General features: G+C 62.2%; 52 protein-coding genes and 3 pseudogenes (2 of these 55 running past the window's edge). 18 read left to right on the forward strand and 37 right to left on the reverse strand.

Features of this window, described 5'->3' with window-relative positions:
* From DEIDE_RS16520 to DEIDE_RS18810, 3 genes and pseudogenes are all read left to right on the forward strand, one after another.
* Positions 1–923, forward strand: the 3' portion of a protein-coding gene (locus DEIDE_RS16520; protein ID WP_012694878.1) for an ABC transporter substrate-binding protein. 562 nt of this gene lie to the left of the window's left edge; 923 of the gene's 1,485 nt are visible here — the last part of the coding sequence; its start codon lies beyond the left edge, outside the window; its stop codon occupies positions 921–923.
* A gap of 237 nt (positions 924–1,160) precedes the next feature.
* Positions 1,161–1,577: a hypothetical protein gene (locus DEIDE_RS19305; RefSeq protein ID WP_162485733.1), complete on the forward strand. Its 417-nt coding sequence runs from the start codon at positions 1,161–1,163 to the stop codon at positions 1,575–1,577.
* Positions 1,578–1,709: 132 nt separating this feature from the next.
* A pseudogene (locus DEIDE_RS18810) lies at positions 1,710–2,092 on the forward strand (aldehyde dehydrogenase family protein); the annotation flags it as partial.
* A 454-nt stretch (positions 2,093–2,546) separates the two neighbouring features.
* Here DEIDE_RS18810 and DEIDE_RS16535 read toward each other — a convergent pair.
* The 4 genes from DEIDE_RS16535 to DEIDE_RS16550 all read right to left on the reverse strand — a co-directional run bounded on the left by DEIDE_RS16535 (position 2,547) and on the right by DEIDE_RS16550 (position 7,452).
* Positions 2,547–4,049: a peptidoglycan D,D-transpeptidase FtsI family protein gene (locus tag DEIDE_RS16535; RefSeq protein ID WP_162485734.1), complete on the reverse strand. Its 1,503-nt coding sequence runs from the start codon at positions 4,047–4,049 to the stop codon at positions 2,547–2,549.
* Between the two features lie 242 nt (positions 4,050–4,291).
* On the reverse strand, positions 4,292–5,431 hold the full coding sequence (locus DEIDE_RS16540) for an amidohydrolase family protein (RefSeq protein WP_012694882.1): 1,140 nt from the start codon (positions 5,429–5,431) through the stop codon (positions 4,292–4,294).
* A gap of 1 nt (position 5,432) precedes the next feature.
* A complete protein-coding gene (locus tag DEIDE_RS16545) occupies positions 5,433–6,752 on the reverse strand; it encodes a glutamine synthetase family protein (protein ID WP_012694883.1) in 1,320 nt (439 codons plus the stop codon).
* A 232-nt stretch (positions 6,753–6,984) separates the two neighbouring features.
* Complete coding sequence (locus tag DEIDE_RS16550) at positions 6,985–7,452, reverse strand: Lrp/AsnC family transcriptional regulator (protein ID WP_012694884.1); 468 nt, start codon at positions 7,450–7,452, stop codon at positions 6,985–6,987.
* Positions 7,453–7,872: 420 nt separating this feature from the next.
* Here DEIDE_RS16550 and DEIDE_RS16555 point away from each other — a divergent pair, with 420 nt between their 5' ends.
* The 5 genes from DEIDE_RS16555 to DEIDE_RS18260 all read left to right on the forward strand — a co-directional run bounded on the left by DEIDE_RS16555 (position 7,873) and on the right by DEIDE_RS18260 (position 14,139).
* Positions 7,873–9,381 (forward strand): ABC transporter substrate-binding protein, encoded by a 1,509-nt coding sequence (locus DEIDE_RS16555; RefSeq protein WP_012694885.1) that lies wholly within the window; start codon positions 7,873–7,875, stop codon positions 9,379–9,381.
* A 6-nt stretch (positions 9,382–9,387) separates the two neighbouring features.
* Positions 9,388–10,311, forward strand: a complete 924-nt coding sequence (locus tag DEIDE_RS16560; RefSeq protein ID WP_012694886.1) for an ABC transporter permease — start codon at positions 9,388–9,390, stop codon at positions 10,309–10,311.
* A 1-nt stretch (position 10,312) separates the two neighbouring features.
* Entirely contained in the window at positions 10,313–11,182 is an 870-nt protein-coding gene (locus tag DEIDE_RS16565; protein WP_012694887.1) for an ABC transporter permease, read from the forward strand.
* Positions 11,179–13,110 (forward strand): M14 family zinc carboxypeptidase, encoded by a 1,932-nt coding sequence (locus tag DEIDE_RS16570; protein ID WP_049760569.1) that lies wholly within the window; start codon positions 11,179–11,181, stop codon positions 13,108–13,110. The genes DEIDE_RS16565 and DEIDE_RS16570 overlap by 4 nt, the downstream gene beginning before the upstream one ends.
* Positions 13,111–13,227: 117 nt before the next feature.
* Complete coding sequence (locus tag DEIDE_RS18260) at positions 13,228–14,139, forward strand: proline iminopeptidase-family hydrolase (protein WP_012694890.1); 912 nt, start codon at positions 13,228–13,230, stop codon at positions 14,137–14,139.
* A gap of 404 nt (positions 14,140–14,543) precedes the next feature.
* Here the strand turns inward: DEIDE_RS18260 and DEIDE_RS19710 are convergent.
* Positions 14,544–14,822 (reverse strand): annotated as a pseudogene (locus DEIDE_RS19710) (IS630 family transposase); the annotation flags it as partial.
* A gap of 338 nt (positions 14,823–15,160) precedes the next feature.
* Here DEIDE_RS19710 and DEIDE_RS16585 point away from each other — a divergent pair.
* From DEIDE_RS16585 to DEIDE_RS16595, 4 genes are all read left to right on the forward strand, one after another.
* Positions 15,161–16,927 carry a hypothetical protein gene (locus tag DEIDE_RS16585; RefSeq protein ID WP_012694892.1) on the forward strand — a complete coding sequence of 589 codons (1,767 nt, stop codon included), beginning with the start codon at positions 15,161–15,163 and terminating at the stop codon, positions 16,925–16,927.
* A 159-nt stretch (positions 16,928–17,086) separates the two neighbouring features.
* A complete protein-coding gene (locus tag DEIDE_RS18815) occupies positions 17,087–17,563 on the forward strand; it encodes a hypothetical protein (RefSeq protein WP_012694893.1) in 477 nt (158 codons plus the stop codon).
* Positions 17,502–18,002 carry an HU family DNA-binding protein gene (locus DEIDE_RS19835; RefSeq protein ID WP_012694894.1) on the forward strand — a complete coding sequence of 167 codons (501 nt, stop codon included), beginning with the start codon at positions 17,502–17,504 and terminating at the stop codon, positions 18,000–18,002. The genes DEIDE_RS18815 and DEIDE_RS19835 overlap by 62 nt, the downstream gene beginning before the upstream one ends.
* A gap of 10 nt (positions 18,003–18,012) precedes the next feature.
* Positions 18,013–18,276, forward strand: a complete 264-nt coding sequence (locus DEIDE_RS16595; RefSeq protein ID WP_012694895.1) for a cold-shock protein — start codon at positions 18,013–18,015, stop codon at positions 18,274–18,276.
* 357 nt (positions 18,277–18,633) lie between these two features.
* Here DEIDE_RS16595 and DEIDE_RS16600 read toward each other — a convergent pair whose 3' ends face one another.
* The 3 genes from DEIDE_RS16600 to DEIDE_RS16605 form a co-directional block, all read right to left on the reverse strand.
* Positions 18,634–20,349, reverse strand: a complete 1,716-nt coding sequence (locus DEIDE_RS16600) for a S8 family serine peptidase (RefSeq protein ID WP_012694896.1) — start codon at positions 20,347–20,349, stop codon at positions 18,634–18,636.
* 594 nt (positions 20,350–20,943) lie between these two features.
* Positions 20,944–21,102: a hypothetical protein gene (locus tag DEIDE_RS19310; RefSeq protein WP_162485735.1), complete on the reverse strand. Its 159-nt coding sequence runs from the start codon at positions 21,100–21,102 to the stop codon at positions 20,944–20,946.
* 475 nt (positions 21,103–21,577) lie between these two features.
* A complete protein-coding gene (locus DEIDE_RS16605) occupies positions 21,578–22,522 on the reverse strand; it encodes a homocysteine S-methyltransferase family protein (protein WP_012694899.1) in 945 nt (314 codons plus the stop codon).
* Positions 22,523–23,146: 624 nt separating this feature from the next.
* On the opposite strand from DEIDE_RS16605, the gene DEIDE_RS16615 reads away from it, so the two are divergent.
* The 3 genes from DEIDE_RS16615 to DEIDE_RS16625 all read left to right on the forward strand — a co-directional run bounded on the left by DEIDE_RS16615 (position 23,147) and on the right by DEIDE_RS16625 (position 26,251).
* Positions 23,147–24,427, forward strand: a complete 1,281-nt coding sequence (locus tag DEIDE_RS16615; RefSeq protein ID WP_012694900.1) for an MFS transporter — start codon at positions 23,147–23,149, stop codon at positions 24,425–24,427.
* A gap of 215 nt (positions 24,428–24,642) precedes the next feature.
* On the forward strand, positions 24,643–25,050 hold the full coding sequence (locus DEIDE_RS16620) for a (R)-mandelonitrile lyase (protein WP_012694901.1): 408 nt from the start codon (positions 24,643–24,645) through the stop codon (positions 25,048–25,050).
* Positions 25,051–25,909: 859 nt separating this feature from the next.
* Positions 25,910–26,251, forward strand: a complete 342-nt coding sequence (locus DEIDE_RS16625) for a hypothetical protein (RefSeq protein ID WP_162485736.1) — start codon at positions 25,910–25,912, stop codon at positions 26,249–26,251.
* 1,089 nt (positions 26,252–27,340) lie between these two features.
* Here DEIDE_RS16625 and DEIDE_RS16630 read toward each other — a convergent pair.
* The gene (locus tag DEIDE_RS16630; RefSeq protein ID WP_041228031.1) at positions 27,341–27,559 is read right to left on the reverse strand and encodes a nucleotide exchange factor GrpE; all 219 of its coding nucleotides are present in this window, start codon (positions 27,557–27,559) and stop codon (positions 27,341–27,343) included.
* A gap of 296 nt (positions 27,560–27,855) precedes the next feature.
* The gene (locus DEIDE_RS16635; RefSeq protein ID WP_041228033.1) at positions 27,856–28,125 is read right to left on the reverse strand and encodes a hypothetical protein; all 270 of its coding nucleotides are present in this window, start codon (positions 28,123–28,125) and stop codon (positions 27,856–27,858) included.
* Between the two features lie 486 nt (positions 28,126–28,611).
* On the opposite strand from DEIDE_RS16635, the pseudogene DEIDE_RS16640 reads away from it, so the two are divergent.
* Positions 28,612–28,821, forward strand: a pseudogene (locus DEIDE_RS16640) (IS982 family transposase); the annotation flags it as partial.
* 38 nt (positions 28,822–28,859) lie between these two features.
* Here DEIDE_RS16640 and DEIDE_RS18265 read toward each other — a convergent pair.
* The 6 genes from DEIDE_RS18265 to DEIDE_RS16670 form a co-directional block, all read right to left on the reverse strand.
* Positions 28,860–29,183 carry a barstar family protein gene (locus DEIDE_RS18265; protein WP_162485737.1) on the reverse strand — a complete coding sequence of 108 codons (324 nt, stop codon included), beginning with the start codon at positions 29,181–29,183 and terminating at the stop codon, positions 28,860–28,862.
* A 169-nt stretch (positions 29,184–29,352) separates the two neighbouring features.
* The gene (locus DEIDE_RS16650; RefSeq protein ID WP_162485738.1) at positions 29,353–29,700 is read right to left on the reverse strand and encodes a hypothetical protein; all 348 of its coding nucleotides are present in this window, start codon (positions 29,698–29,700) and stop codon (positions 29,353–29,355) included.
* Positions 29,701–30,241: 541 nt separating this feature from the next.
* Positions 30,242–30,601, reverse strand: a complete 360-nt coding sequence (locus DEIDE_RS18845; RefSeq protein ID WP_012694906.1) for a DUF4345 family protein — start codon at positions 30,599–30,601, stop codon at positions 30,242–30,244.
* Between the two features lie 176 nt (positions 30,602–30,777).
* On the reverse strand, positions 30,778–31,896 hold the full coding sequence (locus tag DEIDE_RS16660) for a Fic family protein (RefSeq protein ID WP_041228039.1): 1,119 nt from the start codon (positions 31,894–31,896) through the stop codon (positions 30,778–30,780).
* A 25-nt stretch (positions 31,897–31,921) separates the two neighbouring features.
* Positions 31,922–32,326 (reverse strand): hypothetical protein, encoded by a 405-nt coding sequence (locus tag DEIDE_RS19315; protein ID WP_162485739.1) that lies wholly within the window; start codon positions 32,324–32,326, stop codon positions 31,922–31,924.
* A gap of 533 nt (positions 32,327–32,859) precedes the next feature.
* Positions 32,860–34,878, reverse strand: coding sequence for a VWA domain-containing protein (locus DEIDE_RS16670; RefSeq protein ID WP_041228043.1), 2,019 nt, complete (start codon positions 34,876–34,878; stop codon positions 32,860–32,862).
* A gap of 284 nt (positions 34,879–35,162) precedes the next feature.
* Between DEIDE_RS16670 and DEIDE_RS19425 the strand changes: the two genes are divergently transcribed.
* Positions 35,163–35,612, forward strand: a complete 450-nt coding sequence (locus DEIDE_RS19425) for a PxKF domain-containing protein (protein ID WP_193589581.1) — start codon at positions 35,163–35,165, stop codon at positions 35,610–35,612.
* 216 nt (positions 35,613–35,828) lie between these two features.
* On the opposite strand, the gene DEIDE_RS16680 is transcribed toward DEIDE_RS19425, so the two are convergent.
* From DEIDE_RS16680 to DEIDE_RS16710, 7 genes are all read right to left on the reverse strand, one after another.
* On the reverse strand, positions 35,829–36,755 hold the full coding sequence (locus DEIDE_RS16680) for a formylglycine-generating enzyme family protein (protein ID WP_012694909.1): 927 nt from the start codon (positions 36,753–36,755) through the stop codon (positions 35,829–35,831).
* A gap of 52 nt (positions 36,756–36,807) precedes the next feature.
* The gene (locus DEIDE_RS16685; protein ID WP_162485769.1) at positions 36,808–37,515 is read right to left on the reverse strand and encodes a DUF2270 domain-containing protein; all 708 of its coding nucleotides are present in this window, start codon (positions 37,513–37,515) and stop codon (positions 36,808–36,810) included.
* 70 nt (positions 37,516–37,585) lie between these two features.
* Complete coding sequence (locus DEIDE_RS16690) at positions 37,586–38,980, reverse strand: sulfatase family protein (protein ID WP_012694911.1); 1,395 nt, start codon at positions 38,978–38,980, stop codon at positions 37,586–37,588.
* A 24-nt stretch (positions 38,981–39,004) separates the two neighbouring features.
* Positions 39,005–39,859: a carbohydrate ABC transporter permease gene (locus tag DEIDE_RS16695; protein ID WP_012694912.1), complete on the reverse strand. Its 855-nt coding sequence runs from the start codon at positions 39,857–39,859 to the stop codon at positions 39,005–39,007.
* Entirely contained in the window at positions 39,856–40,794 is a 939-nt protein-coding gene (locus DEIDE_RS16700; RefSeq protein ID WP_012694913.1) for a carbohydrate ABC transporter permease, read from the reverse strand. Before DEIDE_RS16700 ends, DEIDE_RS16695 begins: the two co-directional genes overlap by 4 nt.
* A gap of 57 nt (positions 40,795–40,851) precedes the next feature.
* On the reverse strand, positions 40,852–42,165 hold the full coding sequence (locus tag DEIDE_RS16705) for an extracellular solute-binding protein (protein WP_012694914.1): 1,314 nt from the start codon (positions 42,163–42,165) through the stop codon (positions 40,852–40,854).
* Between the two features lie 33 nt (positions 42,166–42,198).
* Positions 42,199–43,425, reverse strand: a complete 1,227-nt coding sequence (locus DEIDE_RS16710; protein WP_041228046.1) for an ROK family transcriptional regulator — start codon at positions 43,423–43,425, stop codon at positions 42,199–42,201.
* Positions 43,426–44,222: 797 nt separating this feature from the next.
* Between DEIDE_RS16710 and DEIDE_RS16720 the strand changes: the two genes are divergently transcribed.
* Positions 44,223–44,510 carry a hypothetical protein gene (locus tag DEIDE_RS16720; protein ID WP_041228049.1) on the forward strand — a complete coding sequence of 96 codons (288 nt, stop codon included), beginning with the start codon at positions 44,223–44,225 and terminating at the stop codon, positions 44,508–44,510.
* A gap of 247 nt (positions 44,511–44,757) precedes the next feature.
* Here DEIDE_RS16720 and DEIDE_RS19320 read toward each other — a convergent pair whose 3' ends face one another.
* The 14 genes from DEIDE_RS19320 to DEIDE_RS16785 all read right to left on the reverse strand — a co-directional run.
* Complete coding sequence (locus tag DEIDE_RS19320; protein WP_162485740.1) at positions 44,758–44,955, reverse strand: hypothetical protein; 198 nt, start codon at positions 44,953–44,955, stop codon at positions 44,758–44,760.
* A 63-nt stretch (positions 44,956–45,018) separates the two neighbouring features.
* Positions 45,019–45,303: a DUF4242 domain-containing protein gene (locus DEIDE_RS16725; protein ID WP_012694916.1), complete on the reverse strand. Its 285-nt coding sequence runs from the start codon at positions 45,301–45,303 to the stop codon at positions 45,019–45,021.
* 359 nt (positions 45,304–45,662) lie between these two features.
* On the reverse strand, positions 45,663–46,367 hold the full coding sequence (locus DEIDE_RS16730; protein WP_012694917.1) for a B3/B4 domain-containing protein: 705 nt from the start codon (positions 46,365–46,367) through the stop codon (positions 45,663–45,665).
* A gap of 31 nt (positions 46,368–46,398) precedes the next feature.
* Entirely contained in the window at positions 46,399–46,968 is a 570-nt protein-coding gene (locus DEIDE_RS16735; protein ID WP_012694918.1) for a pyridoxamine 5'-phosphate oxidase family protein, read from the reverse strand.
* Between the two features lie 16 nt (positions 46,969–46,984).
* A complete protein-coding gene (locus DEIDE_RS16740) occupies positions 46,985–47,491 on the reverse strand; it encodes a GNAT family N-acetyltransferase (protein WP_012694919.1) in 507 nt (168 codons plus the stop codon).
* 80 nt (positions 47,492–47,571) lie between these two features.
* Positions 47,572–49,068, reverse strand: coding sequence for a MocR-like pyridoxine biosynthesis transcription factor PdxR (gene pdxR, locus DEIDE_RS16745; protein ID WP_242403031.1), 1,497 nt, complete (start codon positions 49,066–49,068; stop codon positions 47,572–47,574).
* A gap of 288 nt (positions 49,069–49,356) precedes the next feature.
* The gene (locus DEIDE_RS16750) at positions 49,357–50,367 is read right to left on the reverse strand and encodes an SIS domain-containing protein (RefSeq protein ID WP_041228050.1); all 1,011 of its coding nucleotides are present in this window, start codon (positions 50,365–50,367) and stop codon (positions 49,357–49,359) included.
* 32 nt (positions 50,368–50,399) lie between these two features.
* A complete protein-coding gene (gene nagA / locus DEIDE_RS16755) occupies positions 50,400–51,551 on the reverse strand; it encodes an N-acetylglucosamine-6-phosphate deacetylase (protein WP_012694922.1) in 1,152 nt (383 codons plus the stop codon).
* Positions 51,552–51,818: 267 nt separating this feature from the next.
* Positions 51,819–52,742, reverse strand: coding sequence for an ROK family protein (locus tag DEIDE_RS16760; RefSeq protein WP_338032151.1), 924 nt, complete (start codon positions 52,740–52,742; stop codon positions 51,819–51,821).
* A complete protein-coding gene (locus DEIDE_RS19720; RefSeq protein WP_012694924.1) occupies positions 52,651–53,325 on the reverse strand; it encodes an N-acetylmannosamine-6-phosphate 2-epimerase in 675 nt (224 codons plus the stop codon). The genes DEIDE_RS16760 and DEIDE_RS19720 overlap by 92 nt, the downstream gene beginning before the upstream one ends.
* Complete coding sequence (locus DEIDE_RS19725; protein WP_012694925.1) at positions 53,322–54,254, reverse strand: dihydrodipicolinate synthase family protein; 933 nt, start codon at positions 54,252–54,254, stop codon at positions 53,322–53,324. The genes DEIDE_RS19720 and DEIDE_RS19725 overlap by 4 nt, the downstream gene beginning before the upstream one ends.
* A gap of 50 nt (positions 54,255–54,304) precedes the next feature.
* Positions 54,305–55,180 carry an oligopeptide ABC transporter permease gene (gene opp4C, locus DEIDE_RS16775; protein ID WP_012694926.1) on the reverse strand — a complete coding sequence of 292 codons (876 nt, stop codon included), beginning with the start codon at positions 55,178–55,180 and terminating at the stop codon, positions 54,305–54,307.
* Positions 55,181–55,194: 14 nt separating this feature from the next.
* Positions 55,195–56,148: an ABC transporter permease gene (locus DEIDE_RS16780; RefSeq protein ID WP_012694927.1), complete on the reverse strand. Its 954-nt coding sequence runs from the start codon at positions 56,146–56,148 to the stop codon at positions 55,195–55,197.
* Positions 56,149–56,235: 87 nt separating this feature from the next.
* Positions 56,236–57,023, reverse strand: partial view of an ABC transporter substrate-binding protein gene (locus tag DEIDE_RS16785; RefSeq protein WP_012694928.1) — the 3' portion only. It continues 745 nt past the right edge of the window; only the last 788 of its 1,533 coding nucleotides appear in the window; the start codon falls outside the window, past its right edge — the gene reads right to left on this strand; the stop codon is at positions 56,236–56,238.

Raw genomic sequence — 57,023 nt, forward strand, 5'->3', positions numbered from 1 at the left:
GAACTCAGCAGGACAACATTACTTTGAACTCATACAGTGAGTATTGGAATGGCGCACCGAAGATAGACAAGCTTGTTTACCGACCGTTTCCTGACGGTGACGTACGGTACGCGAACCTGCTGTCCGGAGGGGCGCAAGTCATAGTGGTAGATGCCAAAGACGTTGAGAAGCTTGAAAGCAATAACAAATTCAATGTAATCAGCATTCCCACGCTGGGATTTCAAGGAATTTGGCTAAACACTACCCGCGCTCCCTTTAACAATAAGCTGGTACGCCAGGCTGTCGCTGCCACCATTGACCGCAATGCTGTTGCGCAGGTGGTTTTTCGAAACACCGCCAAGCCAGCCGCTGGTCCTTTTCCCCCAAACACTCCTGCGTACAGCTCAAGCATCAAGGTGCCTACCCCGAACATTGCTGACGCTCGAAAGAAACTCAAGCAAGCCGGAGTAAGTAACCTCACCTTCACAATGATCGCCGCCACCGGCACGACTACCGCGCTGCTTACCCAGGTGTATCAAGCAATGATGGCCGAAGCTGGCATCAATATGAAGATCGAGCTGGTCGATAACGGTGCGCTGAGCAGCCGAGCGACGAGTTTCAACTTTGATGCAGCGCTCCTGAACTGGAGCGGTCGAATTGACCCTGATGGTAATATTTATGATTGGGTCAGAACGGGCGGGACTTACAACTACGGCCGTTACAGTAACAAGGAAGTGGATGCATTGCTTGCCAAGGCTCGTGCACAAAGCTCTATGAGTGCTCGTAAAGCCACTTATAACGTGGCACTTGGTAAAGTACTTAGCGATACGCCTTATATTTGGGTCTACCACCAAAGCAACATGTACGGTACCACCAAGGCTGTGAGTGGTCTGAAATCTATTCCTGATGGTATCCTCCGCTTTAAAGACGTAGTACTTAAATAATGTCGTCTTTCACGTAAGCGCTTGCTGTACTTTGGAACAATTCAGCGGTGCCCTTTAGGTCAGCATCTGCGGTGCTGGCCTTCTTGCTGAAATATTTTTGGTCTCTTGAGGTGGACCCATCACTTCCCCATGTAGCTTTCCCCATTCTTGTTCGCCGGATTGCTGGCGATAACCATTACGCTGTCTACGAAACCCCCTGGGGCGTGGACTCATGGATATGCTTCGATACTGTGAAGCGTGCTGGAGCCTGTCCACGATTCGATCCTGGAGCAACTGAAGACTGAAGTCTCCCAGTACCCACGAATGGACGGGTACTACCAACTTGAGCCCGTGGTCATCGGAGCTCTCCGTCAAGGGTGGAAGGGCCAGAGCGACATTTTCAATGCCCTCTACGAAAGCTTGGGCCCTCATAGCGCTCTTGCGGCGTACCAGATTGCCCATCCGCGGATACAGCCCTTCAGCGGAGAGCCACCGGGAGACGAGGACTGCGAGTACACGGCTGAGGAAGCGCTTGACGCCCTGACCTATGAATTGAAGGGCGGGTTTGAGATTGGTCACCTCGCTGAGTACGTGCCTTCTGCGAAAGCGGCCGTATTGGCCACGCATTTTTTCGCGGTGTTTCATGAACCGCGGGCATTTTGGGGTCTGGGGTGAGGCAATCCGATTTACGCCTTCGAGCAGGGCGTTGTTCTGCGTGACAATGAACGCGCCGAGAGCTTCTTGATGATCCAAAATAACTGAGCATAGACCCACTTCAGAGCCGCGGCCGAAGACACCATCGCCACTGGCCGTCCGGCCGGGCTGGAGCGGAGGTATTACGTCAGGCCCACCGTCTTCGCGAACGTGACCAATGACATGACCATTGCCCGTGAGGAAATCTTCGGGCCGGTCCTCGTGATTCTCGGCTATGACTCGGTCGAGCAGGCCGTCGAGATTGGCAACGACACCGAGTACGGCCTCTCGGCCTATGTCAGCGGCGCCGATCTCACGCAGGTCGCAAGGTCGGGGCCAAGCTGCGTGCCGGACAGGTGGTGCTCAACGGCGCGTTTGATCTGATGGCGCTGTTCGGCGGCTACAAGATGAGCGGCAACGGGCGCGAGTGGGGGGACTTTGCCTTCAGCGAGTTTCTGGAGATTAAGGCTCTGCTCGGCTACGCGCCTCAGGCGTAGGGTTTGTCTGGTTGAAGGCTCAAATTGACAATAGGGCTGCAGGCACGTGGACACCGTTCGCCGGTGCCCACGCTTCTCGTACCGGGTGGATTTGGCGCGAAAATCCGTTCGTCGGTTGACGCCGCATCCAACCACGTGCAGGCGCCCTGCGGGCAACAAACGTACGGCGTGAACCACGATGGGGCACCTACCTGAACTTCAGGTGAGGGGAGCAGGCTTCCGATCATCAGGAGCGTGTCTGGGAAGTGACCTATTTGCGGTTGGATTCAAGCTCCTGACGCGGAGTGTGAGAGCAGGGAACCGCTGCACGCCGGGCTGATCGAACAAAAGCTTTGCAACGGGTTTTTCTCTGTTCTTTCGCTTGACGAGAACCGGTGACACACTAATTTCATCCGCGGTGTTCGCGGTGACAGACTCGCTGTATTCGAACATTTTCCCGGCGACACACCGGTTGTCAGGGTGCGCTGCCCTGGGCTCTGGTGGTCTTGAGGAGTTCCTCGCGCGAGGGCATCGGCGCGCGGTCCACTGTGCCGTCACGGTACTTGCCCTCGTTGCGGTCCATCTGAATGACGCGCTGCTCAGCCTCAAGCCCGGGGTCAGGCCGGTGACCGCGCGAGGACGCGTAGCTGGCGACGATCTCACGGTAAACGGGGGCCGCGAGGTCGGCCCCATGGTACTCGCCCCTGGCGCCGTGAGCCATGATGGCGATGGTGATCTCAGGGTTGGTGCTGGGGTAGAAGCCCGCGTAGGTTGATTCGTAGATCTCGCTGCTGTACCCCCCGGCGGTGGCGAACTGGGCCGTGCCGGTCTTGCCCCCCAGGTCGTAGCCCTCGAGCAGCGCGCGGTGCGGAATGCCCAGCTCGATGGTCATGCGCAGCATCTCGCGCACGGTGCGGGCGGTCTCGCTGCGCACCACGCGCCGGCCCGTGCCCACCGGATCTGCGGCGTTGAGCCGCGGCGGGAGGTACACGCCGTGGTTGCCCAGCACGTTGTACGCCACGGCCATTTGCAGCAGCGTGGTGGACATCCCCTGGCCGAAGCCGTTGGTGGTGCGCACCAGCGTGTCCCAGCGCTCGATGGGACGCAGAATCCCGTTACTGGCCGTGACGACCGGGAGTTCGGGAGCGGTGCCGATGCCGAATTGCGAGAGGCGAGCCCGGAACTTCTCGTTGGTGTACGGCTCGACAATGTGGCTGATGCCGACGTTCGAGGAGTAACGCAGCACGTTCTGGATCGTCAGGCGCGGCCCGTGCGCCACCGAGTCGCGAATGGTGCTGCCCCACCTCTTGCCTACGTACCGGGCCATGGGGGTGTCAAGGACCTGATCCGGCTTGATGATGCCGTCATCCAGGGCGGCGGCCACGGTTAGAGACTTGATGACCGATCCTGGTTCGAACCGGTCGATAAACGCCCGGTTGCGCCGGTTGCGCATGGGGGTCTCTTTCCACTTGCCAGGATTTGAGGGCGGCCAGCTGGCCACGGCCAGGAGGCGTCCGGTTCTGGTTTCCATCACGATGGCCGCGGCGTACTCGGCACGCTCTTCCAAGGCTTTCTTCTGCAGTTCTGCTTCGGTCACGGCCTGCAGGTGGGTGTCGATGGTCAGCGTGAGGTCCTGGCCGGCCGCCAGATGGTCCTGGTAATCGTGTTCCAGGCCTTCGAGGCCCTCGCTGGCGCCCATGACCCCGAGCAGTTGCCCAGCCATATCCCCGTTGGGGTACACCCGCGTCTCCTTCTGGGCGAAGGTGCCCGCGTCCTTGACTAAGGTGGCGGCCAGCACCCGGCCATCGGCGCTCAGGATGCGTCCGCGTCCGCTGGGGGTGGGAAGCTTGCGCCCCTCGCGGGTCTCGAACGGTGAGAGCGGGGCCATCACGCTCGCGTACGAGATCGCCAGGAAGCAGAAAGCAAACATGCCTATCAGCAGCATCCAGATCGAGCGTGATTTAATCTTGGTTTCCATCGTCTGCCGTGAAGGATAGCTCCCGCACTCTGTCATCACCGTGACAGGGGAAGCGGTCACGTTCACGCTCCAGAACGACGGGAGCGCTGAGCGACGAGCAACGCGCTGAGAGCGTCCCCCGGTATCCTGAGGTCGCCAGGTTCTTTGGGCGTTTACCTACCTGATGATTTTGCGCCCTTTTACATGGAGCACCATGGAGACAGCACCGAAACTCTCCCCGCTGCCGACCTGACCTTGCAGCGTCAGGACGCTCGAACCACGATAGACGGGTACAGGTCTCGGGCGTTGTCGTGCAGGATACGGCGGGCGGCCCAATCGGCTTCTTGCGGGCTCAGGTCTCCGTCCCTCACCGTCAGGTCAAGCGCGTCTCCTAGAACGGTGCGGCCCCAGCGGGCCGCGAGCCAGTACAGTTCTGGCGTCCGCTGCGCGTCGGTGCTGAACAGCACCTTGGTGACAGGGGCAAGATGCAGAGCCTCCAGCGTGGCGGTGCGCATGGCCGTCACGCTGGTGTAGGGAATTGTGAGGCCGAGGTCGAGGTAGGCGCCGCCATACACGCTGGCGAGGTACCCGGCTTCACGCACGTAGGGGTAGCAGTGCAGCATCACGACCTTCAGGCCGCGCAGTTCCGGGGCTTCCAGCACGCCGCGCAGATGCAGTGGACTGGCCAGGCGCATATCGAGGTCGGGGTCACCGTACCCGGTGTGGAACTGCACCGGCAGGCCGGTGTCAACGGCGACGCGCAGGCCGGTCCACACCACGCTGTCGATCAGCGGTTTGCTGTTCACACGGGGCACGGCTCCTGGAGAGGTTTCCCGCTTCAACACCGTGAACGCGGCTTCCACACTGTGTGCGGTGGGCCGGCTGATATCGAGCCCGGTGCGATATGCGGCAATGCTCTTGAGGCCCGCCAGGGTAGGCGCGAGGTGCCGCAGGTGCGTCTCGAGCGCGGTGAGAAGGCCCGCGGCACTGTCGTGCTCAGCAGCGAGCAATGCGACCTCGCTCTCGAGGCGCAGGACACGCCTGACGGCACAGGGGAGCCGGTCGGCACTCTGGCGGACGCTCCACAACCGGTCCGGCCAGACGCCGTCGTCAATCAGCACCGTGTCGATCCTGGCGTCTTGAAACATGTGCCGCGCCAGGTCGCCATAATCCTGGTTCTGCCGCGCCTCGAGCACCGCGTCCATGGTCGGCGCGCAGCCGTAGTAGGCCGCCAGGTCGCGCATGGACCTTCGGAAAAACAGGGTGTCGCGCGCGAAGTGCTGGAGGATAAGCGGATCGGTCGCTTCCGTGAAGTACGGCTCGATCGGACCGGCGCGCCACAGCGGTTCGTGCAGCAGCGCGTGAGCGTGATGGTCATAAATGGGGATATCAGTGAGGTTCATATCAGTACCTTTCCGCGAGCAGCTGAAGCTCTTCGGGGAGATTCAGGTCTTTCAGGGCAGTCCATTCAGCGCGCCGGACCGCCAGGTACGCGCGAGACCGCGCCTCCCCCAGGGCGTCAAGCAGCACGGTGTTGCGCTCCAGGGCGGTGACTGCTTCATGAAGCGACTGGGGCAGCAGCTCGATACCACTCGCCCGGCGGGCCTCCTCGCTCATCAGCGCCGGGTCCCCAACCGCCTCCGCCGGAAGAGGCCGTTGTTGTTCGATGCCGTCCAGACCGGCAGCGATCAGTGCGCCGAGCGCGAGGTACGGGTTGGCGCTGGCATCCGACGTCTTGAGTTCAAAACGGCTGCAGGCGTGTCCTGCGCGGCTGACGCGGAGCGCCGCTTCACGGTTTTCGTAGCCCCACGCCGTGTACGCGCCAGCCCAGAAGTGCGGACGCAAGCGATGGTACGAGTTGTGACTGGGGACGCTCAGGGCGCACAGGGCCGGGAGGTGAAACAGCACGCCCGCCAGGAAATGCTGGCCTTCACGGCTGATGCCGGTCGGGTGGTGCGGGTCGGCCATGGCGTTGGCTCCGTCGCGCCAGAGGCTCAGATTGAGGTGACATCCGCTTCCGGCCACCCCTTCAAACGGTTTAGGCAGAAAACTGGCCACGAGGCCGTGCGCTTCCGCCACGCCGCGCGCCGTTTCACGGAAGGTAATCTGCTGGTCTGCAGCCTGCAGCGCGTCCGAGTACCGGACCGAGAGTTCCTGCTGCCCTGGTCCTGCCTCCGGGTAGTAGAACTCGGGCTGCAGTCCCTGGGCTTCGAGCGCGGCACTCAGGTCCAGCATGAAGCGCGCATGGCGGTTGAACCCGGACGTGTGCGCGAAGACGGTGGTGTCCGCGGGCGTATAGCTGCCATTGTCGCGGCGGAGCAGGAAAAATTCGTTCTCGAACGCGGCGTTCACGGTCAGGCCGAACTGCGCCGCAGCACGGATCTGTTCACGCAGAAAAGCGCGTGGGCAGCAATCCCACGGGCCCGCTCCCAGGCGCAGGTCGCCGAGGACCTGGGCCTGGGCCGGTGCGTAAGGAAGCACCGTCAGCGTGTCCCAGTCGGGCACCAGACGCACTTCCCCGACCGGCCCGAGGCCCGCGCCAGGCACCACCACGTCCGCCATCACCGGCAGGGCCAGCTGAGCAGCAGCAATACCGACGCCGTCGGGAAGGCCAGCGTCGAGGAGAGAGAGGTGCGCAGCCTTGGCCCGGATCAGGTTGGCGTGGTCGGTCCACAGGATGCGCACGTACTGCACGCCCGCTTCCCGCAACTGCTGAATGTTCATGACTCCTCCGTGTCTGTGACGGCCTGACCGGCAGCACGGGGCCAAAGGGCACCAGCCCGGCTGGCCGCCTCGCCAAGGTGCTCGTCGTCAGCAGTCGAGCCGCGTGCGGTAAGGGAACTGGGCCGGCCGAAGGGTGGCCAGGGTCCGTCGCTTGTGGGAGGCTGGCCCGGCTGGAAGCGGCTGTGGAGTGGAAACGGCCGGAACTGCGAAGAAGCCCCTGGGGTGTGGGACGTCATTGCGGTTTCGGGACGGCGTAGTCGTTCCCCTCGCGGATTTCCTCCAGCACGATGCAGGTCTCTACACGTTCGATAATGGACTGCGCCTCGCTGAAGCGTTGCAGAAATTCCCGCAGGGCCACATGGTCGCGCACGGCGACTTTGACAATGGCGTCATTCGTTCCGGTTAAGGTGTAGCACTCCAGAACTTCCGGCAGCGCGCTCACAGCGCCGTGCAGCTCGTCCAGATTCGGTGAGGCGAGGTTGTTCTTGAAATTTACCTTCAGAAAGCACATCAGGTCCAGACCCAGTTTGGCGCGGTCCAGGACGATGGCAGTTCGTTTGATGACGCCGTCCTCTCGCAGGCGCCGCAGCCGTTTGTGGACACCCGTGGCGGACAGACCGACCTGCCGCCCGAGTTCGGCATGGCTGGTGTCGGCATTGTGCTGAAGGAGGCGAAGCAGGTGCGTGTCCGTATCGTCCATGTGGTCTCCTCGTAGAAGTGCCGGATTTTAAGGCACGCGCACTGAACAGGTCATTTGAGTGACGATTAGTGACCGGAGCTAGGGTGAGGGTTGTTTTTTAACACATCACAGGAGTCGCCTCAACCTCCTCAACCACCGCCGGGCGACGTGAAGGAGCCCCTGGCCCGTCCCTGCGCGCTCCGCGGACGAGAAACCAAAATACACCGCAGCGATCAGAACTGGAACGAATCGTTCCGGGTCTTGAGGTTTCGGTGATTCTGCGTTAACATTCGCCGCAATTCGACCTATTTTTTTGCCAGCCGGACTGCTCTCCGGCGTCGTCCTTGACGCGGCGGTGTTCAGGACGTCAGCAGGACCAGCCCCAGTAGGCCACGCCAGGATCCGAACCCGCCCGCCCCCGCACGGCCTCAGGAGGACATCATGATGCGATTCACCGCGTTGTTCGTCACGGCACTACTTGGCACCGCCAGCGTTTCACAGGCCCAAACCGGCACCCTGACCGTCGCGACGGCCCAGGACCCCCAGAACTGGGACCCGATCGATACCTTTCTCATCGCGTGGGGCACCGTGGCGCACAACATCTACGATGGACTGATTATCCGGACCCCCGATCTGAAGCTTCAGCCAGGCCTGGCCACCAAGTGGACCTACCTGAACGGCGGCAAAACCCTGCGGTTCACCCTTCGCAAAGGCGTCAAATTTCATAATGGCGAACCGTTCAACGCCAATGCCGTCAAATTCTCCTTCGACCGCCTGCTCGGCGCTGAAGGCAAGAAAGGCCCGCAGCAAGCCAACTACACGTCCATCAAGCAGGTCAAAGTCGTCGATCCCTATACGGTGGATTTTATCCTCGCGCAGTCCGATCCGGTGCTGCTCACCAAACTGGCGGGGTACGGCGCCATGATCGTGCCGCCCAGATACATCAAGGAGAAGGGCGCCGCCTATTTCGACACGCACCCGGTAGGCACCGGTCCGTTTCAGTTCGTGTCGTACAAAAACGGCGAGTCCATCCGCCTTCAGGCCTTTCCCGGCTACTGGGGCGGCAAGCCGAAAGTGGCCAACCTGACTTTCCGGTTTATTGAGGAACCCGCCACCCGCGTGGCAGAACTCCAGTCTGGCCGGGTTGACATCGCCACTGCGATCCCGGTGGCGCAGGCCGCTACCGTCAAAGGCAACAGCAAGCTTTCCTTGCAGGCGGTGCCCAGCCCTACCGTGCAGGCCCTGCGTTTTAACGTCAGCCACAGCCTGACCAAGGACGTCCGGGTGCGCCGGGCGCTGAACCACGCCGTGGACCGCGACGCCATTATCAAGAGCATCCTCCAGGGCTACGCCAGCCCAATCGCGTCTCTCCAGTCGTCCAAGTCGTATGGGTACGACCCGAATCTCAAGCCGTACCCGTACGACCCTGCCAAGGCCAAGGCGCTGCTGGCTGAAGCCGGCGTGAAGCCCGGCACGCCCATCGGCATTGACTTTATCGGGACGGACGCAGTGTTCCGCGAGGTGGCGCAGGCCGTTGCCGGGTTCTTTCAGGCGGCCGGGTTGAAACCGGAACTGAAGACGTACGAGACGAACACTTTCTACAGCGACATCATTCCCAAAAACAAGACCAGCAACGCGTACCAGATGGGCTGGGGCGGATGGACGTTTGATTTCGACAACACCGCATACCTGCTGTACCACAGCAAGCAGTTCTGGAACCCGGACTACAGCAACAAAACCCTTGACGCGATGCTGGACAAGCAGCACACCATGAGTGACCAGAAGCAGCGCCTCGTGATCCTGCGTGACATCGCCCGCTTCACCCACGAACAGGCAATTGACATCCCGCTGTACAACCAGCAGGACCTGTGGGGTGTCAGCAAACGTGTGCAGGGCTTCCAGGCGCCGAGTGACAGCCTGCTGCACCTGCGCACTGTCAGTGTGAAGTGACGCCCTGTGGCACGCTATCTGCTCTCGCAACTGTTCCAGGCCGCGCTGGTGGTGGTGTTCGTGACCCTGGTGGTGGCTGTCATGCTCCGGTTCTCTGGAGACCCGGCCGTGGCGCAGTTCCAGGGGGCGTCGGCACCCACGGAAGAGCAGCTGAGGGAAATTCGGCAGGCAATGGGACTGGACCGCCCGTTTCTGGTGCAGTACTGGGACTTTCTGTCGGGTGTTGTGACCGGGGATCTGGGCACCAGTTTCCGCGGGGAAACAGCCGTCCGGTCTCTGATCGCTCAGGCCATGCCTCCGACCATGCTGCTCGCCTTGTGCTCGCTGGGGCTCTCTGTGCTGCTGTCCCTGCCGCTGGCGATTCATGCGGCCGTGCACAAGGGCAGCTGGGCAGACCAGGCCGTGCGCTTCTTCTCTCTGCTCGGCCTCTCCTTCCCGAACTTCTGGCTGGGCATCATGCTCGCCCTGATCTTCGGCGTGACCCTGCGCTGGCTTCCGGTGTCCGGATATGAAAGCGCCGCCTCGCTGATCCTGCCCAGCGTGACCCTTGGCCTGATCCTGACTTCGACCACCGTGCGCCTGCTGCGCGCTTCACTGCTGGACGTGCTCAGTAGTCAGTACGTTACCGTGGCGCGCAGCAAAGGCCTGTCCGAACGGCGCGTGCTGTACAAACACGCCCTGAGGAACACCGCGATTCCTATGATCACGTTCGTCGGCCTCCAGTTTGGCGGACTGATCGGTGGGGTCGTGATCGTCGAGCAGGTCTTCGCCTGGCCGGGGCTGGGCTCACTCGCCTTGCATGCCATCTCCAACCGCGACTATCCGGTGCTGCAGGGCACCGTCACGGTTCTGGCGGTTCTGGTCGTGCTGGTCAATCTGCTGGTCGACCTTTCTTATGGTCTGTTTGACCCTCGCGTGCGGCTGGAGTGATATGACTGACCTTGCTCCCCCTTCCACCCGCGCGCGCGCCCGGCATGCCCTGAGGCGCTGGACGCCGGACCTGGTCATCGGACTGCTGCTGACCGGAGGCGTTCTGGGCGTGGTCCTCCTCGCCAACCTCCTGTTTCCTGCCGGCACCGACACAATGGACCTGACGGCGCGCCTCACTCCTCCGGCACTGTCCAGCGACCACCCGCTGGGCACTGATCCCATTGGCCGCGATGTGCTGGCAAGGGTCGTGTACGGCGGACGCATTTCCTTACTGGTCGGTGTCGTGTCGGTGACGCTCTCAGCCCTCATCGGCATCCTGCTTGGCCTGTTCGCCGGATTCTACGGCGGCAAACTGGACGCCTTTCTGATGCGCCTGGCAGACATTCAGCTGGCCTTTCCCTTCATCCTGCTGGCCATGACTGTGATCGCCATCCTGGGCCCCGGCCTGTGGAAGCTCATTGCGGTTATGGTCGCGTCCCAGTGGGCCCAGTACACCCGTCTGGTGCGCGGTCAGGTGCTGGCGCTGCGCGACCGGGAATACGTCCAGGCCGCCAATGCGCTCGGGGCCAGCAACAGCCGCATGATCTTCCGGCATATCGTTCCAAACGCCTTAGGCCCCGTGATTGTCCTGGCGACCCTGAATATTGCCAACAACATCCTGCTGGAATCCGGACTGACATTCCTGGGCCTGGGCGTGGATCCGCAGGTGCCGTCCTGGGGGGGCATGCTCGCCGACGGCCGCACCTACCTTCAGAGCGCGTGGTGGGTGTCGGTGTTTCCCGGCGTGGCAATCACGCTGACCGTGCTGGGATTCAACCTTCTCGGCGACTGGCTCCGCGACCATCTCGATCCTCATGGGAGACACGCATGACCTCAGCCCCACCCGGCCCGCTCACCCCGCCCCAGCAGGACCAGCATTACGAACCCTCCGCGACACGCGGGCAGAGACGCGTCTGGGAACAGCACTTTCCCTGGGAAGGGCAGCGGCTGATGGAGCTCCTCTCGGCGCTGCGCCTCGCCCATCAGCCGCATCACGTTCTGGCGTACGTGTCGGAATCACCGCAGACCCGGGCAGCGCTGCGGACCTCCATCGTCCGCGCCGCCGGACCAGGTTGCGCGGCGCGGGTCAGAAGTGCATACAAGACCGCTTACTTCTGGATCACGGAGGAAGTGCAGCCGCTCTGGCGCCGGGCCCAGGCCGACCGCGTCACCCTGACCTATCCGGTGCTGTCAGAGGCGCCCCAAGGCCGCTTCCTTCAAGAAGCGTATCCACTTGCTGCCGTGTTTGAACGGGAAGGCGTCGAAGCCGAATTTGTTCCGGGACCTGTTGGGCGTCCCTACTACCAGGCCACGTTGTGGAGGGGCGAGCGCGAACTCTGGCACGGCACGTGCTTCACGCCGCTGTTTCAACGGCAGGCCCCAGACGGCCGAATGGTGCTGGGCCCCACCGGTTGGTTGACCGTCCAGGCCGAAGGGGCAGACGTGCTTGATCAGCGTCTGGAGACGGACGGGGAGGCTTTTTGGGACTGGTACGTCGCGACGGTCCTGCCCGCTGTGCTCGAACTGGCCGACCGGCGGGATGACGGGCTGGTGTTCCGGAACCTGGCGGTCACACTGCAGCTGTCTGAACCAGACCTTGCCCTGGATGTCCTGGACGAGCGAATCAGCATGACTGAAGCCCTGACCGAGGAGGTGTACTTCGGCACGGTGGACGCCCTGAAGCGGCACACGTCCACGCCGCCCGGCGCGCGTACGCTCACTCCGGGCCGCATCGTTCCTGTGGCTCACGCTGTTCCTGGGCAGGATGGTTGGGCTCGTGTCACGCTCACGGAATGGGCCAGCTCCCCGGCGGAACTTCACCGGCCGGGTGCATCTCACAGCGTGACGGCGGACCCCGAGTCGGTCCTGCAGGACCGACCTGCGCCGCCCGGCCAGATCTGGGCCAACGCCCGCGCCGCTGCCGACCGTCATCAGCTGGAATGGCATGTGCCAGCCCACAGTGTGGACGGCCGGCCGGTTCCCGCGGTCCTCCGGTCGACCCCCGGCGCTGCAGGGAGCGTCCTGATCACTGCAGGTCAGCACGCCAACGAAACCACCGGGCCGGTCGCGGCCTTAAACCTCCTCTCTCATCTTGCCGGCATGCCTGTGAATTTTGCCCTGCTTCCGCTGGAGAACCCCGACGGGGCATTTCTGCACCGCGCCCTGACCCAGCTGGCCCCCAATCACATGCATCACGCCGCGCGGTACACGTCTCTGGGAGATGACCTGGAGGCGCGTCTGCGTCAGGGGGACCGCCGCTGGGAAGCGGGCGCCCGCGCGTGGGCTCAGGAGCAAGTCGGCGCGAACCTGCACCTCAACCTGCACGGGTACCCCGCGCACGAGTGGGTCCGTCCGTACAGCGGCTACGCCCCGCACGGCTTTGAATCATGGGCGCTGCCGGCCGGCTTCATCACCATTGTCTGGTACTGGCCCGGTCATGACAAACCGGCGCGGCTGCTGGCTGAAGCCATCGCGCAGCGTCTCCAGCAGGAACCAGAGGTCGTACAACATGCTCAGGCAGCCCTCCGGGCGAGTACGGCGCATGTCCTGACGCCGCATTACGAACTGATCGGCGGCCTCCCCTTTATCCTCACCGAGCAGCCATCGGCGTTGTGCCCGCTTACAGTCATCACCGAAGCACCTGACGAAACCATCTACGGCGCCCGCTTCCGTTCGTGCGTTCAGGCGCACCTCAGCGTCTGCCTGGCGGCGATTGGCCACACGCTGCGCGGAGACGGGCAGCCAGAGTCCTGTACATAACCTGCACGTCAGATCACTGGCTGTTGCCCGCACGCACAGTCCGGGGCCAGAACATGCAGGTGACGACGTCCAGAGGAGGTTCTGCTCCGGCGCGGTCTCCCTGAGGAGGAGTCAACCATGCAACCGCATGCTCACAAGATGCAAACTCAGGAGCCATGGGAGGGATTTTGTTCAGTCGAACATGGACAGCTCTGGTACAGGGTCCATCCTGGCCCCGCGAACCGGCCTCCGGTTATCGTGCTGCACGGTGGTCCCGGATGCCCCAGCACTTACCTGCACTCGCTGAGCGCCCTGGCAGACTTCACCACGGTGGTGTTCTACGATCAGCTTGGATGTGGGCGGTCCACCTCGGACGTGCCCATGTCAGCGCTGACCCTGGATTCTTTTACTGCGGACCTCCAGGTCCTGCTCGATACGCTGCGAATCAAATCGTTTGTCCTGTTGGGACATTCATTTGGTGGTCTGCTCGCGCTTCACCATCAGCGTTGCTTTCCGCATACGGCCAGTGCACTGCTGCTGGCCAGCCCACTGGTGGCCACCAGCGATTGGATGGCCGACATGGCTGTCCTGACGGGCGCTCTGCCCGAGCCGTACGCAGACGACTTGAACAAACCGCAGGAGGACCCGGCATATGTGGCGGCTGAAGCGCAGTTTTACCGCACCTACTTCTGTCATCTGCAGCCCTGGCCACCAGAATTGCAGGTCGCTGTAGAGCAGCTGGCGGCATCTCCTGCTTACCACCTGATGTGGGGGCCAACCGAGTTTACGCAGACCGGCAACCTGGAAGGAGCCGACTGTTCGGGTGTGCTGCGCACCCTGCGATGCCCTGTGCTGTTCACGTGTGGCAGCGCGGATGAAGCGCGGCCAGAAACGTTGAGGCGGTATGCGGACATGTGTGAACGGGGGCAGCTGAAGGTGTTTGAGGGTGGTACCCACTGCGTTCATCTCGAGCAACCGGACGAGTTCCTGCAGGTAATTAGAGAGTTTTTCGGGCATGATAGCGCCATACAGTGGATCACTTCGGTTTAGTGGTTTGATTCAGCAAAACTTAGACAGTTTTTTAGATACCCAGCACGATAATCATCTTCGTGGTGGGTATCTGCTCTGTACTAGCATTTGCGACATCAGAATAGCTGAGCTTGTATACTTCTTACAGCGTTGTAAGGTCTGCAAAAGTCAAGCCGTATCATTGATTTGTACTGGCAGGTGCAGCAGGGCTGTCACATCATGCTTCGCACTCTGGTCAGTAAATTAACTCTTTCCCGTACTTGGTAATTTTCGCAGACATGACGTCGTCTTGCTCGCATCCTGGGCATACAGTCATTACTGATCTCACCACCCTCCAAGGTTTGCTGTGCTGTCAGAAGTAGCTGACACTGAACCGTTTTATATTTGCGATTATTCACCATCCGGTGCTTCCTCGACTCCGATACTTACGTCCTCTGTTCTGTCCGCTGCAGCTGCTTCTTGCAGAATCTGCGCACACTCTCCAGAATCTGATCCGCCGTTTTCGTCCAGATAAAGGGCTTCGGATCATCGTTGTTCTGTTGAATGTATCGCTCAATCGCGGTCTCCAAGTCCTGCGTGCTGGTGAAGCTGCCCCGCCTGAGCTGTCGGGTAGTGAGCAGCGAGAACCAACACTCCATCAGGTTCAACCATGACCCACTGGTCGGCGTGAAATGCAGCTGGAAGCGCGGGTATCCCAGGAGCCAGTCCTGACGCGACCCTGCGCTACACCGTTGCCGACCCCAGTTCCCGCGTGCGTCTCGACTGCCAGCACTAAAGGCTGAGCCGGCCATTTCTCACGCCGGCAGAACGCTGCTGTCAGTGTTCTGCGCCGTCACCATTGCATCTTCTGGAGGATGCGCACGAGATTGGCTGTCCCCACCCTTGAAGTTGCCACGCTGTTGCCACGCCTGGCCTCTTAGGCTTTTGGCACCAGATTCATCAGCGTCAAGAGGAGGACGGCCCCAGAAACTGATGCTCCCGCTCAAACTGCCTGGACGACATCGCTCAATACCCGCTCTTGGCGGACTGGAGGGACCCCACCATGACCCCCACCTCATCCTCGCGGCCCGGTCGCCGAGCCCTCCTTATCCTCGGTGCAGCCCTGGCATCCAGTGCGATGGCCTGGAAGCCCAGCACTCACATCTACTTCGCTGAGCAGGCCCTCACAGACGCAGTCAGCGACGGCCGGGTCACCATCTGCCGCACCAACTATGAGGCAGGAACCATCGCAGGCGACTGCCGTGACTACGCCGTGGACCCTGAGATCCTGGCGGCCTTGCGGGCGGCCCCCGCGCAGTACCGCGCCGGGGTCCTGGGTCCGGATGCCTACCCGGACCTGCTGACCGGTCAGCAGGTCATTCACCCGGACGAGAGCCTGCCGAAGCGCCCGGACGCGCCAGGGGGAGCGAACAGCTGGCTCCAGTACCTGTGGGACAGCGCGGCAGCCGAGGGAGGCGGGAACCGGTTGGCCATCAAGGCGTTCGTGGTGGGTTACCTCACGCATGCGGCAGGCGACATGTACGGTCATACCTTCGTGAATGCCTACACGGGCGGCGAGTTCGCCCTGGGACCGAATGCGGTGCGGCACATCGTACTGGAAGGGTACGTGGCCAAACGGACCCCCCCTCCTGTGGATGCAGCGGGCCGGCCCGTGAATGAGAACAGCGTGTCGATTGATGGGGTGTCGGACTTCATTTACCGGCGGATGGTGGATGCCCGGCCCGGGTCGGTACTGCGTGATCAGTTGCTCACCGGGTCGGGAGCGGCCACGTCGGTGCCGCGGGTGTACTCGGATCTGCGTGCGGGCCTGCAGCGTGACGTGGATGAATATTACCGGCGCAAGGCCGACTTCGACCGCCGGTCCGCGGACAAGCTGGCTGCGGCCGCGCGGTGCAAGCCCTTGGATTTTGGGTGTAGTGCCACGCTGCTGGTCACGCAGGCCGGGGTGATTCAGGCGGAGAAAGCAGCGTACATGGCCGTGAATGCCGCGCCGATTACGTACAAGGAGTACTGGATCAAGGACATTGACGATGGACTGAGGGCCTGGCCGGGCGTGAGTCATGAGCTCGCGCGGGCTCTGGTGTACAACACCGGCGGTGTGGACACAGCGCGGGCGCAGAAGGTGGCGGAACAATACGTCTATGACCACCTGCTGTCCATGTCTGGTGCTCCGGACGCGGTGGGTGGAAGCCTGGGGCTGATCAACAGCGTGCTGTCCGCGTTGTTCCCTGCCTTCATCCGCGAGGCCGTCGAGCAGATGAAACGCGACCTCCTCAACTCGCTGCTCCGGCAGGCTTTCGGGCTGACGGTCGAGGAGCTCAAAGCATATGTGACCAGCCCGGAAGTGCACTTTGACCGGGTGATGGCCACGCCTGGCGGTCAGAAAACCACCTTGCGCCAGATGAACCGTGGCGAGTTGCGCATTGCGGACGACGGGTTTGCCAATCCGTCTGCACGTTTCGATTACCAAGTGTTCCCGGCGGGTTACAACACCGTGACCATCAGCAAGCTGGTGCTGTTACCGCCTGCGGAGATCAACCGTCTGCTTCGGGACCTGGGAGCCACGCAGGTACTGAGTACGCCTAACGTCATGCTGGGCTTCATCCGTTCCCTTGACGGGCACAACGAATGGCTCAATAACGCTCCTTACCAGCTTGCGCCTGCCATAAACTGTGGCGCGTACATCCGCCTGTTCATGCGCCAGACTGGCGAGGCGGTTCGCTGCGGTTCCATCATTCAAGGTGAGCCGGTGCAGAAGGTGGTGCCCCGCCCCGTGCCTCTCGTCCCCATCACTCCACCAGGGCGCTGATGGAAGTGGGTCTCGGCAAGCGCACCAGCGTCTCAGCACCGTGAGCAATCCCGTGAGCCAAGCCATTGCCGGCCGTCCGTTGAAGGGCAATAAGACCAGCACGCCATCACAGGAGTGGCCGACGTCGTGGCACCCGCAACCTGGATTGCTGGAGACTTCATGGCATGGTTCGTGGCGTACCGTGACGCTCTGAACTTTGCTTCCAGAAATGCCTTCGAATTCGATAAGTCCAGCAGTGCGCCAAAAATCTATAAAGCGGTGTACAGCATTTTGCGTGAACGGTTCAGACTGGGAGCACTACTGGCCTGCACTGCTGAGCGTCAGGTCGCTGCGGCGTACAGAATACAGTGGACTAAACTTAAGCAGAATCAGGAGGCGCAGAAGAAGGGTCATTCCAAGCGCCTGTACAAAGGTTTGGATACGGTTCCAAAGTTTGTGTCCAGTACTCTTGAATATCAGTACGGGCGCGACTACTCGTGGAAGAAAGATGGTCGAGTCAGCCTCGGGACACTTGATGGACGCACGGTGTTGAAGTTTGAGGGCTACCAGAAGCACCTAGACTTCGTCACCCAGGGTGCTGAAACCGGCAGTGTGCACCCGCGTGCAGTCCCAGCAGGCCGTAGACGTGTTCCTTGAGAGCGTCCTGGAAGCCGTCCGCACCGGCAAGAGTGTCGGTCTGGCTGGTCTGGGGACCCTGAGCATCCGTGAAACCGCCGCCCGCACTGGCGTGCGACCCGGCACCAGCGAGCGGATCCAGATTCCCGCCGGCAAGAAGGTGGCCTTCAAAGTTGCCACCACGCTGCAAGGCACCCTCTCAGCTACGTTCTGCTTTATTGAGTCGGAAGTGCTGCGTAATCTGCACAGTCAGCGCATACCGGGCTATCATGCTCAACATCAAAGGCGGCCTTCGGGTCGCCTTCTTCTTGCTGTCATGAACACCCCAATCATCCATGAAGCTATAGGGATATTCCGGAACAGCAAGGATCACTACCATTTAGAAGGAACTCTCCAGGTCCGCACTGAACTTGGTGTGCCTGCGGAGACCACCTGGAACGATCTCGTTCCGGGGAGATGAGGAGTGAAGTATGCCTGCAGGAAAAGTGAAATGGTTTAACGCAGAGAAAGGCTTCGGTTTCATTGAAACGCCCGGAGGTCCTGATGTCTTCGCGCACTTCAGCGCGATCTCGGGGAGCGGCTTCAAGAAGCTGAACGAGGGTGACGAAGTGGAGTTCGAGCTTGAGGAGGGCCAGCGGGGCAAGGGTCCGCAAGCCAAGAACATCGTCGTGACGAAGGCCGCGCCAGCCGCTGCGTACGGCGACCGTCCGCAACGCCGCGACGACCGCTGGTAAGCCCGAGCGTGAACAAGAGAGCCGGCATCGGCTCTCTTGTTGTCTGCTCTTGAACCGGAGGAACACCGGAATTGAATAGGGTCTGACGTTGCCGCAAAGTGGCTCGCTGTACGGCTCGGTGCTGCTCCTGGCCTGCTTCCACCCGGTGGGGCTATGATGGTGCGCCCAACCCCGCGCCCTAGCACAGCAGGCAGCCTGCGCTGGTCCTTCAGACGGACCAGTACAACCTGTTTCTTCTGAGGATCTGACTTCCGGATTATGTACGGTGGACCGTCAGGTGAGTAGTGAAGAGCTGAGGGGCAGCGGTCATGTGACCGCTGCCCCTCAGGACCGAGAAGTGGAGAGGAACGACCGGCGTTATCGCCTGCCGGCAGCCGCGATTGCAGCTCCGGGGTTGACCAGGCCGTTACCGAAGAAATTGTCGCGGCCGTTCGGGCCGAGGTCGGTGGCGGTGGCGCTCAGCAGATCGCGCAGTTCAGCGTTACTCAGGCCGGGTTTCGCGGCCCACACAACGGCTGCAGCGCCGGCAACGTGTGGGGTGGCCATGCTGGTGCCGTTGAAGTACTCGTAGTCCGACGCGTAGATGGAGACGCTTCCGGTCACGCTTCCTGCCTGAACTTTGGTGAGGGTCGCCAGGCCGTCGGCCTGCGTGATGCCCACCACCGGGATGCTCCGTGGCGATCCCAGGGTCACGCTGTTCAACGGGCCGGTCGTGTTGTTGTACACGATGACCGCGGCAGCGTGATTGGCCACGGCGTTGGCGACCTTATCGGCAAAGGGGCACGCCCCGCGGGAGATCAGGGCGATCGCTCCATTCAGCGCGGCATTGACGGCGTTCGGTTCGCAGAACCGGTTGCCCTCGCCACCAGCGGCCACGATAGGCAGGTTTGACACGGTCTTCGCCGCAGCAAATTCGAAGGGGTTGACGCTCTGGTACGTGGCGACGCCCGCGGCACTTGCGCTGGCCGCGAGGCCAGTGCCGACTGGAACGCTCGACAGGACGGCCACATCAGGCGCCACAAGTTCCTGTTTGCTGTTGTGGTTGCTGAAGTCCGCCAGGTTCCCCAGGTGGTTTACCGCGCCCACTTTGATCACGCTGGGGTAGTCCGAAGGGTAGTGCGGAAGCTTCACGCCGTCATTGCCTGCTGCAGCCACGACCAGTGCGCCGGCATCATAGGCGGCCTGGAAGGCACGCTTCTCGGTTTTGCTGCCCTCATCCGCTCCGAGAGACAGGTTGACCACCATGCGTTGTTCCTTTCCGCCCTGGGTGACCAGCTGGCTGACGCACCAGTTGACGCCTTCAACCACGCCTTCGGAAGTGCCGCTGCCGTCATCCCCGAGAACCCGGGCGACGTAGAGGTTCACACCGGGAGCCACGCCGCCGACGCCGTTGGAGTCCATTCCGGAGGGACCCACGTTCGAGCCCGCGCCGAACTGCGCGAAAATCGTTCCTGCCACGTGCGTTCCGTGCTGGTTGACGTCATTCAGGGCCGTAGCTGAATCCTTGCCGTCACCCATGAAGTTCTTGAAGCCCTTCAGCTTTCCGGCGAATTCAGGGTGATTGCCGTCGATGCCGGTGTCACCGACGCAGACTGCGGTGCCTGCTCCTGTGTGCTGCTGCGTCCGGAGGCTGGGGACCGCGAGGGCGATATCCCCGTACGTGAATTCGCCGCTCGGCTGCCAGTTGACATTGAGGCCTCCCAGCTGCCCTCCCGGTTTGCCGAGTGTGTTGCTGTCGGAGGTGATGTAGTTGTCCGCGCGGCGCGTGACAGTCAGCTCAACGTACTCCACGCTTGGATCTGCTGCCAGCTTGTTGGCCTGCGCCGCTGTCAGCGTCGCAGACGCCGCTTCGATGCGGGTGAAGGAGCGCCTCAGTTGCCCACCCACCTTGCGGATCGCTTCGGTATTGGTTCCCTGACCAGCCTTGAACCCAACCAGGTAGGTTCGCGCCGTGGTGGCTGCCTGGCTGCTGACAGTGGGGGTGACACTGCTGGTGGGGACGTTCGACTGTTGTGCGCAGGCGGCTAGGGCCAGGGCGAGACCCACAAACTTGACACTACGGGATACGTGCATAAGGCTCCTATAACCAGGCCCGTCTGAGTAGAGCCCCTGGTCAGAATGAGGTGTGATGGTGATTGCGGCATCCTCTCCCAGTGACTGCTCATCATTTGTTAAAAACCATACGTTTCCGTGAGGGTGTCGTGAAGGTGACTCGATTCTGAGTGCACTCCCCTGATCTGAACCCTCCTGAGGTGAGCAAGCGGGTGGACACGTTCCTCTGTGGGCCGGGAAGGAACACCCCGCTGGCAGACGGACTGCGGCAGCAACTCAGAATCTGGCTGGGGCCGGTGACCGGTCCCCTGAGGGCACTGCTCCTTGATTCTCCCCGGTGGGGGGTATGGTGGTGCGCCCACCCAGCGCTCCAGCACAGTGAACGCATGACCCGAGAGACCTGCCTACCCGCCCAGGACACCGCATGCTGATCAGCGGCCTCCTCCAGGAACGCACGGCCCTCGGCGGTGTCAGCCGTGACTTCCAGAGCCGCACACTCGCCTGGATCAGCACCCTCCCGGAACCTGCCCATCCGGCCGTTCGCGGTACCGTGCGCCCGTGGCCCGCTCGGCCCTGGGTCATTGGGGTTGTCGGCCGGCCGGGACGCTTCTGGGGTTACAGGTCAGGTGCTCCCCGCTCCTGCGGCAGACTCAGGCGGGTCTTGTCGACCGCCTCTGTCACCGTGCGTGTGGCTGGCTCCTCCTTATTCAGTTTGCGGATCTCCCGGGCGGTTTCCTTGGAAGATTCAGGCGTCCATAGACCATGTTTGGTCATGGTTGCTTTCTCCTCAGGTTTCCCAGCTCGGCTTGATTTCGTTTTCTTCGGAGTGCGCGCTTTGGTCATCTTCCCCTCCTCCGCCATTTCACCGGTTGCTTCCCTGAACTAAGCAGGGCAACGCCCGCTTTTTCCCGGGAAACTCTTCACTGTTGTGGGCTTTGGGCAGAGAGGTGAAGGGCGTGGGTCTGGCAGGCGCAGTCCTGGAGCAAGGCTTCTTAAGACGGGGCGATCTCCAGGGCGTGTGAACGCAGGTGTTTTTACGGGTTTCGCGAGCCTTGCTCGCCGCAGGGCCCTTTGTCTTCAGGTTCTGCGTACCGTGACCATGCGGCGGTGGGCGCCATGCTCACATAGCAACCCTGGGTCTGCTGCTTTTCCAGGGTTTCAGGCCGCATGGGGTAACCGACCAGCCTGAGCGCCAGCATTCCTGAGATAAGATCTCAGCTTTACGTTGACGGCTACAGTCTGCCCCTGATCACGAAGACATCGGGAGACGTGCGCACGCTTCGGCGATAGCGGTGACATGGCGGAGATCCGTGCCGCAACAACCACCAAGAACCGTGATCTGCGGATGTTCGTGAAGAAGCTTGCGGTAGAGTTGCCCGAGTTCAAGCGGATCGCCAGCATCAAGCTCAGTCATGGCATCCAACTCCTTGTGGCTGCAGCGCGAAGCATTCGCTCGCACACCACGAATACGCCTTGTCCAAGCAGCGGGCTCATCCAGGACTGCCGCAAAGTGGTCGGGATGGGCGCAGTTCACCATGAAGTAGGCCGCATAGTCATTGGTCGCCTCATCCACAGCCGTGACAGCATCCATGAGGGAGTCACCCGTCGGCAACCGCCCATCCGTCTCCACCGTAAACGAGACCGACACTGGCAGGCCGACCTCCGCAGCCGCCAAGGTTATACCAGTCGCCTCGTTGATGTTGGTCATGGTGAGTGCAGACAGCATGTCAACGCCAGCCGAGGCAAGCACACGGACCTGGTGACCGTGGTAATTGGCCGCCTCTGCCACGTTCATGATCTGGCCGGGATCGTAGCCATCACCGCGGGGGCCGACGCAGCCGCTGACCACAATCTCAAGTGGGTCGGTGGCAGACTTGGATCGCAAGCGGTGCAGGAGTTCGACCGCAGCGACATTAAGCTGGTCGAGTCCACATTGGTGGAGCCCAAGCGGTGCAGCCCAGTCAGGGCTTGCACGCCAGGTGGCGCTCTCGAGGATGAACCCCGCGCTGTGCCTGTGCGCGAGTTCCAGATAGGGGCGGTAATACGTCTCGAGTGCTTCGCGTCCCTCTAAGGTTGCGAGCAGGACAACTGAGGAGAACAAGGGAAGATCAATGCCGCGGTTAAAGAGAAGATCGGTCTCCAGGCCGCCGTCGGTGAGAACACGGCGCGTGAGCTGCGGGAGTGGTCCTTTCATCTTGTCCTCCTTCAGTAAGGCAGGTACAGGGCAGTGCGGTGCACGAAGGTAACAATTCAGGGTAGTTCGTTGCCCGTACATATCCAGTGCTGCTCGTCAGGACGGCTGGATGCGCAACTGAAACTCCTTCAACTGCATCTCTCGTTGCAGCGTTTTACCTTCTGGCCTCCTGTACCAGCGTTCTTTTGTTTTTGCAGATGCCCTTCGCAGGCAATCTCAGCGCTGGCCTGATGGCGGGTGCGCCGGGCCGCCAGCTCTTCAGCGCTGCGGAACCGCTCCATCATGAAGGTGTCTGGGGCACTGGTGAGCGTGATGTTGCCAGATGAATCGGTGGAAGAGTGGAGTACAGCTTCTGTGCCGCGTGAGGTGCTGCCTGGCGACCGGGTGGCGGTGCTGGTGGAGGGCGGAACACTGGTGGGCACGTGGTTACTTCCGCGCCTGGCGGGTCTGCGAGCCTGCCGCCCAGTCATGTGCGGCCTGGTGACCGCTCTCAATCGACCGTCGAGCTTTGTCGTGGCGTCATCAGGCCGACGCCCTTCCTGATCTCACGTCCATGACCACGGGACGCTCACCGGGCGGTCCGTGCGTATGCTGGGTCCCGCGTCACCCTACTCGAGGTCCCCTATGTTCTCCCTGCTCCGCGACCGCCGCATCCTGATCCTGTGGATCGGTGAAAGCATCAACGCTTTCGGCAACGGCCTCACCTTCATCGCCCTCGCCTGGTTCCTTTACCGCCTCTACCCGAACTCACCTGCCCTGTCGGGCACCGTCATCGGTGCCTGGACCGCGGCGATGCTGCTCGGGACCGTCAGCCTCGCCGGTTACACCGACGTGTGGGACCGCCGCCGCATTCTGCAGGTGGCCAACGGCCTGAGCGCCATCTGGATCAGCCTGATTCCGCTGCTGCACGGCCTGGACCTGCTCTCGTTCCCAGCCCTGGTCGTCATCGCGGCGCTGACCGGCTTCACTGGCAGCGTGATCTTCCCGGCGCAGCAGGCCTCGCTGCCCACCTTCGTGTCCGCAGACCGGTTGCAGGGCATCCAGGCCCTGTTCAACCTGACCTGGACCACCAGCGGCCTGCTCGCGCCCATCAGCGCCGGCTTCCTGGTGGCGAGCATCGGCGCACCCGGGGTGATGTGGGTGAACGCGGCGAGCTTCGTCGTGGCCCTGATCGCCTACTCGATTGTCCGCTTTCCCACAGTGACCCGCGCTCAGGACAGCGGGCAGGGTCTGGCTGCCTGGTGGGCCAGGACCCGGTACGGCTTCGCGTTCGTCCTCGCGCGGCCCCCGCTCTGGGCGACGCTGCTGGGACTGGCCAGCGTGAACTTCGCCATGGAGCCCTACGTCGCCATTTTCCTGCCCCGCATCGCTGACCGCCTGATGGTGGGGGTGGAGCTGCCCGCGGCGCTTTCCTGGGTGCGCGCCGACAGCCGGGGTGCGCTGGGGGTGGGCCTGCTGGGCTCGGTCCTCGCCCTTGCAGAGCTTGGCATGGTGATCTGGATGGGGCGCCGCACCAGCCGCCACCCCCTGAACTGGATCGCGCTGGGCTGCGTCGGTCCCGCGCTGTGTATCGTCGGTGTGGCGTACGCCCCCTCGCTGGGGATGGCGCTGGTTCTCGCGCTGCTGATGGGCCTGTGCTTCGGACCGCTGAACGTGATGGTGGGGACGATGTTTGCCCGCCTCACGCCGGAGGAGGTGCGCGGGCGGGTGTACAGCGCCCGCATCCTGGTGGGCCAGGGGCTCCGTCCGGTGGGGGTGAGCCTGGCGGCAGTGCTGATGGGCGCGGTGGGCCTCGCGCCGGCGGTGGCGGTGCTGGGTGTGTTCGCCGCCCTCCTCACCCTCGTGGGCTACCTGCGGGCGCGTGGTGCAGGGGACGATGCACAGGGAGCCGCCGCCGCCGACTGATCTGCAGGACGCTGAGTGGAGAGGCAAGACGTGGCCTGCAGTCACGTCCGTTCTGCACTGGAGGCACCGGGTACAGTGACCATCGGTTCATTGATTACTGCGGTGTTGCGCGGATTTTGGCGTTCTCCTGAACGTGGAGGGAACACTCGTATTTCATGCCGCACTCTCGGCGCCTGGCTTATCTCCTCTCTACTCTGTCGTGAAGGAGCACAACCATGAAGATCCAACGCGTAGGAACCCAACCCTCGACCACAGGCCCAGCCGACTGGTTTACCGGGGCGGTCCGCATCGATGGGCTGTTTCCGGCCCATGAGCCCGCCCGCGCGGCGGGCAACGCCGTCACCTTTGAGCCTGGCGCCCGCACGGCCTGGCATACCCATCCTCTCGGTCAGACGCTGATTGTCACGGCTGGCGTGGGACGCGTGCAGCGTGAGGGCGGCCCCGTCGAGGAGATCCGCCCGGGGGATGTCGTCTGGTGTGAGCCTGGCGAGAAGCACTGGCACGGGGCTGCACCCACCACCGCCATGACGCACATTGCTCTCCAGGAGGCGCTGGACGGTAAATCCGTCGAGTGGCTGGAGCACGTCACCGATGAGCAGTACCAGGCTGGTGAAGCAGGATGACTGGTGCAAGCACTGCATCGACATCGACCCTCCTATGCGCCAGATCATTCGGCGTTTTCTGACTCGTTCCACTCGCGTGCTCCACCTGTGACGCGTCAAGGGGAAGGACATGTCACCGCACCCCAGGAGAAATGTGTCCTGGTCATACGTCTCCTGGGTGGTGCGCCTTTCACGGTGAGGGTGCGCTTGTGAAGTACGCGAGCAGGGGAGACATCTGGAGACCCTTGGCGAACGCATGAATTCGGAAGAGGCATGGCTCACCTGGTCGGGCGCTGACGCTGATGTGCTGCCAGAGGAGAGGCCATCTTTGTGAGTAAATGCGAGAATGTACATGCGGTGCCTGCGTCCCACCCTACTCCTTTCCCCCTTCTCGCTCCACCCTCCGCTTTCTTTCCCCGTCCTGACGCTTCCCGACTCCAGCGCGTGTGCTCACGCACGAGCCAGAGCTCATGAATCCCCACCTGAAATCAGTCAGTCGTGAGCGAGATTCCTGAACCACCGTGAAGCAGTACCAGTCCAGGAAGCGTTCCGAGGCCTTGCTGAAGTGGTTGTCCCAGCCCCAGCTCCCAGCCTGAGCGCACGTGCATTCCCGCATCCTCGCGGAATTGACCGATCTAAGACCAATCGACCGTTCACGCGGATGGAGCACAGACCGTCCCGGGGGCTACGCCTTTTCACGGCCAACCTCTTTCGTCCTGCCGGGAGGTCGTCAGCTCGGCCGTACGCCCGACGAGTGGTGCAAATGGTTGCCCTGACGCGCCGAGGTTTGAAATTGATCGCCTGCGAGCCTCTGTGAACTGCCAGCCGTTATGCTGCGATGCTGGCTGATGTGAGGGTGTCATGATGCCTTATGCCGCCCATGAACGTCAGCCAGGCCAAGCGCCATGTAGAAGAAGCTCTCAACCACACTGATCTGCCCGCACACGCTGAACTTCACGTGCAGACGAGCCAGAATCCCGGCCGCCTGGTGCTGACCATGATCGTCAGGAACCCTGGGGTCACGACAGGAGGGAATTTTATCGTTTCGGAAGAGGCTATTCAGGACTACGGAGCGCAGGCAGTAGAAGATGCATTTCAGCGCGTGCTGACGGCCATCACCAACGGGAATCTCCTGGTACTGGTCGGTGACCCTGCCGACCTGGCCGTCCTGACCTCGCACGGATGGAGTGACGGTCACCCTGCACCCTACGCCGCACACTGAAACAAAAGCAGCAACACCAGAACGCCCCGCCGTGCTGACCGAGCGTGTTCTTGTGCTCAGGTTGTCGTCACGGAAGAGAGCAGATTGATGTCTCAGGCTGTGCCAGTTCGCAGGAGCCCTGGGTATCGTTCGTACGTTTTTGAGCGTTAGCACCTGCTTACCTGCTTATAGCGGCTGGATGATGTTTTTCGGCGCTTCTGCATGGGCAGATGCAACTGGTTCGGCTGGTGCTGTGGGGGAGAACAGCTGTGGATAGAGCCTCATGGGGGTTGTCCGACCTGCCTTCTTGCGTAGATGCAGGAACGAGACGAGTCGTGCGATACCGCTAGTTTTTGGGGGAAGCCACCTGTTCCCCTCAAGTCATGAGGCAGTCTGAGACGCAGGAGGCGGAGAAGCAGGAACGAATACAGGCGGCTGCACAACGTGTTGTCTCTGGTGAACTCTCGTGTACTCGGGCAGCAGACCTTGTCGGGATTTGGACCTGGCAGGTGTGGGATGTGGTTGACCGTATGATTCACGACTACGATGGCGCGGACTCTGAGGCCTTTCCTGGAGAAGAGAGTCAAGAAGCCGATAAATCGCGTCGGGATGGTTGACAGCATTCTGGTGTTCTCTTACCTCGCTCCCTTCCTGGTTCACTGTGCTCACGCTTGAGCATGCTGAACTCCCCAGCCTCGTTTGGCGTGGTGCAGTCTGCAGACCTCTCAGGCATAGGCATGTGCCTGTGCTGCCTGGAAGCCCGTGATCTGATCCGGATGGAATGTGCGTGAGCTGTAGTTGGTCATTCGCTTTAACGCCTCTGAACAAAAAAACCCCACCCGCCAGCCGCAAAGGCCAGGAGGTGGGGCTTCCCGCAGGGCGCCCCTCTCGGAACGTCTGGTCAAAGGTTATGAGACACCCGGGTCATCCGGTAGTCGCTGATAGTTCAGTCCAGTCTTCGACGATCCTTCAGTTCGGTGGACGACACTTCATCAAAACTGGGAGACAGTTCATTCGCAATTCTCCGCTGGAGGCTGGTGCGTCATCCTGATCTGACTGTTGCGTGGCTGATGGCGTCCCGGCCGCAGTGCCGGGACGCGCGCATTCGCATCAGGCTGTAGCCAAGGGCGGTCCCAATCTCTGCGAGAAGGACAGGGCGGCATCCAGCACGTTTTTGAGGGCACTCATTTCCCGGGGTGCGTCGAGGTAGGCCGCATACAGGCCATCGACTTCAGGCAGCAGGTCTCCCCGGTGGGCTTCCAAGGCGAAGACTCTGGCTTCTGCTACAGCACGTAGCGCCGCCTGGCGCATCGCTTCAAGGTCGCTCATCTCAACAGGAAATCGAGAGCGCCTGATAACCCTCTGACCAAAGAAAGAAGACTACGAGTCAAGCGCCGTGTTCAGCGCACACAACGGCACAGAGAGGTGCTGGTCCACCTCCAGGTGATCAATCAACACGCATTCTCAAATCATCCTGGAGACCTGCAGCCTGATCTGGATGGTACGTGTGCGCGACGGTCTCTTCAAGCTGCTCGAGCGGGATGCTTGAGCGTGGAATGACGGAACTGCGGGGAAATGGCACGAGTGCCTCCAGGCGGTGTTCCTCGCTTGCCGGAGTTCTAGGGCTACCGGGATAACCGCATCACGGTGTACTCCCCCAGATCAAGGGGCTTGTCCCAGCGCACAGGCCACGCGTAGTACCACCTCCCAGCGATGCTGACTCCCAGAGGCTTGCGGTAAGGGGGACGGAGCGTGACCTCCGTAATGTCCAGCAACCAGCGCGTTTCCATGGCGACGAGTCCCTGGACCGTCACGTCGCGTCCTTGCTCGAGGGTGGCCTGCTGGAATTCTTCCGGGGTCAGGATGGAGAAGTCGAATGGTGTGGTTATTCTCATGTCGTGCAGGACTGCGGTGTGTCCGTCATAGGACGCTGCGCTCTAGCAGGGGATGTCGATAATGCCTACGCGCGGGAACGTTTTCGAGGTTATGGGGTACACCGTGCGTGTCATGGGGTTGAGGGTACGCCAGGGAAGCGTGAGCACTTGCTCACGCTGGGTCCGGAGCGGGGTGTGTGGGACAGGCCAGGGGCGCAGAATGCGACGAAGTAGACGGGCGCTAGTATATTCCCTCGTGTACCGAAGGCAGCGAAAGACTCGATATTCAGTATCTGATGAGCGTCCTGTCCAAAGTCAACCCCGAGTAGAGTGAGTCGGAAGACGCCGAATGGTATTTGCTGAGATGTAGGCGCACACTGAAAGTGGAGGCGCTGTATGCGTCGCGGTCCGACATCCGCCGTCGTGGCGCTCACCGAACATGAACGTACCCTGCTCACTGACCTCGTTCGCAGGCGTAAGACCCCACGAGCGTTGCTGATACTGAGCCTGACGCCGCCGAAGGTCAATGCCAAACGGGTCGATCCTCGCTGGAAACCTGAATATGGCGCTGCCAGGAAGTGCATCGAATCTGCATTTTCCGTGCTGGTGGGCGCTGGACTGCGCTGGGGACAGGTCAAGACGTATCTCAGCCTACGATTGAAGGTGGCCCTGAACGTCCTGGCGCACAACCTGAAGTACATCGACCTTTCCCCCTAACGGAGTCCTGCCTGTCTGGCACAAGCGAAAGACACTATTCAAGCATCAAAATCAGTCGGGAAGCACCCTTCCGTTCGATATACCGCTGGTTGGTGAAAGCAAGAGCAGGCCAGAAAGGCGTTTGCAACATCAGGCAGACTTGCGGCGAAGATCGAAAAGCCAGGCACATGGATACACAGCAGCTCATCCGAGCCTAGAACGACGCTGGACATCCCATCCGCCTCATCGAGGTACGTCAGACAGTCGATCCAGGCATCCATGTTGCGGCCGTAGAAATCAGGGAAGCCAAAGGCTTGCATGGAGACGTCATGGAACGTTTCCCAGTCCCGAATACGCGAAGTGTCCAACGTCCCTTTAGCCATGACACCATTTTGGCCCGACATTCGTGTAGGTGCCGCACAATCTCACGCTGGGGTCAACCCCTATTCGCGGTGAATAAGGTTCGCTACCGACTGACACTCCGACAGCCAGATGTTCGCGACAGCGTCCAAAAAACTGTTTGTAGTCTTCTGACTCGCTCCACTAGGTTTATCAGATCGGGAAGCCAGCGCGCCGCAGGCCACCAAAAGCCGTTGAAAACGGTTGTTCAACCGGCGCTTCTGAAGCCCAGCTGAACATTTCAACCGAACTGACGCGTATACCCTCCGAAACAACATCTATCAGCACTTCCGGCACCCACACCAGCAGCTGCGCCACGCCTCCCTCAACGTCAGCAGCCTTCTCAAACCACCCTGCCGGATCGCCAGTAAATGCATCAAGGGCTGGCGCATAGTGGACCCAGCTGTCCCACGGTGGCATATCCGAATCAACGTCGAAAAACCCAGCACTCGCGAGCCCACAAGCGCCCTCATTGAGCGTGTTGCTGGGATCGTCGCACAACAAAAACCTGCCCTATGGCAAGTTCCTCAGTGTGTCATCTGGCTTCCAGCCACGTTCGCGTAGAAGTTGACTGCGACGTATCGCCATCCCTTCAACAGTTCGACGCCGGTGAGCTACCGTTGCAGCACTTCTGAAGTTCCTCAACGCCCTCTCCATGTTCGGCCAGAGTGCCGATGCGTTCCACTCCGCCCACGGAACCAAGCCACCCGTCTCTGCCAGATAGACCTTGTACGTGCGTGGTATGGTTTCGCCTCTCAGCTCACTTGGAACGCGAACGACCGGAGGCTCGTCAGGCAAGGGCTGCCAGGGATCGCTGAGAAACTCAAGCTCATCCGCCAATGGCGGATCGCCGTACCAGAAAGCAATATCCCGACCAGGACGGAGCTCAGTACTGCGTAGGCACGAGGCAACGTCATTCGTCTGAACGCGCGGTGCGCACCAGGCCATAGTTTCGAGTGCCCGCCTGACGAGATCCATCCGTCAAGCTTACTTTGAAGTCGTGCTGTTCAGACCGCCCGTCAACCGATATTGACTGCTACGGTCAGCGAACCACAAGATGAGCAAGAAACAGCACACAGAGCAGGCCTTCAAGGACTATTCCGCCATAATTTTTGGAATCGAAACTTCGGTCAATGACGACAGAGACGACCCGTGCAAGGGCTGCGCCACCCCAAGCAAGGCCTACCATGAGCCAGGCTTGGGGCGAAGCGATGATCAAACTGGCAAGGCCAAGAACAAAGAATAAGCCACCATACGTGGCTCGCACTTCAGAGACGCCGCGCAGACCATTCGGCAGGATGCCTACAAACGCGGCGGCAGTGTGAGGCCGCACCAAACCAAACAGACCTAGCCCGACGGTAATAAGGCCTGCAATAGCGGCAAGCAAAGCAGCCAAGGTCATGGCACACAGGGCGGGTGAGTGGTAGAGATGGTGAGCAGCATAGCCGTCCTTTCGTGCGCTTCAGGCTACCAGCCTTTGGAGCGCGTTTTATCGGCAGTCTGGCGTAACGGGAACGCGGTTGCGCCCAGGATCCGTGCAGCGTCGCGAGTGTTGCATGGTCATTCTGGAGTGCCCGGTCAGTTGAAGTTCAGGATGTAGCTGGTACTCCGCCCCGCCGCTGCCGGATCCACCTTCAAGATGCCCTTACTCACCAGATCGCTCAGGTCTCGCACGGCGGTCGGTTGGGAACAGCCTGCCAGCGCCGCGTATTTACTAGACCGCAGCTTGCTGTTCAGGCCTTCGAGCATCTTGCCCAGCACCTTGATCTGACGCCCATTGAGTAGGACGTCCCGGTAGAGATCCCAGAAGGCCTGCCGGCTGCGCACCTTGTCCAGGACGCCTTCAGCCGACTGGAGCGCGGCGAACACCTGGTCGAGGAACCAGACGATCCAGCCCGTGATGTCCACCCCGCCCCGCTGCGTGTTCTCCAGCGCGTCGTAATACGCCCGCCGCTCCCGCTCGATCTGGGCCGACATGGAATAGAAGCGCTGGCTGGTTCCGTCCGCCCGCGCCAGGGCAAGGTCGGTGATGGCCCGCGCGATACGGCCGTTTCCATCGTCGAACGGGTGGATCGTCACGAACCACAGGTGGGCCACAGCAGCCCTGACGACCGGGTCAAGCTGAGCGGTGTCGAACCAGGTCAGGAACCGGTCCATCTCGTGGGGAACACGCTCTGCTGCGGGGGCCTCGAAATGGACGCGCTGCCGGTCGAGGGGGCCACTCAGAACCATCATCGGACCCTCGCGGTCGTCGCGCCACCCTCCAACGATGATCCTCCTGAGGTTGCTGCGGCCAGTGGGAAACAGCGCACTGTGCCAGCCAAAGAGCCGTTCGGCGTCCAGGGGCGCACCGAATCGCCCCGTGGCATCCAGCAGCATCTCGACGACCCCCTCGACGTGACGGGCAGCCGGGGGAAGGCCGGCCACGTCCATCCCAAGCCGCTGGGCGATGGAGGAACGCACCTGTGCGGCGTCGAGGTGTTCTCCTTCGATCTCACTGGATTTGGTGACGTCCTGGACGAGGACGGAGAGGACCGTTTCCTGCCGGATGTCGAACCCCAGGCTCGCCATGGCCGTGATCAAGGCTCCGCGCCGGAAGTGAATGTCCGCGAGCCGGACGTCAAAGGCCGAGGAGTCCCAGCGGAAGTGCGGCCATTCGGAGTTCTGATGGGCATACACGGGCAGCCTCGTACTCATGAGTCGATTATAACCGCTATTCAAATCAAACTTGATTTGAATAGGTCTGATTTTTCGAATCATGCAACGAAAAGTCAGACAGCGAGAGACGTAGCGGCGCACCGATCGCTCGGAGAGAAATGTGCACCCGCTCGGCAGACCGCAAAGGCACCAAGGCCGGCATCCGGTACATCCGGCCGCAAGAATCGAAGGCATAAGAAAGCTCAGCCTCATCGAACTGCGTTAAGGCGTACCGAAACGTTTCCTTCAGCCGGCGTTGTTGCCGGAAAGGCAGAGCGTTAAAGGAGGGGGTGACACTTTCGTTGATGAAACGCTCAAATCCCTGGATGTTGTTCAGATTGACGCGGAGCCACTTATCCTCTTCGGCGTCGGCATTGCCCCAGAGGTTGGGGAGCCGGTTACGGTTCACAAGAATGGGTCGCTGCGCCACCACGACAGCTTAAGCTTGAACACGCCCGTCCTGGGAACAGATTGAAGTCATGCGCGACCGCAACACGCAACAGTCCCCATGAGCACACGCCCTAGCTGATCGCTAACAACGGCCGCGCGTACCTCTACCGCCCTGACGACGCCCCACACCCTGCTCCCCACCTCCCGGTCACGCTGCTCCCCCGCCAGCACGTCCAATTCTTCGTCCCCGCCCTTACCGTCACGGCCAGCATGCGGCGCACGGGCGCGACGCCTTCCACGTACCTCGCGCGCTTCTCTGCCCAGGGCCAGCGTTTTGATTCACTCGCCATCCCCGCCCTCGAGGTCGCCGCGCCGATGACTCGACCCGGAAGGCGCGGGTAAATGAGCACGTCATAACCCCGCCCGCAACGACCTGGAATGTACGGTGGCTTTCGTGGATACAACGGATTCGTCGCCTGAATAATGGGTGCTGGACGGCCACACCTCGGGGTACGCTGCCCTCCATGAGTAGGGCTTCACTCGCACACCAGAGGACCACATGTCGCTCCCGATTTACCTAACAGTAAAGGGCACACTAAATAGGGTGGGATTGGGGCTCTGCGCTTCGGTGGAGTACCGCAACTCGTATTCCCCAGGTTCACTGGGAAGCGTGAGCTGCCCCGGGTTGCCGGCTGAGGTGTAGAAGTAATTCAGATAGGCGCCCACAGGTGCGCCCTTGCGGACGATGGTGACGTAGTCCCCACCATTGTTTGGTCCGGTCCAGCGCACCTGAATTGTGGATCCTGCCTTCGCCTCCCGCGGCGCGACCAGACCATAGGTGGCAGCAGACAGCCGGACCGGCACGCTGTGGAGCGTTGGGTTGGGGCTCTGCGCTTCGGTGGAGTACCGGACCTCGTAATCGCCCGGTGCCAACGGCGTGATTAAGCGTCCTGGATTGCCGTTCCTGGTGTAGAAGTAGTTGAGGTAGCTGCCGACTGGCGCGCCTTTGGGGACGATGGTCACGTAATCTCCGGGGTTGTTTGGCCCGGTCCACCGCACCTCGATCTGGCTGCCCGCCACCGCCGTGGTAGGTGCCTGCAGGCCATAGGACGCGGCCGACAGGGTTATAGGCACGCTGGCCAGCATGCGCCCGCTGATGTCGTTGTTGTACCGGATTTCGTAGTCGCCCGGCGTCAACGGCGTGATTAAGCGTCCTGGATTGCCGTTCCTGGTGTAGAAGTAGTTGAGGTAGGTGCCGACTGGCGCGCCTTTGGGGACGATGGTCACGTAATCTCCGGGGTTGTTCGGCCCGGTCCACCGCACCTCAATCTGGCTGCCCGCCGCTGCACTGCCAGGTCCCGCGAGCGACACGGAAGCCCGGCGTGCAGTGAACGGCGCACTCCGACCCACAACCCGGGTACTGCCGTCCGAATTGACCAGCATGTATCTCGCCTCAAACACGGTCTCTTCATCCTGAACGGCCAGGTCTACTTGTCCTGCGGCACCCGACACCTTTGACCAGTCCAGATAGGCGGTGTCGGGATCTTCACGCCGCGCCAGCGTCACCCAGTTGTTCGTGCCGCCCGGTGCGCCGCTGTACGTTACCGTGACCCGGCCACCCGCGACGGGTTGGGCGGGAGCAACTTGCAACTGCACGGCCTGCACGGCAGCGATATTGAAAGAAAACCGGTTAGGTCCATCCGTGGTGACCGTCAATCCAGCATACGTCTGTGTTCCATTGGTGGCCTCCACCTGGACGGAGTAGGTACCTGGCGTGAGCTCCGCACGGTACTCGCCGCCCACGGTCTGAAGCGATTCGGCCGCCGCGCCTCCTACAGTGCGGGTCATGCGGACCACCGGTCCGCTTGTCACTGGCTGTCCGCCCGAGGTTAGCGTGACGACCACTGGGACTTTCACCTGGGCGGGCGGCGCTACTGCCTGAACCGCCTGCCCGAGCGCCGAGGCGAGTTCGCCGGCGCTCCGGGTGTTGACGAAGGTGCCCACTCCCGCAAAGGAAGCCTGGGCGCGGGCGTCCAGATCAATGCCAATAACGCGCACATCAACTTCCAGCCCGCGGGACCGGAAGGCCTCCAACGCTCCTTTCACGTCGCCCTGACAGGACTCCTGCCCGTCTGTGACCAGCACAACGATCCGGCGGCCTGCTGTGGTCGGAAAGTCCTGAGCGGCCTGTTGCAGGCTGTAGACGATCGGCGTTGCTCCTTTGGGTCGCGCGCCTCGGACGGCGGCAAGCAATGCTGACCGGTCAAGCCCGCGCATGGGTAGGACCAGCTTGCTGTCCTGGCAGGCACCGGGGTCCGCTGCATTTATGGCCGCGCCGTAGAGCCGCAGGCCCACGTTGAGGTTCGGATCGTTCGGCAGACGTCCAATAAAGTCTGTCATGACGGCCTGTGCGGTGGCCATCCGCGTGTCGCCCCCAGGAAGGCGGGAAAACATGCTTCCCGAAGAATCCAGAATCAACTGGATCATGGTGGGACCGCTCTGGGCCTGACCTGCTCCGGATGCAGAGAGGAACAGGGCGAGACTTAGACGCGTCAGGAAGTGATGACGGGCGAAGCGGCGCAATGACCACATGGCGGTCCTCCTGTGGCAGCGTTGAGCGTACCCTCCAGGTCTCAGCCGAGGGCTGGGCGCTGCATGACCCCAGCTTAGTGGTGGGGACGGCCGTGGCGAAGGGTATGACCGGACCCGCCCCTGAGCAACCGGCGAGCAATCACACTCCCATTCCATCTTTTACCTTCCTTCCATTCCATCTTCTGCCTCCACCCGGCTCGCAATCAACCACGCTACTTCTCAGCTGCAGCTAGCGTGTTGGGCGGTTTTTTCCGCTTGATCTCACCTCGGCAGGCACGCGAACTGTGTCCTGCACGGCCTTCGATCGTGCGGGCAATCCGGCGACTGCGACAACGTCCTTTACCGTGAATGCCACACCGACATTCGCGTTTACCGGCTTCTATAGCCCGGTGGATAACTTTCCGGCCGTCAATGTCGTAAAGGGTGGCGCCGCGGTTCCCCTGAAGTTCAGTCCGGGCGGCGACCAGGGGATGGCGATATTCGCCGCTGGACACCCGAAGGTCAGTGCCGTCGGCTGCGCCAGCTGGGGAGCTGGGAATCTTGTAGAGGAAACCGTGGCCGCCAGCGTGAGCGGACTGAAGTACGACGCAGCGAGTGGGATGTATACCTATGTGTGGAAGACCAGCCGCGTTTCGGCAAAGACGTGCCCGAGTCTGACCTTACGTTTTGTGGACGGAATGGAGAAGGCAGCGCTCTTCGAAGCGGGAGCGGACGAATGTCAGGGATTCGGCTGACATCATCACCAGTGGCTCGGATCCGCTTGACCGGCGCGCCTCCGAGCCACTGGTGATGATTGAGGGCCCCGGACCGAACAGACCTCAGGGAAGCGGCACCGCTTGTATCCGGTTGCAACGCTGTGGAAGCCAGCCGCGCGCGTCAGACCCTCGGCATCCGCCACTTGCTTCATCAAGGTACTCACGTGTTCCGGCGCGGCGTATGCGCCCGTACAGTTATATCGGCGCGTTCCCGGCCCCCCGGACAATGCAGCGAAAACCCAGGTGTGATGTGGACGAATCCACTTCCTGTCCCTGCCGAGAAGCAGGCCGGTACCGGAAGCAGTAGTTCGGTGCGCACAGGTGTGACCCCCCTTTAATCACTCGCCGCTCACGCGTCCCGCCCGTGCCCGCGCGTGTATTCAGCGGGGTACAGCACGACTTCACGTGGCGAATCACATGCTGGGGCTGAAACGGGTCAAGGGTCCATTCCCATACGTTGCCGGTCATGTCGTGCAGGCCATACCCATTTGCCGGGTACGTACCCACCGGCGAGGTTCGTGGGAAACCGTGCGGGTCCAGGTTCTCCCAGGGGAAGCGGCCATGCCAGGTGTTCGCCATCACGCGGCCCTGGGGGCGCTCCTCGTCGCCCCAGGCGAACGTTGCGCCATGCAGACCGCCGCGCGCGGCGTACTCCCATTCCGCTTCGCCGGGCAGCATTTTGCCAGCCCACGCGGCGTACGCGAGAGCATCCTCGAAAGCGACATGCACGGCCGGGTGTGAGTCCTGCCCAGTCAGCGTGCTGTGTGGGCCTTCCGGCTGGTGCCAGCAGGCACCGGGCACGTATGCCCACCATCCGGCATGGTCATACAGCGGCACAGGCCCGGCCGGCTGCTGAAAGACCACGCTGCCCGGCACCAGGACATCGAGGGGAACGCCCGGAAACTGAGCTGGGTCAGGCGTGCGTTCCGCCAACGTCACGTATCCTGTGGCCTCTACGAAACGGCGAAATTCGGCGTTGGTCACGGGGTGCGGGTCCATCCAGAAGCCCTCAACGTGCACGTGGTGCGCGGGGCGCTCTTCCGGGTAGTGGTGGTCGGACCCCATCTGAAAGTCACCGCCGGGAATCCAAAGCATGTTTTCGCGGGCGGGACGAAGCAGCATAGGGTTCTCGTCGGGCAGGAGAGATGGACGTGCGCCGGATGGATGCGGTGGCCTACCCATCTTCCAGGGGGTACTGTCGCACGGCGCGCACGGCAAGATGCATCAGAAACACGTAGAAGGCCCCCACAGCCAGCAGCACCAACTGTCCTGGCAGGCTCCCGATGGCCGCGAGCGGTACCAGGCCAGTCAGGGCAGGGCTCCCATCCGGGCCGCGCAGCAGGTCAAGCTTGGCGATCCAGGCCATCAGCACCGCCGCGTAGATCCACAGGTAGTTGCGCCGCAACCTCCAGCCGAGCGCGTCCATGCGAGTGATGGGACTGCGCGGTTTGGCGAGTTCCGCGATCAGCAGCTGGTGCCAGCCGGCATCGACCTTGTCGCCCAGCATGGCTGGGTAGAAGAAGCGCTCCATGATCCGCACGCGGTGATGTGTGATTTCGAAGGTGCGGAAGCGGCGTGCTTCGAGGTGCAGGAAGAAGTAGTTCATGAACATCGCAAACAGGAACACCGCATGGTTGTTCTGTGAGCTGCCCAGGGCAAAAGATGAAAGGCCGGCCGTGGTGACGATCGCCCAGTTGGTGCTGGTGTCAAGTCGCGCCCGGTATGCGGTCATTTTGCCGACTTCCGCGCGGTACAGGTGAATCAGGCTGTTCGCCGAGTTCGTGGAATAGCTCGCTTCGGTGATGGGCGCCAGGCTCGTGGTGGCCGCCCCTCCGTGTGGCCTGGACAGCGGAACGGTCGGAAGCGCGAGCACTTCGTCCATGGTAGGGGGCATGCTGATCAGTGACATGGTTGTCGGCCTTTTCTGAGTTGGCGTGGGACGGCGCGCAGCCTTAGTCGTGACTGGCCGGGTCCAGCACCGGCGTTTCGGCTTCCTTGAGCGCCGCCACCACACGACGGTGCAGCGGTGAGGTTACGGCGCCCTGGAGCAGGGGGTCCTGGGTGTTGTGCATCCACGCGTGAAGGCGGGCAAGAAGGGCCTGATGCACCCTGCGGTATGACGGCTCGTCCGCAAGATTCCTGTATTCCAGGGGGTCGTTGTGCAGGTCGTACAGCTCGGTGGGTGGGTGGTAGGCCAGCATGGGGTACACCGGATTCTCAGTGTCGATGCGTGGCCGCCATGACTGCGAGGTGTTCATGAATGCCGGTGCGGCGCAGAAGTTGACGATCAGTTTGTACTGCTCGGTGCGAATGGCGCGGCGGGGATCGTAGTAATCGTGGAAGGTAATTTCCGAGAATACCTCCGTGCGCCCTGAGGGTCCGGCGCCGTCCAGCACGTTGAGGAAGCTCTGGCCCTGCACGTCGGGGGAAACGGGGAGGTCCAGCAGTTCAAGCAGGGTGGGCACGACATCAACGTTCGACAGCAGGTCCTGCTGTACGCGCCCGCCGGCCCAGCCGCGCGCGGGGTAGCGGACGAGAAACGCGATTTCCAGGCCTGGGTCATAGAGTGAGCCCTTGGCGCGTGGGAAGGCCAGGCCGTGGTCGGTTGTAAAGATCACCAGGGTGTCCTGCTCGAGGTGCAGGTCGCGCAGGGCCTGGAGCACCCGGCCGACACACGCGTCGAGGTAACGCACGGCGCCTTGCAGCTCGGCAGTTTCCGCGCGGGCGCCTGGCGTGTCGCTGAGGTACGCGGGGATGGTCAGTCCCAGGCTATCGTCCGGTTCGATGTAATCGCCGATAAAGCCGAGGTAGTCACGCTCCTCGCGAACTTTGGGCGTGAGGCGGTGCGGTTCGTAGTACCCGAGTTGCAGGTAGAAGGGGCGCTCGGCGCCCGCCTGCCGCCGAAGTACATCAAGGGCTCGTTCGGTCATGACGTCGCCAGGTGCGTCATCGTTGGCGGCTTCGCCGACGGCCTCATCGAAGCCGCAGCGCGTGGCGACCTGGGCCATGTTTTCGTGCCGGAGTTCGTGGTGCACACCGACCAGCGCAGTGTGATAGCCGGCAGCGCGCAGGATCTGGGCCAGGTGCTGCTCGCCGGCGTGCAGGTCCCAGGCAAAATGGGCGTGAGTAAGGCCCATCACGCCGTTGTTGTGCGGGTAGCGGCCGGTGAACAGCGCCGCGCGAGAGGGACTGCACTGCGGGGCAACGCAGAACATCCGGTCGAATTTCACGCCGTCCGAGGCGAGGCCGTCGATGTGGGGGGTGTGTACGGTGGGAATACCGTAGCAGCCGAGAAACGTGCCGAGGTCATGGCAGTTGATCAGGAGGATATTAGGACGAGGGTTCATGCCAGGGTCTCCAAGGGTACCGGCTCAGCCTTTGACGGCGCCGAGGGTCAGGCCACGCACGATGTGCCGCTGCGCGAAAATCACAAGAATCACGGCGGGGATCGTGGCGACGGTCGCCGCAGCAGCCATTTCTCCGTAACGGATGCTGTACTCCTGCGCGAAGGCGGCAATGCCGATCGGAATGGTGGCGCTTTTTGGCGTGCTGGTGAGACTCAGGGCCAGCAGGAAGTCCTTCCAGCTGAAGATGAACGCGAGCAGCGAGGCGGCCGCGATGCCGGGACGGGTGATGGGCAGGATGATGCGCACCAGGGTCTGCATGCGGCTGCACCCGTCGATGGCGGCGGCTTCCTCGAGTTCTTTGGGCACTTCTGCGAAAAAGCTCTGCATGATAAACACCGCGAGCGGCAGGTTGATGACGGCGTGAGCGATTGCGACGGCCAGGATGGTGTCGTACAAGCCGAATTTGCGGGCGATGACGTAAAACGGGCCTGCGAAGACGACCGGCGGAATCAGATTGAGGAACAGCAGCCACCAGGTGATGCCGGTGCGTACGCCCGGGTTCCAGCGGAAACGGGTGAGGCTGTACGCGCCGAGCACACCCACGAAGGTGACGATGGCGGTACTGATCACGCCCACCATCAGGCTGTTCAGCGCAAGGCGCAGGAAGTTACTCTGGCTGGGGTTGAACAGCGCCGCGTAGTTGTCGGGCGTTGCCGTGAACACGAAGTTCATCGCGGTGATGTCCCGCAGGTACTTCAGTGACGTCAGGAGGGTGTACAGCAGTGGGCCCAGGGTGATGCACACTGCGAGCAGCAGCAGCGCGCTGCGTACCAGGCGGCCGGGGGTGAACCGGGACAGGGAGAAAGCAGCGCGGGTCATGAAGCGTCCTTTCGGCTGGTCAGACGGGTTTGCATCACGATGAACACGATGGCCACGAGTGCGGCGATCACCGCGAGCGCCGAGCCGTAGCCGACTCGTCCCTGCTGGAAGATCAGTTGCTCGATGTACAGGCCGACCACCTGACTGGAGGTGCCTGGACCCCCGCCTGTAAGGAGATAGACCTCATCGAACACTTTGAATGCCGCCACGGCGCGCAGGAGGGTAGCCATGATGATCGTCGCGGTCATCAGAGGTAACGTGACCCGGCGCAACACCTGCGCTTCGGTTGCGCCGTCCACGCGGGCGGCTTCTTTGAGTTCATCCGGGATGGATTCCACGCCGGCCAGCAGGATCAGGAACAGGAAGCTGGTCCAGTGCCACACATCGACGATCATTACGGAGAACAGCGCCAGGCTGGGGTCAGCGGTCCAGGTGGGGCCGAGGATGCCCACCTTAGCGAGCAGCTGGTTGATGACGCCGTAGTTCACGTCATACATCAAGCGCCACATGGTGCCGATGGCAATACCAGGTATAAGGATGGGCAGGACGAGCACCGGGCGGTACAGCCACGACAAGCGGCGGGATTCCGCCACAGCGAGCGCCAGAATCAGCCCGAGGATTACTTCGACGATCACGGTGACCACCACGAACAACAGCGTGTTGCGGAAGGCGGTGGTCACCACCGGGTCCTGAAGCAGTTCAGCGTAGTGTCGGCCACCTACGTTGGTCCATTGAGCGACGTTGCCTTCGAAGCGGACGTCGGACACGCTCATGACGATGAGCTGCTGGAGGGGGTAGATGGTCAGGGCAAGCAGCACCAGCACCACGGGCAGCAACGCCCAGTACTGGAAGTAACGGTCACCGCTGCCAAGCAAAGTGGCGAGCAGGGGCTTGGAGACGTGAGGCTTGGATGACCACGGTTGCTTTCCGATCATGTGGAGGATCCTCCCGGAAGGCCAACCCCCGCGTCAGCGGGGGTCGGCGGGTGACGCTCAACGCAGCGGTTTGACCTTGTAACCGGCGTCAGTGAGGATCTTGTGGATTTCGCGCGCGGCAGCGTCGAGCGTCGCGTCGGATTTCGCGCCGCCGCTGATCACCTGCGGCAGGCGGCGGTTGAGCACTTCAATAATCTGCGCGGATTCCCGCACGCGGGGTTGCGCTTTGATAAATGGTGTGCTTTGCGCCATGGCTTTCATCCACGCGAACTGCTTTTCGTCACCCAGTTCCTCGAAGACGTCCTGACGGACGGGGATGGCCCCGGCCCGCGCGTAGTTCATCTGGGCTTTCTTGCTGGTGGCCCACTCCAGGAAGTCCAGCGCAGCCTTCTTGCGGGCGGTGGGAAGGTTTTGCGGGATGCCCATCACCCAGATGCCACTCATGGTGGCGCGGCGGGTGGCGGTCGCGCCGGGCACCACAGTCGCGGCAACCTTGCCGACCACTGAAGACACTTTGGGGTCCTCGAAGCTGGGAGCGAGTGCGGAGACCATCACGCCCATCGCCAGGCGACCGCTGGACATCAGCGCGGCCATATCCGCCTGGCCGAGGTTGGCGTAGTTGCGCGGCCCGTATGTCTTTCCGAGGCGCACCCAGGTGTCGAGCGCCCTGCTCGCCACGTCCTGGCTCAGGTTCACTTCCCACTGCTTGCTGCTCGTGTCGTACTTCAGCACCGAACCCATGTAGCTGTTCAGAATGCCCTGGTAGTCGTAATCGGGCGGCGACGTGCGCGCCGCAAACCCATACATGTTTGGGGCGTCGTGCAGCACTTTTGCGGCTTTCTCCACGTCCGCCCAGGTTTTCGGCGCAGCAAGACCAGCTTTATCGAACAGATCCTTGCGGTAGTAGAGCAGCTGGATGTTGCCGTTAATGGGCAGCCCGAGTACTTCGCCTTTTTTGTTGGAATTCTTCAGGCGCGCGTCCCAACGAGTGGCGTAATCGTACTCGATGATCTGCGGGTCAAGTTTGAAGGCCGGGTCAATCTTTTTGAGCGGGGTGATCTGCCCATCGGCGTAAAAGCGCATGTACCACTGCTCATTGAGGTTGACGAGGTCGAACTCACTCTCTTTGGCCGTCACGGCGTTCTGGGTCTTTTGCAGCATGCCGGCAAAGGGAGTGACGTTCAGGTTGACCCGCCGGCCCGTTTCCTTCTGGTACTGCTCTACAAGAGCCTTGAAGCCAGGGAACCATGGGGAGTCGTTGATGAGGATGCTGATGGCCTGAGTGTTGCCCTGAGCGGTGCTGTTGGACAGGCTGAGGGTGAGCCCGGTGAGGAGGGCGGTAAGCGTGACACGGGTGCGGGTGCTGTTCATTTGAACTCCTTGGGGTGAGGGTATGGACGACGCTCAGGCCGGCGTGGGCAGGGTGGCGAGTTGCAGGGCATGGTGCGCGGCGCCAAGCGGCGCAGCAATGTCACGACTGGCGGTTGAGAAGACCAGGTTGAGGTTGCGGCCGAGGATGGGTTGCAGGTGTGTGCGGGTCTGATGAAGCAGCTGCCGGTTGAGGGATTCTCCGCCTTCGATGATGTAACCGCCCAGCACGACGTTCGTGACCTCAAAGACATTCACGGCGTTGGCGATGCCGATGGCGAGGAAACGCACCAGTTCATCCACGATGCGCTTGGCGTGCTCGTCACCCAGGTGCATGAGCTGCACGGCGTCGCTCAGGACGGCGGGATGGCCGAGCTGGTTGAGGGCGCTGTGAGGGTGCTCGTCGTGGAGTTCGCGCAGCAGCCGGCGGAAAGCGCGCGCGGAGGCGTACTCCTCCAGGCAGCCGTGGTTGCCACAGACGCAGCGCCGACCGTCCGGCACGACGGTGGTGTGACCGATCAGACCGGCGTTCCCGAACATGCCCGTGACGGGCGTGCCGGCGTTCGCAAGGCGCAGCCCGATGCCTTCGGCAACATCGAAGTATAAGAATGGCTGGTTGTGAAACACCGTATGCTGGGCTGGTTCGGCGAGGGTCAGCGCATCAATCTGGTGGATCAGGTGGACGGGGCGCTGGAGGACCGCGGCGAGTTGCTGCTGGATGGGGATGTCCTGCAAGATGTCGATGCGGGCGCTGCCGATCCACAAGCCGCGCGTCTGGTCGATGAAGCCGGTGACGGCAAGTCCGCAGGTTTGCAGGTGGGTGTCGGCAGGGATGGCAGTGTCGGCGAAGTGCTGGATGCTGCTGAGCAGGGCGTCGATAAGTTGGGGAGTCTCGAGGGTGAGGTCGACGGTCCACTGCTTGGTGGTGAGGGTGTTGCCGGCCAGGTCCATCAGGGCGGCGCGGATGACGGGAAGCTCGGCCTCAATGCCGAGGATGGTGCCAGCTTGTGCGCTGTAGCGGTAAAGGATGGGCGGGCGTCCGCCGGTTGGTTCCCCGTGGCGGTAGCGCTCGATCAGCCCTTCATGTTGCAAAGCACTGAGAACTTTCAAGATGGTGGGTTGGCTGATACCGGTGCGGCGGACAAGTTCGTCTGTGGTGACTTCTTTGGTGTTCTTGAGGACATTCAGAACGGCGTTGCGGCTGGCAGCGGATGACCGGCTGGGACGGTCATGCTGGGCCACAGGGGGATTCCCGGTGGTCACAGGTTCTCCTGAAGTGCTGAGACTTTACTAAAATGTTTTGTAAAAGTCAAACAAATTTCAGACACCAGAATGGCCGGCCCCGGCAGAGCGCACCCGCGTTCGGATGGAGGAAGCACTCGAACGGAATACTGCGGTCGTGTTCCAACGGACGAACCTGCCTCCGTCGGCGAGATCTCCTGGCGCCCGGTCATGAGTTCAACAGTCCCTCCTGCCACGCTGAAACCAGGGAAGCTGTCGCGTCAGATGGACGCCCACAATGACTCGCGGTGTGCCACAGTCGCTCATGCCAACCCGTGATCGGTCCCAGGTGAGGACGTAGCATGCCCATGAGCCCCGACTTCTTGCCCCGGACCCTGCTCCTGGTCCTGCTCATGGTTCCTTTCACCCTGTGGCTACGCCGCCAGGGCATGAGGAGGTGGGAGGAGATAATCCTCGTGATCCTTGTCCTCGTGGCGTTCCAGCTGTTGTGGGACTGGGTGCTCTGGGACCTGCTGACTTGAGGCCGCGCGACCCTCGTTCCTGGAAGATCATGGAGAACTTTCCACCTTCTAAAGGCGTATCTGCTTCATGCTGATCGTGAAGAGCACCACAGTCTTCCTGAAACGCTTCTATGACCTCAATGGTGAGCAGATCGGCACGCTGACCATCGCCCCTGGGTAGGAGGAGCTCGCAACGGCCGCTTGAACCTGGGGCACGATGACGTTACCAAGCTTGAATTGACGGGCAGGACGTACCGCCTGGAATACGAAGTGTCCAACCTCCGCTCGTTCTGAGGAAACGAAATCCGGTATTTCCTGATGGATGGCACAACAGTTCTCGCAACCGCTGCTGCTTATCATCAAGATAACAAGCGCAACTGGGATCTCGAGATAGACAGCCGGTCATTTGAACTCGTCAATCGCAGCAGCTGGCACCGGCTCCGCTTTGCCCTGATGCAGGACAACGCTCAGGTCGGTGAAATTCAGGAAACCACGCGCCTGTTCGCGGTGACGAGAACCTACGAGGTCAGGGCCCCGCGATCATTCGACCCGGTGATTCAGGCTTTTCTCTATCACCTTGCGGCAGCCCGCACGTACACATCGTGATCACGGACGGAAGAAGGCGTGAACCAGTACGGTCCTTCCGCCCCGCAACAGTGTTTTCACTGCAACGACCAAACGACGGCATGATTTGATCACACCCCGGTTGGAGGAGTGATCCGGTTCATCTTGAGTCTGTTGAGCGCCTGAGGAGTGCGGGTGCTGCAGGGACATTCAGCACTCGCACTGATAGTCAAACCCAGAAGGCGGCGCTACAACATTACTGGCACCACCTTCGATCACCTCCTGCGATTCACCATTGACTCGCGGGGTGCCACAGTCGCTCATGCCAACCCGTGTTTGATCCCAGGTGAGGGCGTGACATGTAGAACGCCACCACTTCGATGTTCCCGATCAGTGCGTCGTTGAACTCGCTCAGCTCCTCGGCCGGCACCCACAACGCCTGGAATACCCCGAAGTGCCGGACGGCGTGATTGGGATTGCGGCACAAAAGATGGAAATCCGTGCGCTTTCTGTGTTCACACCCACCGTTACAGTGTCTGGCGTCCGGAGTTTAGGGTTCTGCGGTCATGGGACTGATGGTCGCCCGAACCTGCCGCACGCTGTCTGCGGGCAGGCCAGCAGTCCTGGCATGCTCATGAACAGCTTCTTCGTTCGGTGCCAGGTAGATGCAGTGGATGGCATCGTCAGTGACATAACTTTCGACCCATTGGACGTTTGTCCCATTCTGCTGCATCCTGGCCAGTACACCGTTGGAGTTCTGGGACGCGCTCCTGAGATCATCGCCGGACAACTGGCCCGCTCCGGGCATTTTGCGCTCGATCAAATACTTCGGCATGTTGGTTCTCCTCGGTTCCAGGTTTCACGACAGGCGACCGAACGAACGCTACGCGGCTCACCCTTTCAGCCGGTTCCCATTAAGCCGCCACAAATGGAGGTATTTAAGGCAAGGGCATGGGCAAGTACTTAATCATAGGCATGAATTGTTGTCACGTCAGTAAGCGGCATCCTAGGAGTATCAGTACGGCAATTTTTCTACCAAGGTATCGAACGTCACGGCCAGAGATCTTTGAGGTCTTCGGCAACCGCGCCCAGCAACTGCTTTCGGCTGGGTTCCAGCATAACGAATCGCGCTCAGTGCCGTAAGCGGCGTAAGCGACGGCGGCGCCCAGCCCTGCGGCCAGGACCGTTACCACTTCACTCATTTGCTGATCCCAGGTACACGCGGCGAATCTCGCAGCCGGGCGACAGTTCGGTTAGCAGGGCCTCGAGCGCGTCGCCGGCGGTGGTCAGGTCCTCGGGCGTCATCGGTGCGAGGGCGTCAAACAGAAAGTACGCCCTCGTCGTATCGTCCGTCAGGCGGGTACGGGTGCCCTGCCGCCAGTTCCACGCCCGGCACGTCACGCCGGCCTCGTCGGCCCAGACGACTTCTCCTGGCACCGGATGATCAACGAATGCAGCGCCGTCCTTGTTAGTCTCAAAAGGCTCCTTGCCATCGGCAACCTTCAACGTCACCGGGCCGACGACATGGTCGAGGTCCTCACCACCGCAGGGCACGACAAAGCGGACACTTACCGCGTTATAGGCGTCTGTCAGGCGGTTGATGGCCGGCAGCTCCCCGCCCTTGACCACGCGGGTGATCAGGGCCTCAGCGGAGTTCATGGTTTTCTTCGGTTTCATGCCGAACGCGCGGAACGCGTCCTGCCAGGCGGCCACGTGCGGGTGGGCGGCCACGGGTGAGGTCATGAACATCTGACGGGCGTGGCTTTCGGCCTCCCGGAGCAGCGCGATGCTGCGCTCGTTGCTGGGACCGTTCGTCAGGCCGGAAGCGAGCAGGACGAGGCCGTGGTAGGTCGGGAAACGTTCAGCCACGAGTGGACTGATCTGAAGCGGATTGGTCATGAAGTGATCTCCAAAATTCAAGGGCGTGGGGTTACTTGCGTTTCTGCCAGCCGGGGGAGGCGGTGTCGTTCTTCGCGGGCCAGCGGTCACTCAGCCCGGGCAGGTGGCCCTGTTTGCCGGTGATGCTCTCAGGCGTGATCGCGTACACGATGGTGCCGTTCACGCGCGGTAGCGAGTCCTTTTCCCGGCCCCAGGAGTCCTCCGGAGCGTACTTGGTCATGAACGCCCGGTAGAAGCGCACTTTCTCATCCATGTCCTCCACGATGCGGATGCGGCCGAACACAATCACGGAGCGGTACGAGACGGAGGTGTCGCATTCCACGTGCCCGTACGGGAAGATCTCGCCAGGTTCATCTACCTCGAAACTCACCTGCTCGTGGAAGCGCACATTTGTCAGGAATTGCCCTTCGTACCGGGCGGTATGCAGGTAGACCTGCCCGCCTTGCCAGGTGAACAGGTTCGGCACGACGTACGGGTAGCCGTCCGGGCCGAGCGTGCCGGTGCGCCCACAGAAGGCGGAGCTGAGGAACGCTTCCGCCTCCTCGCGGGTCATGGCTTTGTCCTGACGTTTGAGTTGGCCGCGAGGCGTGGTATCGGTCATGGCAGGCTCCTCTGAATTAGGCGGGGGGCTGGGCGGCATTCGTGGACGCAGCCAGGGCGCTCAGGGCGGGGCCACTGAGGCTGTAGTCCACCCAGACGGGATTGGCCTGCGCGCCCAGGCGTTCGTAGAAGCGCTGACCTGCTTCGTTCCAGTTCGCCACCGTCCAGCGGATGGATCCGCAGCCCCGCGCCGTGGCTTCCTGGGCAGCCGCGTGCATCAGCCCCTCCCCGACACGCTGACCACGCGCGCCCTCGGTCACGTAGAGCTCCTTCATGTACAGCGTCGGGCTGGCCGTGGCAGTAAAGGGAACGATGTAGTACACCAGCATGCCGGTCAGGGTCCCGTCCGCATCGGCTACCAGCGCATGAAAGTCGGGCGGATCCTGCTGAAAGCCCTGATGGAGCAGAATTTCCTCGGTCACCGCAAACACGTCGATGTACTGTTCGAATTCAGCGAGGGCGCGCATCAGCTCAAGAAGCTGCGGGATGTCCTGTTCTGTAGCCGGGCGGATGATCGTGGGCATACGCGTCATCCTGAACGACCATTGGTCAGTTCGGAAGATCCAATTCGCAGGAAAAATGACCAACCAATTGTGCGTCCCTGTTACCGGTGATCCGATTGCCGGGCGTGACGCTGCCTTAACCTGCCGGGCGACGTAGCGGCCTGGTGGTTCATCACCTCGACCAGCACCCGGGCTCCCTGCCGGATCTGCTCGATCTCCAGGCCCCCGTACCCCAGCAGGAGCCCGCCCGGAGCATTCTGAGCCACGTAGAAGGGAGCCAGGAGGCTGACGTTCACTCCCCGCGCTGCGGACTGCCGGGCCACTTCCTCCGCGTTCAGGCGTGCGTCCAGGTCCAGGTGAACATGAAAGCCTGCTTCCAGGCCGCCGACCCGAGCCACGTCGCGCGCGCCCTCCAGTTCACGCACGAGGGCCGCGCGTTTGCGGGCGTACACCCGGCGCATGCGGGCGAGGTGCCGCTCCAGGTCCCCTGCCCGCAGGAAGATCGCCAGCGCCCGCTGGACAGGCCAGGAGGTGTGGTAGTCGGCGATGGTCTTCAGCGCTTCCAGCCGCTCACGCAGCACCGGAGGTGCCACCACGTACCCGACCCGGAGGGCTGGCGACAGCACCTTCGAGAACGTGCCCAGGTACACCACCCGCGAGGGATCCAGGGCCGCCAGCGCGGGCAGTGGGGCGGTGTCGTACCGGAATTCACCGTCGTAATCGTCCTCGACGATCAGGCTGTCGTGCGCCTGCGCCCAGTCGAGCAAGGCGCGGCGCCGCGGCAGCGAGAGCCGGCTGCCCAGCGGGAATTGATGTGAAGGCGTGGTGTACACGAGCGTTGGCGCCTCTGCCCCCACAGGCAGTTCACTGACCCGCAGGCCGTCCCCATCGACGGGCACCGGCAGGATCCGTGCGCCGCGCTCACGCAGCACCTGCCGCGCGAGGCGGTAGCCGGGTTCCTCAAAGGCCGCGACGTCTCCTGGGGCAAGCACGGCGCGCGCCACGAGGTGGAGGCCCTGGATCGCCCCGGACGTAATCACCACGTCGTCGGGACCGCAGGGCACCCCCCGGGAGCGGTGCAGGTACGCGGCAATCTCGGCGCGCAGTTCAGGGTCACCGGCTGCCTGGGCGTACGCACCGGGTAGGGACTCTTCACTCACCCGGCGCCACGCGCGTTTCCACGCCTCGTCCGAAAGGGGCGCGACCGCCGGTTGACCGACCCGGAAGTCGATGGCGTGCGGATCTTTCGTAGCCGGAGCGACATCTGGCGTGACAGGTGACGCCCGCAACCAGTGGGGCGTGCCAGCCACTGGCGTGTGAGGAGCAGGCGCGACAGGCGCGGCAGGGAGGTCCACACTGACGTACGTGCCCGACCCGACCTGACCGACCAGGTAGCCTTCGGTGAGCAGGTCGTCGTAGGCGGCCATGACAGCCCCCCGGCTGGTGCCGAGCACCCTGGCGAGTGTGCGGGTGCTCGGCAGGCGCTCGCCGGGCCGCAACTGTCCTTGAAGGATCGCGTCGCGCAGTTGAGCCTGGAGTTGCCGGGCCACGGGTACGGCCCCATCCCTGTCCAGGTGCAATGGCACGTCGATCGTCACGTCCAGGGACCAGGAGGGGAGAGGGCGGCCATGTCCGTTCAGAGTGGCACTGCTCGGGTCAACGCATCAAGAGGCAGGTGAAGCTGGATGACCCATTCGAACCGGAACAAGCGCTCGAGCAGCCATGCAAAGCCAGCCCTGCATTACCGCAGGGCTGGCTTCCACCTTCACCCATACGGGGGATTCACTGCCCCTCTCCTTGCGCATCCCGCTGTCATCCGTGTGGCCGGGCTATGTGGGCGTAGCCCACGAGCACCACGACCAACCGTGAGCATCGAGGTCACGCGCTTACCGGGTTTGGGTCACCTTACTGAGAAGGGGAGGATGGTCTGGATCCAGGCCCCGGCGCACGGCAAGGTGAGCAGCGAACAGGTAAAACGCCACTGCACTGCCTACGGGGTCCGTGAGCGCATGACCTGTAGACATCGTCCTCAGGGTGCTCTCGGACGCGGGCCCAATGGTCCGAAGGTCCGATCGAGTGGTATGCAGTCCTTGGTAAGCTTCAGCCGAACTGTTCGCCGCAGCGTCCAAGGAAGTGAACGCCAAGACAGGCACGCCTTCCACCAGCAGGCGCTTGGGACCATGACTGAATTCCGCTGCGCTAAATGCCGAAGCCTGAATTCCGCATGTCTCCACAAGTTTGAGAGCGGCTTCCTGCGCCACACCAAAGTGCATGCCTCTGGCCAGAACCACCAGTTGCTGAATAAAACGGTACCGCTCTGCCAGATCACGCGCTCGTTCCTCCAGGGCCAATATCTCTTTGAGCACCTCAGGCAGACCAGCCAAAGCAAGGTCAAGGTCAAGGTCGCCCGACAGTTGTGCCACCACAGGAAGAAACGCCGTCAAACTGGCCAGGTAACTCTTGGTCGCTGCGACCGCCCGCTCCTCCCCGCACTGAAGGGGAAGCACAAACTCGGCCGCGTGAGCGAGCGCACTGTCTTCCACGTTCACCAGTGCAACGGTCAGGCCGCCTCGCTGCCGGGCCATCCTGAGGGTTTCCACCACATCCGGGCTTGCTCCGCTCTGTGAAACGGCCAGGACAAGTGCTCCCTGTAGATCAAGCTGAGCCCCATATAACGTGTGCACACTTGGCCCGATGCTGGCGACCGGAAGCGAGAGCTGGGTCTCCAGGCCATATTTCAGGAAGCTGCATGCATGATCACTGCTTCCTCTGGCAATCGTCACTGCCATCTTTGGCGGACGCTCCCGAATGGCACAGACGATTTCCTGGACGCGGGACATGTTCTGGACGATCTGGCGGCGGATGACTTCCGGGGCTTCGCGAGTCTCCTGAAGCATTAAAGGAGAGGATGGGTGCCGCTGAGTCTGAGTCACAGTGAAATCTCCTGACCGCCGATATAGACGGCCTTGATGGCAAGCTCCCGGTTGAGCACGACCAGGTCTGCCCGCAGTCCTTCTGAAATTTGCCCGCGGTCAGTCAGTCCAACTGAGGCAGCCGGTGTGGCACTCAGCATCCGGCTGGCTTCGGCCAGGGAAACTCCTGCCCTGACGGCATTCCGGAGTGCGGTGTGCATGGTCAGGACGCTGCCCGCCAACGTCCCGTCTGTCAGACGCGCCTGTCCATTCTTGACCAGGACGCGCTGGCCGCCCAGTTCGCTCTCCCCATCACCCAGCCCTGTAGCCCGGATAGCGTCGGTAACCAGCAGGACCCGGTTTCGGGCAGCCGCGTGAGCCAGCAGAAATGCTGTCGGGTGAACATGGGCGTTATCAAGGATGATCTCCACGAACGTCTCAGGGTTGGTCAGCAGCGCTCCAGGGACGCCCGGCAAGCGCCCTTCAATGCCCCCCATCGCGTTAAACAGGTGCGTGCCGGCAGTGCGGGCCCCCCCGGCCTGAAGCGCGTCGAGGAGTGCTTTTACCGTCTGGGCATCGGCCCGGGTATGACCGATTCCGATCCTGATTCCTGCTGCGGTCAACTGCAAAGCAGCGTGCCAGACCCCTGGAAGTTCGGGCGCCAGGGTGACCGCGCGCACCACATCCAGCTCCAGCACCTCAGCCAGAAGGTCAGCCGTAGGTTCAATCGCGAAGGGCGGTTGCGCTCCCAACCGCATTGGACTGATGAACGGTCCCTCCAGGTGCGCTCCAGGAATGTCGGCGCCCCCATCGACACCCTCTTCCATCACCGCCTTCACTGCGCGCAGGGCTCCCACCACTTCGGGCCAGGGGGCAGTCATCGTGGTGGGCAACAATGTCGTGGTGCCGAACCGGGCATGCGTTCGGGCCATCTCCCGAATACCTTTCACTCCGTCCATGGTGTCCCCGCCACCGCCCCCATGCACATGCGTATCAATGAAGCCCGGCAGGATCAAAACATCATCCGGAGCGTCCGGTGAAGGTGAAACCTGCTGCACCGTTTGAGTAAACACCACTGTCGCGGGATGGAACGCTGCACCGTTAAAGACCCGCCCAGTGACCTGTCGGACCGGAAGGCGTGCTTGCCGTGCCGAGAGTGACCCTGTCACAGGATCTGGCGCCTCCCGTGTTCACTGATGCTCACCAAGTTCGTCAGCGTGCGGCTTTTCCCGGCAAACCGCATCTCGCCTTCGACCATCGTGCGGGGGGGCATGGGGATTAGCCGCAGGATGGACAGGCTCGTTACACTCTTGCCAGATCCTCCCTCCACGCCGGGCATCCCGCCCTTGTTGATATGATATGGAAGGTGACATCACCGGCGGTGTTGAAGTTCGTCTTCAGGCTATTTACAGCCAGTAGTTCCTCGCCCTGACGGGTCATGCGGTCATCTCCTGCCGGATGGTCCTGGCGTGCAAGGCCACGCCAAGAAGACCGGCATCAGCACCGTGAGCTGCTCGGGTGAGCCGTAAGTCAGGCAAAGCGGCGTTCAGCACGAAGTGGGTCCAGTCACGCAGACCCAGGCTGCCCCCGAGTGAAACCAGGTTCAGGCCGAGCAGGCAGTGGGCGTCGTGGATTCGGTCTGCCAGGATCTGGAAAGGGGCAGTAAGAAGTGTTTGGGCGTGCACGTCGCCTTGCTCGGCAGCATCGAACAGCGCGCGAACGCTTCCCAGAGGACCGGCAGCCTGTTCCAGGCCTCTCCCAGAGGACGTGACCTCCAGTGCCTGCCCTTCAGGGCCACGGGCAAAGCCCAGACCGATGTCCAGACCTTCAGGCGCTTGTACGAGGCGCCCGCGCAGCACCAGCCCACTGCCGATGCCGGTTGAGATCGTCAGAAACATGAAGTGGTCTGGCTTTCCGGATGCCTGCCATTCGGCAAGGGTGGCCGCCTTGGCGTCGTTGAGCACCGTTACTGGCCGGCCGGTGGCGCGGCTCAGAAGGCCTTCTACCGGGACGGCAGTCCAGCCGGGCATCGTCGCCTGATTGATGGCCGTCACACAACCCTGATGCACGCGGCCGGTGCAGGCCACAGCCAGCGGAACATACGGTGGGGCGTGGCATTGATTCAGGAGGCTCAAAACTTGATCCAGGACGGCCTGGGGCCCCTGACTGGCTGGCGTGGCGGCTTCGTGCCGGTGAGTGACGGCGCTACCCTGGACCACTGCCACGCGAGTGGTGGTTCCACCGATGTCGACAGCAAGGCAAGTTCCTTCAGCTGCCGTCACGGAGTGCTCCGGCGAACCAGGTGGTAATGACATCCGGACGGGTGATAGCGCTGCCGACGACCACCGCGTGTGCGCCATGGCGCATGGCACGTGCCGCGTCCTGCGGGCTGTTGAGACGTCCCTCAGCGATAAACGTCAACCCTCCTTCACGAAGCTCGTCCATGAGGAGCCAGTCCGCCGTGGTCAGTGCTCTGCTATGTGGGGTGTACCCGGCCAGGGTCGTGCCGACGATGTCTGCCCCCGCCTCGTAGGCGGCCTGGGCCTCGGGAAGGGTACTGATGTCGGCCATGGCCAGCGCGCCAGCGGCGTGGATGGTCTGGACAAGGTGCACGACGCTTTCCGGGCGAGGACGCAGGGTCGCGTCAAAAGCGACGATGTCACTTCCAAGTTCCGCGAGGCGCGCCGCTTCCGCACTGGTCGGGGTGATGTACACGGGGGTGTCTGGGCGGTCCGTTTTCGTCAGCCCGATGATCGGAAGGTCTGTGACCGCGCGCACGGCCAGGACGTCCTCGAAGCCCTGGATCCGCAGTCCGGCGGCGCCGCCTTGCTGCGCGGCAAGGGCGAGGCGGCTGATGATGTGGGGGTCGCGCAGTGGACTTCCCGGGTTGGCCTGGCAGGAGACGATCAGCCTGCCGCGCAGGCGGTCGAGAACCGCGCTCACAGCAGGCCGCCCTCCCGCAGGATGGCGCCCACGCGTTCTGTTTCCTGGTCGTTCAGGGGCAGATTCGGACGGTTCATGTGGTGGTAGGGAATCAGGCCCATCAGCTTCAAGGCGGTCTTGAAGCCGCCCACGCCCGAGGCGCCTCCGCTCGTCCGCGGCGCACCTTGCAGCGCAATGCTGAACAGACGAATCAAGCGTTCCTGGATCTGCCGGGCTTTGACCCAGTCCCCGGTCCGCGCGGTGTCGTAGAGCGCCACATACGCGGCCGGATCCACGTTCCCCAAACCAGGCACGCAGCCGTGCGCTCCGACCTGGAAGGCAGTGTCCACCATCAGTTCTGAGCCGGTGAACAGCCGGAAGTCCGGGTCGTTCTGACATTCCAGGGCCAGCAGCCGGAAGTTGGTGTCGTCCCCGCTGCTGTCTTTCAGACCCTCGATCAGCCCCTCGGCGCGCAATGTCCTCAAGGTGGCGCGCTCCAGTTTGACGTGTACACACACCGGAATGTCGTACGCCATGATGGGCAGAGGCACCGCCTGCCGGATGGCACGGAAATGTTCGATAATTTCGGTCTGGCTTGTCCGGGCGTAGAACGGAGCAGTGACGACGAGCCCGTCCACACCTGCGGCCTGCGCGTCTCGGGCGTGCGCAATGACGCGGTCGGTGGTCGGGTCGATGACCCCCGCGAGAAGGGGAACACGGCCTTGGGTCTCATCAACTGCGATTCTCAGCACTTCGCGGCGGGCGGGCGCGTCCATGAACACGACTTCGCTGGTGGAGCCCAGCAGGAACAGACCATGGACTCCTCCCAAGAGCAGATGCCGGATGACCTGGCGAAGGGCGGTTTCGTCAACCTGATAGTCGGGAGTCAGGGGGGTAACGACCGGCGGGATAATGCCGTGAAAGGCCTGAGCGGCACGGATGGTGGTCATGTGGGTCTCCAGGTGGGGTTGGGGAAAGCCGTTCAAGGAAAGTGGCGAACTTACTGGCGGGCTTTCGGGTCGAGGGCGTCACGCAGGCCGTCACCCAGGAAGTTGGTGGCCAGCACCGTAAGAACAATCAGCGCCCCTGCCGGCATCCATTGCCAGGGGTAGGCTTCCAGGACGGTAATTTCACGCGCGGTGCTCAGCAGGTTCCCCCAGCTGGCCTGCGGAGGTTGAACGCCGAGGCCCAGGAAGCTCAGGCCGGCTTCCGTAAGAATGGCGCTGGCCACGCCAAGACTGACGAAGACCACCAGCACGTCAACGGCGTTGGGAAGGGCATGCTTGAGCAAAATGCGGCGGTCCGTGGCGCCGAGGGCGTTGGCTGCCGCAATGAATTCCAGCTCCCGGACGGAGAGCAGCTTGGCCCGGACCAGCCGGGCGGCAAGAGGCCAGCCGAGCAGGCCGATGATCACGATGGTCTTGTCGATTCCAGGCCCGATGATGGCCGCCAGGGTGAGCAGCACGATAATGCTCGGGAAAGTCATGACAATATCGACGAAACGCATGATCACGTTGTCCACCCAGCCCCCGAAATAGCCTGCCAGGGCGCCGAGAATGGTGCCCACCACGACGGAGATGAGCGTACTGAACAGGCCCACCATCAGGGAGACCCGACCGGCGCTGAAGGTCCGGGCGAACACGTCCCGGCCGGTCGGGTCGGTCCCCAGCCAGTGCCGGCTGCTGGGCGGCTGGTTGCGGGACATCAGGTCAATGTCGTCCGGTTTGAACGGGGAAACCACGGGACCAACAACAACGGCCAGGACAATCAGGCTGAGCAGCAGCAGGCCGAGGACAGCCAGGCGGTGACGGAGGAAGCGTTTGAAAGCCAGGGTGGTGGGATTCCGCCTGATTCCAGGTGCGGTGAGCGCAGTCATTCGGGCACCTCCTTTTAGCTGTACCGGATGCGCGGGTCGATCGCTCCGTACAGCACGTCCGTGATGAGGTTGGCGAGGAGAATCACGGTGGCCAGTACCAGGGTGGTGCCCATGATCATGGGATAGTCCCGGGAGTCGATCGCGTCCAGGTACAGCTGCCCGGTGCCTGGCCAGGAGAAGATGCTCTCGAGGAACACTGCGCCGCCGATCAGGTTGGCGACATTCGCGCCGATGACCGTCACGACCGGAATCAACGCGTTGCGCAGTACGTGTTTGCTGATGACCCTGGTGTGCGGAACGCCCTTCGCGCTGGCCGTCCGAACGTAATCCTGGAACACCACGTCCAGAACGCTGGAGCGTGTGTAACGCATCAGGACCGCGATGTACGTGACAGAGAGGATCGAGGCCGGCAGAATCAGGTGACTGAGGGTGTCCAGGACGCTGCCGTCACCGGGCGTCTGGTACCCGCCGGCGGGGAACCACTGGAGCTTGAGGGCGAAGACGTACATGCCGATCAACCCGGCCAGAAAGGCGGGGGTAGAGATGCCCAGGAATGCGAGGAATGTCAGGCCGTTGTCCAGCGCGGTGTAGCGTTTCACGGCAGCCAGAACCCCGAAGAACACCCCGAGGGCGACGCCGAGGGTCATACCCAGGCCCATCAGCATCAGGGTGGGAGGCAGGCGACGGGCGATCTCTGATGTGACCGGTTCACCGTTCTTGATGCGGTACCCGAGGTCTCCCTGAGCAGCTTTGCCGAGCCAGCGGAGGTACTGGACGGGTTTCGGCTGATCGAGTCCAAGTTCGGTGCGGATAATTTCGCGTTGCTGGACGCTGATGACCTGATCCGGAGGGATGTACGCATCCATCGGATCGCCGGGCGTGAATTGAAGCATCGTGAAAATGATGGCGGTGATCACCAGCAGCAGCGGGATGGTGGTCAGCAGCCGCCGAACAACGTAGGTGCCCATGTGTCGTGCCCTCCTCGGGGCCTGGCGGCGGGCTGGACGGGCGTCCGGTGACACTCTTGGACCGTCCAGCCTGCCGCACTCAGGGGTTTACTTGATGTCCCAGAGGTGAGCCTGATCGTCGTACCGGCCGCCGCCGGGCGCAGGAGTCCAGACGAAGTTCACGAGGTCCTTGGTGGCTCCGCCGAAGCGTTTTGCGGTCCAGAGTGTGGCCCACGGAAGCTGCTCGTTCACGAGACTGCACACGTTCTGGTACGCCTTGGTGCGGGCGGCTACGGCTGCGGTCTCCTGCCCCTGCTCGAACAGCTTGTTCACGGCTGGCAGGTTGACCCTCATGCGGTTGGTGCCGTTCGGGGGCATGAAGTCCGAATGCAGGCTGGGGTAGAGCGTATCCGGGTCAGGGCCGTTGCCGATTCCCGCGTACACCATCTGGAAGGCCGTGCCGTTGGTGACCTGATTGTAGGTGGGGGTGTCCAGGAAGCGTGGGGTAATTTTGAGGCCCACTTGCGCGAACATCTGCTGCAAGGTCACCAGAACGTCCTTGCTGAGCTGGTCGGTGTAGTACGTGATGACTTCGATGTTCTGACTGCTGTTCCATCCGGCGGCCTGAAGCAGTTGCCGGGCCTTGGCGGGGTCGTAAGCGTACTTATTGACGCTTTTGGGCACGTAGCGGCTGTTTGTGACGGGGCAGTAAGCCAGCTCCGCGCCGCCGCCGTACAGTTGTTTGATGATGGTGTTGCGGTCGATGGCGTGCAACATGGCCTGCCGGACGCGAATGTCTTTGAACTGGTCGCTGGCGTTGTTGAAGCCGAGGTAGTTGGCCACCTGGCTGGGGCCGCTCAGAATGCTGACGCTGCTGCCACTGAATGTTTTGGTGT

Origin of the sequence: Deinococcus deserti VCD115 (assembly GCF_000020685.1) — a bacterium.
Taxonomy (GTDB): Bacteria; Deinococcota; Deinococci; order Deinococcales; family Deinococcaceae; genus Deinococcus; species Deinococcus deserti.

Bases quoted from the DNA above. Each gene is read 5' to 3' on its own strand.
- DEIDE_RS16760 (WP_338032151.1), bottom strand. From the start codon at position 52,742: ATGGCGCACACGCGGTGGTCGTCGGCAGCGCTATCACCCGTCCGGATG.
- DEIDE_RS16600 (WP_012694896.1), bottom strand. From the start codon at position 20,349: ATGCACGTATCCCGTAGTGTCAAGTTTGTGGGTCTCGCCCTGGCCCTA.
- DEIDE_RS16680 (WP_012694909.1), bottom strand. From the start codon at position 36,755: ATGCTGCTTCGTCCCGCCCGCGAAAACATGCTTTGGATTCCCGGCGGT.
- DEIDE_RS16630 (WP_041228031.1), bottom strand. From the start codon at position 27,559: ATGAGCGACCTTGAAGCGATGCGCCAGGCGGCGCTACGTGCTGTAGCA.
- DEIDE_RS16700 (WP_012694913.1), bottom strand. From the start codon at position 40,794: ATGATCGGAAAGCAACCGTGGTCATCCAAGCCTCACGTCTCCAAGCCC.
- DEIDE_RS16725 (WP_012694916.1), bottom strand. From the start codon at position 45,303: ATGCCGAAGTATTTGATCGAGCGCAAAATGCCCGGAGCGGGCCAGTTG.
- DEIDE_RS18265 (WP_162485737.1), bottom strand. From the start codon at position 29,183: ATGGCTAAAGGGACGTTGGACACTTCGCGTATTCGGGACTGGGAAACG.
- DEIDE_RS16545 (WP_012694883.1), bottom strand. From the start codon at position 6,752: ATGAACATTCAGCAGTTGCGGGAAGCGGGCGTGCAGTACGTGCGCATC.
- DEIDE_RS16565 (WP_012694887.1), top strand. From the start codon at position 10,313: ATGACTGACCTTGCTCCCCCTTCCACCCGCGCGCGCGCCCGGCATGCC.
- DEIDE_RS16690 (WP_012694911.1), bottom strand. From the start codon at position 38,980: ATGAACCCTCGTCCTAATATCCTCCTGATCAACTGCCATGACCTCGGC.
- DEIDE_RS16660 (WP_041228039.1), bottom strand. From the start codon at position 31,896: ATGAGTACGAGGCTGCCCGTGTATGCCCATCAGAACTCCGAATGGCCG.
- DEIDE_RS16595 (WP_012694895.1), top strand. From the start codon at position 18,013: ATGCCTGCAGGAAAAGTGAAATGGTTTAACGCAGAGAAAGGCTTCGGT.
- DEIDE_RS19310 (WP_162485735.1), bottom strand. From the start codon at position 21,102: ATGACCAAACATGGTCTATGGACGCCTGAATCTTCCAAGGAAACCGCC.
- DEIDE_RS16535 (WP_162485734.1), bottom strand. From the start codon at position 4,049: ATGGAAACCAAGATTAAATCACGCTCGATCTGGATGCTGCTGATAGGC.
- DEIDE_RS16540 (WP_012694882.1), bottom strand. From the start codon at position 5,431: ATGAACCTCACTGATATCCCCATTTATGACCATCACGCTCACGCGCTG.
- DEIDE_RS18815 (WP_012694893.1), top strand. From the start codon at position 17,087: ATGGCATGGTTCGTGGCGTACCGTGACGCTCTGAACTTTGCTTCCAGA.
- DEIDE_RS16550 (WP_012694884.1), bottom strand. From the start codon at position 7,452: ATGGACGATACGGACACGCACCTGCTTCGCCTCCTTCAGCACAATGCC.
- DEIDE_RS19725 (WP_012694925.1), bottom strand. From the start codon at position 54,254: ATGACCACCATCCGTGCCGCTCAGGCCTTTCACGGCATTATCCCGCCG.
- DEIDE_RS16585 (WP_012694892.1), top strand. From the start codon at position 15,161: ATGACCCCCACCTCATCCTCGCGGCCCGGTCGCCGAGCCCTCCTTATC.
- DEIDE_RS16730 (WP_012694917.1), bottom strand. From the start codon at position 46,367: ATGACCAATCCGCTTCAGATCAGTCCACTCGTGGCTGAACGTTTCCCG.
- DEIDE_RS16685 (WP_162485769.1), bottom strand. From the start codon at position 37,515: ATGGACGAAGTGCTCGCGCTTCCGACCGTTCCGCTGTCCAGGCCACAC.
- DEIDE_RS16720 (WP_041228049.1), top strand. From the start codon at position 44,223: ATGGATGGCACAACAGTTCTCGCAACCGCTGCTGCTTATCATCAAGAT.
- DEIDE_RS18260 (WP_012694890.1), top strand. From the start codon at position 13,228: ATGCAACCGCATGCTCACAAGATGCAAACTCAGGAGCCATGGGAGGGA.
- DEIDE_RS16695 (WP_012694912.1), bottom strand. From the start codon at position 39,859: ATGACCCGCGCTGCTTTCTCCCTGTCCCGGTTCACCCCCGGCCGCCTG.
- DEIDE_RS16570 (WP_049760569.1), top strand. From the start codon at position 11,179: ATGACCTCAGCCCCACCCGGCCCGCTCACCCCGCCCCAGCAGGACCAG.
- DEIDE_RS16625 (WP_162485736.1), top strand. From the start codon at position 25,910: ATGAACGTCAGCCAGGCCAAGCGCCATGTAGAAGAAGCTCTCAACCAC.
- DEIDE_RS16780 (WP_012694927.1), bottom strand. From the start codon at position 56,148: ATGGGCACCTACGTTGTTCGGCGGCTGCTGACCACCATCCCGCTGCTG.
- DEIDE_RS16635 (WP_041228033.1), bottom strand. From the start codon at position 28,125: ATGAGAATAACCACACCATTCGACTTCTCCATCCTGACCCCGGAAGAA.
- DEIDE_RS16615 (WP_012694900.1), top strand. From the start codon at position 23,147: ATGTTCTCCCTGCTCCGCGACCGCCGCATCCTGATCCTGTGGATCGGT.
- DEIDE_RS16620 (WP_012694901.1), top strand. From the start codon at position 24,643: ATGAAGATCCAACGCGTAGGAACCCAACCCTCGACCACAGGCCCAGCC.
- DEIDE_RS16555 (WP_012694885.1), top strand. From the start codon at position 7,873: ATGATGCGATTCACCGCGTTGTTCGTCACGGCACTACTTGGCACCGCC.
- DEIDE_RS16705 (WP_012694914.1), bottom strand. From the start codon at position 42,165: ATGAACAGCACCCGCACCCGTGTCACGCTTACCGCCCTCCTCACCGGG.
- DEIDE_RS16750 (WP_041228050.1), bottom strand. From the start codon at position 50,367: ATGCTTCAGGAGACTCGCGAAGCCCCGGAAGTCATCCGCCGCCAGATC.
- DEIDE_RS16735 (WP_012694918.1), bottom strand. From the start codon at position 46,968: ATGACCGATACCACGCCTCGCGGCCAACTCAAACGTCAGGACAAAGCC.
- DEIDE_RS16605 (WP_012694899.1), bottom strand. From the start codon at position 22,522: ATGAAAGGACCACTCCCGCAGCTCACGCGCCGTGTTCTCACCGACGGC.
- DEIDE_RS16670 (WP_041228043.1), bottom strand. From the start codon at position 34,878: ATGTGGTCATTGCGCCGCTTCGCCCGTCATCACTTCCTGACGCGTCTA.
- DEIDE_RS16740 (WP_012694919.1), bottom strand. From the start codon at position 47,491: ATGCCCACGATCATCCGCCCGGCTACAGAACAGGACATCCCGCAGCTT.
- opp4C (WP_012694926.1), bottom strand. From the start codon at position 55,180: ATGACTGCGCTCACCGCACCTGGAATCAGGCGGAATCCCACCACCCTG.
- DEIDE_RS18845 (WP_012694906.1), bottom strand. From the start codon at position 30,601: ATGACCTTGGCTGCTTTGCTTGCCGCTATTGCAGGCCTTATTACCGTC.